This is a genomic window from Hominimerdicola alba (assembly GCF_900109655.1).
GTDB lineage: Bacteria > Bacillota > Clostridia > Oscillospirales > Ruminococcaceae > Hominimerdicola > Hominimerdicola alba_B.
This window is the reverse complement of the sequence record NZ_FOAT01000002.1, coordinates 83,970-139,928: the sequence shown is the minus strand read 5'-3', so window position 1 is coordinate 139,928 and position 55,959 is coordinate 83,970. Positions and strand designations below refer to the sequence as shown.

The following is a 55,959-nucleotide window of genomic DNA, read 5'->3' as shown; positions in this document are numbered from 1 at the left end:
ATCTGGGTATCTATATTATCGCTGAGCAAATAGAATTTCATAGTATTAGCCGCCGATGCCCGAGATTATCAGCATGGAGATCAGCAGACCGTACAGAGCGATACCTTCACCCAGTACGACGAAGATCAGTGACTTAACGAAGTTCTTGGGATCCTCGGAAGTTGCACCGATAGCTGCGGGAGCACCCGAACCAACGGCGATACCTGAACCGATACAAGCAAGACCAACTGAAAGACCTGCTGCCAGATAACCGATACCTGCGCCTGTTGAGATAGCTTCCTTAACGGTAGTGCCTTCCTCAGCCGCAAAAGCGATAAGGTCGGTGAAAGGTATAATCATACCCACCAGCATTATACCTGCAAATGTACACAGATTTCCGATGAAAGCAGCCTTTGCAGACTTTTCACCTGTCTTTATCTTCTTAGCCATCAGCATAAAGGGTACTGTCAGAAGTACGACAGCTGCCAGCGGCAGCAACATTATTTTAAGCATATCTAAAACCTCCAAAATTAATTATCATATATTTACTTCGGTATCGAAGCTGACACTCAAAGGTTCAAACTCCTTGCCGTCGCTCTCATAGAAACGCGAGAATATCTCGTAGAATTCCAGACGTATGATCTGTATTGCCACGATCATACCTTCCATAGCCATAACGAACAGGTTGCCTATCACAAGTGTGAAGGGCTTTGCAGCCGCTGCAGACATATTCAGCAGTGTCATTACAACCAGCATCATACCTGCGTGGGAAAGTACGAAACCGCCTACTCTCAGGAATGACATGGTGTTTGAAACGTAGCTGAGGAGGAACTCAAACATCTCGAAGAAGTTCTCGACGATGAATCCGCCTACTGTCATATCCTCTTCGTCCTCGGAAAGCTTCCACTTCTTGTACTTTGCGGCTATCGCAAAGGGTACTCGGCAGAATATGCATATACCGGGTATCACCAGCAGCAGAGCAAATACTGCACCGCTTGCAAGCTCGATCTTCAGTATGAACTTGCTTACTACGTAAGTTACCAGCGAACCGTAGAAGATAAGTCCCGCGATTCCGTTGCAGCCGAATACTGCCTTTTCGTAGTTCTTTTCCCTGAAACCTATGTAGATGTTCAGCATCATGGATACCACTATCAGGAATATACCTATGCCCACCGCGGTAAGCAGTATGAAGGATGACTGTTCAAAGGCTTTCAGCGGCAGGAAATCTATCCCTAAGTTCTCGTACACCGGGTCGAGAAGTTCTTCAAATCCGAATACCGAACCGTACAGCGTACCGAAGATCATACTGGAAATACCGCATCTTGTAACGATGCCGCCTGCCTGTTTGTTGACCTTACCGCCTATTATCAGTCCTAAGATGAACAGCAGGAATCCCTGTCCCAAATCGCCGAACATTATGCCGAACAGCAATGTGTAGGTTATCGCCACGAATGCCGTGGGGTTGAATCCGTTGTACTTCGGCAGACCGTACATCTCAACAAGCATTGAGTAAGGTCTTGTGAACCAGCCGTTTTTCAGCACCGTAGGCGGAGTGCAGTATGCATCCGCATCAGGCGGCAGAAGAACTACTTCCACCTCTTCCATATCATCGAAGCTTTCGGAGAATTTATCCGCCTGCTTCTTGGGAACGAATCCCTTGACATAGAACTTTTCTTTAACAGCCCCGACCTTGCGGCGCAGTTCAAAGATATCGTAGCGCTTTTTCAGCTCGGTATAAGCCTCAAGTATAGTCTTGTCATGCTTTTCCGCGAGGACGGCTATCTCTTTATCAAGAGTTTCCATAGCTGCCTTTTTGACCTTTATCTGGTCGTTCAGCTTTGTGATGGCTTCATCTGTGTTACCCGATACATAATCGGGAATATGTATCCTCTCAAAGAACATTGAGCGGAAGATACTGTCCACCAGTTCCTTGTCGCCCTCGGCACAGAAGTACATACCCCAGCAGAAATCCTTTGTAGTCTCAAAAGGCACAAAGAAGAATGTCTGATCGTAGTACTGTAACTTTGCCAGATTATCCGCAGGCATACGGCCTATGCGGCAGGCAGTGTGCTTACAGGCAAATATCTTGCTGAAATCGCTGTTCATGCCCCTAAGATGATCTATCTGAAGCACAGCGCCCTCCAGCTCTGATACCTCTGTTGCGAGTTTTTGCTTCTCGCTGTTCTTTTCCTCTATCTCGCTGTCGATATTCTCGGAAAGTTCATTGAACTGTTCCGCTGTCCACCCATTGAACCTTGTACCCTTTGTCTCTGTCAGCTCGATGTCCATCTCAGTGGCAAGGGACGCAAATTCTTTCAGCGGCACACCGAAGGGATTCTTCTCATTCAGCAGCTTTACAGTAGAATTAGCTTCATTCTTGAAAGCCGGCTCGATATGGAAGCACCCGCTGTCGCAGCAGCGTATGAGAGTATCGTCAAGATCCTCAAACCTGCCGATGATATTGACAAGCGCCATTTTTTCAATCGCCATATTTAGGTGTTCGCACTCCTTTCATCGGGAAGATATCAAAGCGTTATCAGCTGTCCCTCAATGGCTGCAGCATCAACGCCGTATCTGATGCCCTCGATGATATGCACCAGATTGGAAACTTCTATATCGCAGAGGATAATGAAAGCATACAGCGCCACGGGAGCATTTGTGCTGCCCGTCAGGTAATGCCTCAGCCTTCTTATCTTCACGCTGTTTATCTCCACCTCGATATTATCGGTATCGGGGGAGTTTTTCCCGTAAATGGTATGATTTACCATGTCCATCATGGTCTCACTGTCGGCTGCTTCATACAGCCTTTCCATATTCTTTTTTCCTATGCCGTAGTATTTCAGCGATCTCCGCTTTATCTCATCGGGGGAATACCCGAAGTAAGACTTCATACGGTAGGCATTTATTATATTTCGGCAGTCTATCTCGCGGAGTATGATAGTTTTCAGTTCCTCCGAAACGCTTCCCGAAAACTCCTTTTCTGCCTGTTCAAGAAGCTCCGCATAATAAGCTGTCCTCAGCCTGAACTCGCACTCGGTATAGTCGGCTCTGCCGTCCTCGCGGACAGGTATCTTTTTCAGCACCTTGCCGTAGCGCGTACCCTTTAGTCCCGCCACCAGATCTTCATAGGTCTGTGAAAGGCTGAGTTCCATAACGGGTATGGTCAGGTACTTTATAAGATATCCCGGCAGGTCTGATAGATAAGTCCTGTCCAGCGACGAGTTTATGCGGTTTATGATAGAAAGTATGCAGTCTATCTCGCTGCGTCTTATAAGAAACCCGAAAAACGGCTGTTTATCAAGCCCCTGAAATTTGCACAGTCTTATATAAGTCTCAAAGTTCTCCCTGTACAGCAGTTCTTCAAGAAAACCGCGGTGTATTGTATTAGGATCAACTTCCGCGAAAGCATCCCTGAAACGTGCCGACCGCGAGATGTATTCCGCCGCTTCGGGCACAGTCCTCAGCGCCGCCAGTTCCCGATAATCCTCCTGCGTAAAAAGCTGAGCGTATTTCGCTCTTATCTTAGCAGTGGTGGCATTTGAACTGTAATTCTCCAACATATCGGGCATCTCCTTTCAGCCGCAGGGTCATCAGCCTGTTATCGCGGCGAATATATCATTTTCCCAGTCCTCATGTTTCAGCTCATAAGCCGCAACAAGGGCATCGAGCTGATCTTTTTCGCTTTGCCTCAGCTCATTCTCGCAGTTGCTCATATCCTCTTCGGAGATGAGAAATGCGCGGTAGAGATCTGCTTCGGACTCGGCATTCTCGTGTATACGCTCGACTTTTTTCTCACATTCTTTCAGCATCTCGCTGCGTTTCTGCATAGCCTGTTCAAGCTTTTCCTCGGCAAGTCTGTCTGTTTCCAGTATCTCACTGATTATATCCAAACTGCTCACTCCTTTCGGCAGTTTATACTAAACGGTATGGATATCGATACCCATATGCCGTCCACTATAATGACCCATGGTCATATGTTTAGAAATACATTATCATTTTACAACTTTTTATCATAAAATTCAAGTCAGCCATATTCTTTTCCACAAATTTAACAATAGTTGAAGAGCCCCTAACTCAATTTCGTTTATTATAACCATAACCTGCACTCAAAACACCCTCTGACCGCCTGTATCCGCGTGAAATATCACCTGTTCAGGCGTTTTTTATTTAAAAAGTATGCTTGACAAATTTGCAAAAACGTGGTATAGTTGTATTTGTTGCGAATACACTTGTTTGTCGGAGGTGAACTTTCCGTGGCTGATAACGAGTCGGGTCTGGTCATAGTAAGTGCAGATGTACTGCCAGATATCGTACTGAAAGTGCTTGCCGCAAAACGTATGCGGGCAAGGGGCGAGGTATCCACCTCTACCGAGGCTTGCAGGGCAGTGGGCATATCAAGGAGCGCTTACTACAAATACAAGGACTCTGTTTTTAATTATGAGGAACGTCTCACCAACAACATCGTTTCCGTCTACTGCACACTGCGTGACGAAAAGGGCGTGCTTTCCTCAATAATATCGAAACTTTACGAGCTGGGGACCAATATACTGACCATAAACCAGAATATCCCCGTGGATTCCGTGGCAACGGTAACGTTCTCCGTAAGGTTCGACAGGGACGCGCTGAACACCCAGAAGCTCACCGAGGAGCTTTCCAAGGTATCGGGTGTGGTTGAAGCGAAGATAATCTCGGGCGAGTGAGTTCGGTCTGAACAGACATAATAATAATTTAGGAAGAGGATAATTATGAGTAAGAATGTAGCGGTGATAGGATACGGTGTAGTTGGCTCGGGTACTGTCGAGCTGTTTATGAAGAACAGGGAAGCCATCAGCAAGAAGATCGGCAGAGACTGCGATATCAAGTATGTTCTCGATCTCAGGGATTTCCCCGAATCTCCTTTTGCCGATATGATAATCCACGATTTTGATACAATACTCAACGATGATGAGATAGAGGTAGTTGCCGAGGTTGTAGGCGGTACCACATTCGCATACGAGTACACCAAGAAGCTCCTTGCAAAGGGCAAGAGCGTGGTAACTTCCAACAAGGCTCTTGTTGCGGCTTACGGCGCTGAGCTTCTTCAGCTTGCACAGGATAACGGCTGCAGCTATCTGTTTGAAGCAAGCGTAGGCGGCGGCATACCGATAATCAGACCCCTGAACAAGTGCCTGGCAGGTAACGATATCCAGCAGGTATCGGGTATCCTTAACGGTACTACCAACTTTATACTGACCAAGATGATAAAGGATCAGATGAGCTTTGATGACGCTCTGAAATTGGCTCAGCAGCTGGGCTATGCCGAGGCTGACCCCACTGCCGATGTTGAGGGCGAGGATGCTTGCAGAAAGATCTGCATACTGGGTTCACTGGTATACGGCAAGCACATCTATCCCGAGATGGTACACAAGTCCGGTATCACAAGGATCACTCTGGACGATGTTGAGTACGCTGACAACGCAGGCTATGTTATCAAGCTGATAGCTTCCGTAAAGAGACTTGAAGACGGCAGTCTCAGCGCTATCGTTTGCCCCAGACTCGTTCCCAAGAGCAATATGCTGGCAAGCGTTGACGATGTATACAACGCAGTAAGCGTTACAGGCGACGGCGTAGGCGATGTACTGTTCTACGGTCAGGGCGCAGGCAAACTGCCTACCGCTTCCGCAGTTGTAGGCGATATCATCGACTGCCTGAGACACCACGGCAGAGCTCTCGGCATCCACTGGGAGGAATCCAGAAAAGACGAGAAGTTCGTTGTTCGCTACAAGGACACCAACTGCTCCATGTATGTTCGTCTTAAGGGCGACGATGTTCAGGCTCTCAAGCCTTCCATCTCCGAGATGTTCGGCAAGCTGATGTACATTGAGCGTGCAAACCGTCCCGATGATGAACTTGCATTCATCACACCCAATATGGTCGAGAGCGATATCGATGCTAACCTGGCTATCCTTTCTCACTCTGCTGAGATAGCAAGCAAGATTAGAATGTTCTGATAAGGCTGTGTCACAACATTGGGCTGACTTTTTTAAACGGATATAACAGGCTGTTCTCCTCCCCCGCTACAGGCGTGGGAGGAGAATTATGCATAATAAAAGCCGTGAAACGATCATTCGCTTCACGGCTTTTGCTATTTTTTGTCCTGCTCAATTTTTTTGCACGCCCGCCTTATAAGCAGTCCCGAAAAAATCATCAGCCCGCCGAACACTATCAGCCCGATTCCGCCCGATATCCTGTCAGCTGATGTGCCCTCCACATAATAGCGGCTGTGATCATTGGGGTCATAGAACACCTTGACATCCTGACCCTCTTTGTAGCCGCCCTGTTTGAGAACTATCTCTTTTTTGGGGAATATGCTGTCGTACACTTCTATATATGTTGTAATTTTCCTGTGCTTTCGTCTGCCTTTTACCTCTACCCTGACGACCTCGCCCTCGGCATATGCGGTGCAGTTTTTTTTGAGATCGTGATCCTCAACGAGCAGCCCCACACCGCCTGCTATAAAAGCCCCGATCACAAGTATGATACAAATAACTGTCAGAACTGTTTTGTCCGAAGACTCTTTTTCGGCTTTTTGATTTCTGTTTTTCTTGTTTTTCCTGCTTGCCAATGCTGTCACCTCACAATTTGCTTGGTATATTATACCACCCAAAGCCACGCAAGTCAAGCATATTTGACAGCGCTGCAAAATCGTGGTATAATCAAGCAGATAACATTTGAGAGGAAGATTTCATGGAATACACCGACTTTACTTTTGAATCCCTTGGGGACGGGATCGAGATATGCATATCAGATGAGCACCGTTTCGGTACGGACGCTTTTCTGCTGGCGGATTTTGCTCAGGCAAGGCACAAGGATGTCTGCGCCGACTTCTGCACGGGCAGCGGGATAATCGCACTTCTGCTGCACAAGAATTACAAGCCGAAGCTGACCTACGCTCTGGAGATCCAGGAGAAAGCCCACGAGCAGCTGAAAGTTTCGCTTAAAAAGTCGGAGATAGATGATATAGTCCCTGTGCTGGGCGACCTTAAAGACTGGCGCGCGGACAAGCCCATCGACCTTATAACCTGCAATCCGCCTTACAAGATAAACAACACGGGCGAAAAGAACGACAGCGAAGCGGTGTCCATCGCACGTCACGAGATGCTCTGCACCGTTGAGGACGTTTGCAAAGCGGCTAAGAAGAATCTTCGCTACGGCGGCAGGCTCTGCATATGCAACCGCCCCGAAAGGCTCTGCGATATCATGACAGCCATGCGCTCCAACGGCATTGAGCCCAAGCGTCTGCGGACGGTACACAAAAATCCCGACTGCGCACCGTGGCTGATACTCGTTGAGGGCCGTATGGGCGGTAATAATTTTATACAAATCGAAAAACCGCTCTATGTGCGCTCCGCAGACGGCGGACTATCACCCGAGATGAACAGGATATATCATCTTGATGGTACCAACTGATATAAAAACGCAAAGGCACTTCTGTCAACGTTGACAGAAGTGCCTGAATTATTTATACTGTTTTACAGCGCTGAGATCAACCCTTGTACTCAGTACCGTAGTAGCAAGCCTTGTAGATCTCCTTCAGCTCTTCGATGAGAGGATATCTGGGGTTAGCGCCTGTGCACTGATCGTCGAATGCGTCCTCGGACATCTGATCCAGTGTTGCAAGGAAGTCTTCCTCACTGATACCGTACTCAGCTATGGTCTTCTTGCAGCCTACGCGCTCTTTCAGCTCTTCAACCTTATCGCAGAGCATCTTGAAGCAAGCCTTGTCGTCCTTTCCGAACAGACCCAGTGAGCGAGCTACTTCAGCGTACTTTTCAAGTGCATGAGGATACTCATACTGCGAGAATGTACCCATCTTGGTGGGAACAGGGTTAGCATTGAACTTCATGACATTGGTTATCACCAGTGCGCAGCAGATGCCGTGAGGCAGGTGATGATATGCACCCAGCTTGTGTGCGAGGGAGTGACCTATGCCCAGGAAAGCATTTGCGAATGCCATACCTGCCATAGTAGCAGCGTGAGCCATCTTCTCTCTTGCCTTGTATGCTGTCTGACCGTTGTCAACGCACTCAGGCAGATACTCAAATGTAGTCTTCAGGGACTGCAGAGCGATGCCGTCAGTGAAATCGGTAGCCATGATAGAAGCCAGAGCTTCAAGGTCGTGTACCATGCAGTCAAGACCGGAAGCAGCAGTCAGACCCTTAGGTGCGCTCATCATCAGGTCGGTATCAACGATAGCCATGTTAGGCAACAGAGCATAGTCTGCCAGAGGATACTTATGACCTGTCTTTTCATCAGTGATAACTGCGAAAGGTGTAACCTCGGAACCTGTACCGGAAGAAGTAGGTATGCAGATGAAGTAAGCCTTTTCGCCCATCTTCGGGAAGGTGTAAACTCTCTTACGAATATCTATGAAACGCATAGCCATATCCATGAAGTCAGCCTCGGGGTGCTCGTACAGTACCCACATAATCTTTGCAGCGTCCATTGCGGAACCGCCGCCGATAGCGATGATGGTATCGGGCTCAAAAGCACGGATAGCCTTTACGCCTTCAAGTGCGCAGCCCAGTGAGGGATCGGGAGCAACATCGAAGAATACATTGTGTGCTATGCCCATCTGATCCAGCTTATCGGTGATAGGCTTGGTATAGCCGTTCTTGTACAGGAACTGGTCTGTAACGATGAAAGCCTTTTTCTTGCCCATTACGTTCTTCAGTTCATCAAGGGCAACAGGCAGACAGCCCTTCTTGAAGTATACCTTTTCGGGCGCTCTGAACCACAGCATATTCTCTCTCCTCTCCACAACTGTCTTAACGTTAAGCAGGTGCTTTACACCAACGTTCTCGCTGACGGAGTTTCCGCCCCAAGAGCCGCAGCCCAGTGTCAGCGAAGGTGCAAAATTGAAGTTGTAGAGGTCGCCGATGCCGCCCAGAGAGGAAGGTGTATTCACGATAAGACGGCTTGTTTTCAGTCTTTCAGCGAATTTCAGCAGCTTCTCGCGCTCGTTTACATTATCTATCCACAGTACCGAGGTATGACCAAGTCCGCCGTTGTTTTCAAGCAGGGTCTCAGCCTTGTTCAGTGCGTCATCAAAATCATCAGCCTTGTACATACCGAGAACGGTGGTCAGCTTCTCATGACCGAAAGCCTCTTCACGGTCGGTGCTTGTTGCTTCGCCTATCAGTACCTTAACGTCATCAGGCACTTCAAAACCGCAGAGCTTAGCGATATTAACAGGTCTCTGACCAACTATCTTCGCATTAAGGCTGCCGTTGATTATCATGGTATTTCTTACCTTGTCAGCTTCCTCATTGTTCAGGAAATAGCAGCCGCGAGCTTTCAACTCAGCCTTAACTTCCTTGTAGATCTTCTTGTCAACGATAAGGGTCTGCTCGGTAGCGCATATCATACCGTTATCGAAGGTCTTGGAGTGTATTATGGAGCTTACTGCTACCTTGATATCAGCAGAAGCATCGATTATAGCGGAAGCATTGCCCGCGCCGACACCCAGTGCAGGTGTGCCCGAAGAATAAGCGCTCTTTACCATTCCGGGGCCGCCTGTTGCAAGTATCAGGTCGGAATCTCTCATTATCTGGTTTGTCATATCCAGTGAAGGTACATCTATCCAGCCGATGATGTTCTCGGGTGCGCCCGCAGCAACAGCAGCTTCAAGAACTATCTTTGCAGCTGCGATGGTGCAGTTCTTTGCACGGGGGTGAGGGCTGATGATGATACCATTTCTGGTCTTCAGCGAGATAAGTGTTTTGAATATTGCGGTAGATGTGGGGTTAGTGGTAGGTATTACCGCAGCGATAAGACCGATAGGTTCATACAGCTTTGTTGTGCCGTAAGCTTCGTTAGTCTCAAAAACACCGCAGGTCTGTACATTCTTGTAAGCATTGTAAATGTGCTCGGACGCATAGTTGTTCTTGATGACCTTGTCTTCAACTATGCCCATGCCTGTTTCTTCAACAGCCATTTTAGCGAGAGGCAGACGTGCCTTGTTGGCAGCCAGCGCAGCAGCCTTGAATATCTTGTCGACCTGTTCCTGAGTATAGGTCGCAAATTTAGCCTGCGCAGCTCTGACTTCCTTTATCTTGGCAGATAGTGCTTCTACGCTGTCCACGAAAATAGGTTCGTTCTTTTTAGCAGTAGTTTTAGCCATTATAGTATCCTCCAAACATTATCAGGTTGAATCTTCATACCAAAACAAGTAATCTCGGGTCATTCCGACCCCGATCTCCTTTTATCATAATCCTATTATACCAGTTTGTTATTTTTTTGTCAATCACATATTTCACTATCTTTTTTAAACTTTTTTTTAACGTTCTGCAATTCGCATAGTCCTATTTTGCAGGGTTTCCACCAACACACAACTATTCCGACTTTTCGCGATATATGCAGACTTTTCAGCCATAATACGTCTCCGATATATTATTCCCCGACTTCCCTGCTTTATGACTGTGTCATCTCGCAGAAATGAGCAATTTCGGTATATCCACGGCTTCTGTCCCATCAGCGCTTGTTTGTATTTCACAAATTTTTAAAAATTTGGTGACAAATCGAAAAATACATGTTATAATAGTAGCCGAAATTGAATTTTTAAGGAGTATCATTATATGAAGATAAAGACAATCCCTTTCATTCTTGCCGCCGCTATGCTGACAGCTTCCTGCGGCAAGCTGATGGATACCAGCAAGAAGCCCGAGGCTGACACAGAGACGAATCCTGCCGTAAGCACCGAAGCACAGGAAGAGGGCAAGACCTCCGGTGATACCGCGGGAGATACCATACCCGCAGATGAGAACTCAGCCGCTGTAAGTGCCCCCGAAGAAGATCCTGCCGATGAGAACAAGACAGGTAAAACCGTCGTTCATCTTGCATGCGCAGGGGACAACCTTATCCACGATAATATCTATGTCGAAGCACAGCAGGAGGACGGAAGCTACGATTTTTCAAAGTGCTACGCTCCCTGCAAAAAGCTTATAGAGGGTACGGACGTTGCGATACTCAATCAGGAGACCCTTGTAAATGATGCTTTTGAGCCCTCGACCTTTCCCATGTTCTCCACACCTACCGAGGTCGGTGATGCTGTATTGGATTTCGGGTTCAATGTCATTTCAATGTCGAACAATCATGTGCTGGATAAGTTCTCAGACGGGCTGATATCCTCTCTTGATTACTGGGACAGCAAAGGTGTTGTGCATTACGGCGCTTACCGCGACGAAGATGATTCGGAAAACATCAGGACCATGGAAGTCAACGGGATCAAATTCGCATTTCTGGGCTACATGGAACACACCAACGGCATATTCCTAGGTGACGGCGACGCCGGAAAGGTGGTATACCTCAGCGATGAGGAGACCGTCAAGCGCCAGATAATGGAAGCCGATAATATGGCTGATGTTGTGGTGGTATCCTGCCACTACGGCACCGAGGTCCTCAATGACCTGAACGATATGCAGCTGAAGCTCACACCTAAGCTGGTGGAATGGGGTGCTGACCTTATCATAGGCACTCAGGCACACGCTCTTTCAACCTGCACCTATCTTGATAAACCCGATGGCGGTCAGGCTTTCTGCTACTACGGTCTGGGCAATTTCTTCTCCACCATGTTCGATGGTGACAACCCCGACGGTCAGTTCGGCAGATCGATAATCGGCATATTCGGCAAGCTGGACGTAGTAAAAGACTACGACAACGGCGGTGCCATATCTTTCGAGAACGTAAAGGCTATTCCCGTGATATCCCATTACGAGGGTGAAAGCTGGGATTCGATGTGGTTCAACTGCGCTGTGTACCCCTACGGCGATTACACCGATGATATGCTTTACCGCCACATGATGTATCAGCGTGCAGGCGTAAACAGGAACGTCCTGCAGAACTACATCAACTATATCCCCGAAGAATTTCTGGCATACGAATAAATGATACAGTGAACAGCGAAGTCCCCGACTAACCGCTGTTCGCTTTTTTTGCCCCAAACAAGGGCAGTTGATTTCATAAAAGCGCAAAGGCACTTCTGTCAATATTCCGACAGAAGTGCCTTATTCTTGCTGCGTATTACCTCCGCAATACCGATATTAGTTTGCAAGACCGGACTTTTCGATACCTTCTACGAAGTATCTCTGCAGGAATACATACATTACCAGTATAGGGGTTATTGAAAGCAGACAGCCTGCTTCCAGCCAAACGATTATCTGACGAACAGATACTGACTGATTGTTGAACAGGGTCTTTGCAAGGGTGGTATTCAGGTTCTTCAGCATCAGTGCAACGGTGTCGTTGTTGGTGAAGAAAGAACTCGATACATAGTAGTCGTTCCAGTACCATACGATGGAGAAAAGGAATACTGTCAGGAAGGACTGCCTTGCGTTAGGTATCATAATCTTTACATAGGTGTAAAGAGGTGAACAGCCGTCCAGATAAGCTGCGTCTTCAAGCTCCTTGGGCAGTCCTCTGAAGAACTGACGGAAGATGAAGATGAACAGACCTGCTCTAATGCCATTTGCAAACAGTGCAGGCAGATACATTGTCCAGCCGTAGTTTATAAGTTTGGTCGATTTGCCGAGAGTAAGTATCTTAGCAACGATCTTAGGGGGATACGCATACTGCATATACAGAGGTATCGTTGTGATCTGCGGCGGAACGATTATCATCATAACAACTATTCCGAACAGGAAATTCTTGCCCTTGAACTTGAATCTTGCGAAACCATAGCCTGTTATTGAACAGGTCGCTACCTGAAGAACAGAAGATACCAGATTCAGGATTATTGTGTTGATCAGTGTCTTATCGAACTTCATTACCTTCCAGGTATCCTTGATGTTCTGCATGGTAAAGTTCTTGGGTATCCAGATGATAGAAGGATCGTTCATCTGTTCATTTGGTCTGAATGCTGTTGAAAGCATAAATATCAGAGGATAGAGTATGACAAAGCACAGACCGAAGAGTATCAGAAATCTGAATACAGGCCAGACAGCGCCGATGACTTTCTGCCTTTTGTTGTACTTTATCTGATCGGGAGTAAGGAATTTTTCAAGACCTATCTCCTTCATTCGCTTCTCACGAGCTTTAATAGCAGCCTTACGTTCTTTTTCAAACTGCTTTTCTTCTTTTTTAGTTGCCACTTCTATCCCCCCTTTACTCAACTTCGTAGTAGATGACCTTGTTAAGGATAGCAACTATGATACCCAGGCAAACACCTATTATAGCGAAGTATGCCCAAGCCATCGCAGCTGAATATCCGTGCTGCCAGTTGGTCGACTTGTTCAGAACTATGGTCATTACCTTATTTCCGGGGTCAACGAAAGAGTCAACTACCGTATAAACAACGCATGCGAGTATCATAGGGCTTATGGTGGGGAGAGTTATCTTCCAGAAGAATTCCCATGAAGTAGCGCCCTCCATCTGAGCTGCTTCCTTGGAAGCAGGCGAGATGCCCTGAAGTGCCGCGAGTATCAGAAGTATCTGTATACCCGAGTTCCAAACCAGATTGAAGATATCTGTTGTCAGCGAATTTATTATGTTTGAAAGCTTGTCGCTGATATTGTAGATGCCCAGGAAGTTAAGGAGCTGATCTACAAGGTTAGCTTCAAACATCGTGCTGAACTGCTCGGAGCCGCCCGAGTAGCCGCCTGTGCTCATGTTGCCGTTGATGATATCCATTACAGGGCCGGTAGCTATGATAACAGGCAGGAAGAATACCGCTCTTGCGAAAGTTCTTCCCTTGAACTTCTGGTTCAGCACCAGTGCGATGAATATCGAGAAAATAATGATCAGAGGAGTTCTCAGCGCAGTGTTTTTCAGCATATCCACCAGCGCAAGAGTGTAGTCCTGATCTTTACGGAAGGCATTGACATAGTTCTTCATGCCTATCCACTTCATACCCATTCCGCCGACCTTAACCTCTGTTTCGTTGAAGGAGTAGATAAGGGACATGATAAGAGGTGCGATGAAGAAATATATAGTGCCTATCGCCCAGAGACCTATAAAGCCGTAGCCGTAAAGTCCCTTTCTTTTCTCATAGGAAAGAACGTGCTTTTTCTGCTTTGCGGGAGACGCATTTTCGGAAGTCTGAACTGCTTTGGTTTTTTCTTTGCTCATTATTTCAAACCTCCTTCAATACAGTTATCTATGTTGACGTTCTGGCCGTCAACGGTCGCGGTAGCGTTCTTCTTATCGATCTCTACCACAACATCGGCATTGCCTTCCTTTGAATAGGTGGTCGTGAGAACATTTCCGTCGCCGCTTATCTCGTACTTGCTGATAGTGTAGTCGGAAACACCGCCGATAATGTTCTTTGCAGCCTTGTACTGGCTTGCTGCCGCAGCTGTCCAGCCCTTGTAATTGGTATAATACAGGTCGTTGTACTCGGTATCCTGGAGCACATCGCTGTCAGCATAGGTGAAGTCGTAGTGTATCTGAGAGCCCGAAGCAAGAGCCAGCATAAAGGTCTCATCGGTGTTGGAGCTCTTGTTGATAGCACTTGAAGCGTAAGGCACATAGCCGTGGATGACCATCTGATAGAACGGGATATCGAAATCAGTGATATCGTATCCGCTGGAAGAAACAGGCACGCCCGATACAGTGGAAACATAAGGCAGTATATAAGCATTAGCCTCATCAGCCAGGATAGCACCCATATTGCTGTTAGCATTCTTGTACTCGTCCACAAGTACATTCATGGTCTTGTCTCTGCAATAGGTATCCTTTCTGGTGTAATCTCCCACCAGTCTTGAAGACAGATAACCGAAGCCTATCCTGTCGAGACCTTCCTTCTGATAACTGCTTATCATCTCTTCAAAGGTCTTTGAATACTTGCTGGGTGAAAGCAGCGCAGGAGCAACGCCCTTCTTTGCAACGCCGAATGACAGGCTGTAAGAGGACTGTCTTGAATAAGCGTTGGAGATCCTTATGGCAGTGCTCGTCAGTGTCCAGTATCCGCCGGAAGATTTATCCATAGTAAAGTTGTTCATGGATGGGAATACCTGAACGTTGTCAGTGTTGATAAATTCGGTGAAATCACTTTTTCCGCCCAGTGTGCCCGAGGGCTTTGCCTTAGTGGAGATATTATCCTTTATAGCGGCATTTGTCCAGTCATTGTAATTGACAGTGAAGCTGTTAACGCCCTTGCCCTTGAGTTCCTTAACTATCTCGCCTGCCTGATCGAAGCCTGTTATCTCGGTCTTGAGATTGAAAGGCAGACCCAGTATGGAAGTTCTCTTCAGTACGCCGCCGTAGAGATCCATATAAAGCTTGTTGCTGAGAGAGGACTGCTTTTTCAGACCTTTCTCATTAATAAGATAGTTTCTGTATACCTCAGCACAGTCAGCATAGTTTACAGTACCGCCGTCCTTGCTAGTAACCGGATAGTAGTGTACACCGAAACGCTCGGTCTTGATATCGCCCTTTTCAAATACGTTCAGCTTGTTGGCACTGTCGCCGCTCATAAAGAACGCATCGGAAGAACGTGTTTCAAACTCAAAGTAGCAGCTGTTGTATACCTGTTTGTTCTGACCGCTCACCTGAGCCCTTGCGTATACGTTAGCATCACCGTCTGTAGCCACCGCAACGATGCCGTTGCTGCCGTTTACCGTGGAAAGCACGGGCAGATAAGCCTGCTCGGTAACTCTCGGAGCCTGCAGAGGAACCATGGTGTAATCTCTGCCGTATACCTGCTGAACGTAATCGGGATAAGTACCCTTGCCGTTGTTGTAGTTTATGACAGCACCGCTGCCGTCAGGGATTATCATATAGCCTTCCGTAGGATTGCCGTTGCAGTCCACAGCAGGAGCTGCTGCAAAGTAAGGACAAAGCTGAAGCTTGGTAAGTATCTTGCCGTCAACCTGAGAAGTGTTCTTCTCTTCGACCTCGGAAGAATTAACGTAAACGTACAGACTGTCCTCGCAAAGCTCGTAATGAACTTTCAGCTTAACGCCCTCGGAACTGAAATTGTACTCGATAACAGCACCCTTGTCATTGGTAGTCCACTTGGGCTTTGCCTTATTGGAATAGATAGGCGCCGCGGACTCTGTCCTCTTTTCCTGTCTCAGGTCACCGACCTTGATAGCGCAGCTTGATGCGATCTGCTTTCTCAGCGCTTTCTTCATCATGTTGCCCTTTTCAACATCGACTACCTGATCCTCGGAAAATACGTTTATAGGAGAAGTCCACCAGTAAGCGCCGCTGCTCTTTACATAAAGACCGAGTCTTTCGTTATCTTCGTCACCGTAGAGAATGAAATTGTCGTTCTCGCAGAGCTTTTGAGCCATAGATGCAGCCTGCTCGTCGGATATCTTTTCGGGGAGATCATCCTCAGCTCCCGAAGTATCCTCATCTGCAGCTGCGGTCTCATCGACCGCCGCAGTTTCCTCCACCGCGGCGGTATCCTCTTCAGCATCAGCCGAAGTAACGGCCATAGAACCCAGAGGCATCAGCATAGTAAGGCACAAACCAAAGACAATCGCTTTTTTATAACTTTTATTATGCATTTTAACACCACCGTTTCTAATTAGCCTCGGATCCTATACGCGATCTCAGTATAGATCTGATAGATGAATACGTAAACCTGCTGGAACAGAGAGAGCAGAAGTATTGCCAGGAACAGTATCAGCAGCATTGCTGCGATCGTCAGCAGCATGGATATCAGGGTCTTGCCGAAGGAATACTGATGGCAGGCTCTCATTGCCTGTATCATAAGTACTATTGACCAGCCCATTCCCAGATAGTACAGTGCAGCGATCCAGATGACCTCTTCCTGTACCAGAAAGTTCGAGAGAAGTACTCGTATAAGTGTGCATGCTATGTAAGGCACCAGCGAGTAAGCGGAGTATATACAGATCTTTCTGAAAGTACCCTCGCCCTCCAGCAGCGTACATATGGACCAGTTTCCGATGCACCATGTAATGTAGTATACCACCGACTGAACTATCAGCGGAACGACATTGAAGATCTTTACGTAGTTGTTGTTGAACTGGAAGCCTGTCAGCTGTCTGTCAGCCACCATTGCAACAAACAGCAAGAAAACTATTACCATTGAGATCCTTACAGATCCCTGCTTTTTCCATCTCAGATCCTCAAAGCCTTCAACAGGGTGGAAGATACAGTGCTTTAACCAGCCTATGGGTGTAAATTCATACATGACTTATCTTCCCTCCTTCTTCTTTGGTATCAATTTACCGAGCTTGCCCTTGATGATATAGATATTTCTCTTGTGCAGCTTGGAAAGTACGATCAGCCATACTACCAGCACCGCGATAACGGTGACGATAATATTGAAGTTCTTCTCAATGAACTCGTTTCTTGCGTACTTGAATGCTCTGTCATAAGATCTCTGAGCATAAGCAGTCTCAAAGTAATCCAGAGCCTTCTGGTACTCGCCCTCGTTCAGTGCAGCCTTGCCGAGACCCATATACGCCATAGGATAGCCACCGTCTCTTGCGAGAACGTTCTCCCAGATGGGCTTTGCCTCTGAATATCTGCCCTGATCGTAAAGCTCGATAGCCTCATGCATCAGCGAACCGAATGTGGTCTCGGAGTAGATGGTTATATCATTCTTCGAACCGTCGAGTACGTAGATGTTATTGTTGTAAGCTTCCACCGCATTGGGGTTCGAGAAGCTTCCGCGCTGATCGTTGGTAGAGTTCTTTGTACCGAAGATACAAAGCAGCTCAGCATTTCTGTCGTACTGGAAAACACGTCCTGTGGAGAAGTCCAGCACGTTTATCAGACCGTTGTCGGATATACAGATATCCGTAAGTCTGGTAGAATAAGTCTGGTTCGCAGTAGCATCGTACTCCGAAGCCATATCACCGAAGATGTAGGTATCACCGGTGGAGTTGTTCCAGATGTTGTAGCCTGCGGGGTTCAGCTTCTTAACAGCGTCCGTAGTTGCATTTGCAGCCTCGGTAACGGTGTATATGAAACCGCCGTCGTCGATATCGAAGTTTGCATACTCAACAGGTACGTTTCTCTGCATACCCGAGATCTGCTCGTTTGAAGCGAACTTTCTCCAGAGTTTCTGAGCGATAACGGCAGCCGTTACCTCAACTCTGTTGGCACCGAAGTATCCCTGGAACTTGCCCGACTTTGTGAACTGCACCGCACCCTGGTTTACAGAGGTACAAACCGCATAAACGTTCTCAGCCTTATCTGCTACTACCTTTGAGGGGTTGAAAGTCTCAACGGTGTAGAGGTCTGTCTCGGGTCTTGTGTATTCCATCACAAGCTGGAGTTCCTTCTCGGATTCTACCGAAGCCTTGACAACTCTTGAATTTTCATAATCTGCAATGTATATGTAAAGCTTGCCGTCAAGCACGCTGCGCTTTACATAAATTCCCGAGGGAGCGGCGAAATTCTTACCGTCTGAAGCACCTGTATAAGCGCCCACCAGTTTCAGATCTTCGTCCAGTCTGAGGATACGGTTATTATCGGTATCCGCTATCCAGAACTGCTTCAGCTCGGGATCAAAGTACATATCCTTTGAATTTGCAAGCCTTGCGGAAGCCTTTTCGCTGATGAACAGCGGATCTTCCGGATCTGAAAGCCTGCTAAGTCCCATATCAAATCCTGTAACAGCCTTATCGATACGGTAAGCATTCTGCGAAGGTATCGGGTCGCCCCAGAAATCATATATGTAGGACTTGTAGGGTTCTGCTGCGTAAGAATTCAGCGTCATCGACATTGCAGCGACGGCAGCCAGTCCTGCGCAGAGAATCTTTTTAAAAGAATTTTTTATTCTCAACACTACTTATCACCTTTTTCCTTTTCTAGTTCTCATGTCGGATACCTATTAATCCTTCATACCGGAATTCGCCATGGTCTCCATTACGTTGCCCTGTGCAACCAGGAATACCATCAGCGGAGGAATGAGAAGTACAACGCTCGAAGCGAAGGTAACGCCCTGACGGGCAAGACCTGCCGCAGAGATCTGCTGTACAACAGTAGGTAGTGTTTTGAGTTCTTCCGAATATATCAGAGCACCGCCCTGCATATTCCATGCGCCCTGGAATGCGAAGATTATCAGGGTCATCAGTGCGGGCTTTGAGTTGGGAACGACGATCTGCCAGCATATCCTGAACAGGCTTGCGCCGTCAACCTTTGCAGCCTCTACCATAGCATCGTGTATCGTGGACATTGACTGTCTCATCAGGTACAGACCGATAGATGTGGAGATGCTGGGGAGTATCAGTGCCCAGTAGGTATCTATCATTCTCAGCTTAGCCATTACCATGAACTGCATGATCCATGTTGCGTTTGAAGCGAACAGCAGCGCAAGTACTATGACCTGGTTGATGAATCTGTCACCGGGGAAACGGCACTTTGAAAGTACGAATGCCGCGCAGCAGCAAACAAAGAGGTTCGCGCCGCAGATAACGATGGTGATGAAGAAGCTGTTGAAGATATATCTGGAAAGCGGCACCTGCCATGAGTTAGCCGCAACTCTGAACATATCCGAGAAGTTCCTTCCCGTGGGATTGATAACGTAAAGCTTCGGCGGGAACACGAAGAGTTCCTCAACAGGCTTTAACGACTGTATCACCGAATAGTACAGCGGGAATACCATGAATGCACCCAGAAGCACCAAAAATATGAATATGCAGACATCGCCCGCTCTTGAGCCGTTGATAGACTTTTTCTTATCAGAGACTTTGAGCTTCTCGATAGACTGCTTCTTTTTCTTTCTTCCAGCCATTTGAAATATTCCCCCCTTTTAATCAATATACTTGCCGAGTATCCAGTTGACACCCTTGTTGGCAAGAAGCATCGCAGCGAAGAGCACGAAACATATCGCTGACGAATAGCCCATCTCATAACGTACCCAGCCGTAGTCAGTAGCGTGGTTCATTATGGTATGTGCCGCGTAGTCGGTGGAAGGCAGACCTACCAGGTTCTGACCTACCATACCAACAGTGAACGAAGTGGATATCTGCATAACAGCAGCGAACAGAAGCTGAGGTCCCATAGAGGGGATAGTGATCTTGAAGAGCTCCTGCCATCTGTTCTTGATACCCTCGATAGCGCCCGCCTCGTACATGGACTTATCTATGTTCTGGAAGCCTGCGCGTATCGCAAGGAAGCCTGCACCCATGGACATCCACAGCTGAACGATGATAACTACCGTCAGAATGTACTTGGTGTCGGTTATCCACTGTGCGGGGGATTTCAGTATGCCCAGATCCATCAGCACAGCGTTCAGGTAACCGTAGGAGTCGCCCGAAAGGATCAGCTGCCAGGTAACATATACCGATGTTGTCATGGAAGGAGCATAGAATACGAATGTAAAGAATGTTTTCAGGAACGGGTTCATCTCGTTTATCAGCCACGCGATAAGGAAGCTGAGAACGTAGGAGAAAGGTCCTGTGAATATCGCGAATATCAGAGTATTTCTTATCGCGATAAGGAACACATCGTCATTTACGAACAGCGTATAGAAGTTTGAAAGACCTACCCACTTGGGCATCTGTATCATGTTGAAGTTCGTGAAGCCCATAGGCAGCGACATTATAACAGGCACTACCGTAAAGGTGATGAAGAATATCATGAAAGGAATGAGCATGATATAGCAGCCTTTGTTGGCTTTTACCATGTGCCAGGTATAAGCCCATCTGCCCTGTTTGTTCATAGGGCCTTGAGTGTTTTTAGCCATAACACAGCACTCTCCTTTCCTTAGTCTAATCCGAGATCTGCGCGCTTACGTGTGATCTCATCGTTGATATCCTTGTTGTACCAGAACAGGGTATCTCTTGCATTTTCGTTTTCATTAACAACTTTTCTGAATGCGTTCATTACGTTTCTCGTTACGCCGTAGGAAGCGGGGATGATCGGTATCTCTACCTGAGTGTTCATCTGATCCAGAAGCAGATCTGCTTCCTTGGTGGTCCATGAAAGACCTCTCAGGGCTTCCTGGTTAGCAGTAGAGTAACGTCCCATAGGTCCCAGTACGGATTCGATGTTGTTGCCGTACTTGGTCTGAGTCTCGGTGCTGGTGAACCACTTGATGAAGTCCCAAGCAGCTTCCTTATCGGGAGCCTTATTGAAGATAACGCAGCCGGTGCTCTCGGAGTTAGCGGTATGATTGATATTGCCGTTTTCATCCTTTGTACCGGGAACAGCTCTGAAGCTCCAGCAGCCCTTTATCTCGGGAGCGGTAGCTGTCAGCTGATTGTAGAATGAATAGTCGTTTACCAGTACCGGCATATCACCCTGTCTGAATCTTGTCAGCGCATCATACTGCTGCTGGAAGCTGTATGTGGTATAGAACTTTGTCCAGGTATCGAAAGCTTCGATAGCAGGCTGTTCGCTGAATGTAGTCTTTGTCTGATCCTCGTTGTAGTAGTTAAGACCTTTCTGGAGAAGCATCATAGCGAATGTGCTTCCGTTTTCGGTAACGGCTGATACCAGCGTAACGCCCGCGGTAGCAGTAGCGGGAAGTCTCAGACCTACTTCAAGGTAGTTTCTCTGGAGAGTGGGCAGGCAGTTGATAAGGCTGTCCCATGTGGCCAGATCTGTATCGGGATCGATATCGTACTGTTCCAGAATATCCGATCTGTAGAACAGCATCGGGAAGTTCTGTGTACACGGCAGACCGTAAACGCCGCCGTCGTAGGTGTACAGCGTCATGATATCCGGAGCGAACCGCTTGGTGACCTCTTGGTAGTCACTGAATTGTGTCAGGTCTACCAGCGTATCTCTTACCGCCAGCTGAATGGGGTAGTCACCGCCCAGGAAGAGCGCCATGTCAGGACCCTTGCCCGAGAAAGTAGCCTCGGTAATACCGCCTTGTACCAGCTTGAGGTTTATCTTGTTATCGGAATTTGCATTATAGTCGCTGTCGATAAGTTCCTTGATAACTACCGCATTATCACGTCCGAGAGTTACCCAGCACTCCTGTGCGGTGGCATCTTCATCATCCGAAAGTGAGTTGTAGTCCTCAAAGAATGAACCTATAAAGGACTGGAAACCATGTCCGACAGTTCCGAAGAAAGTCTGCTCACAATCGGAGAAAGCCACATCATCCGAGCAAAGTTCAAGCTTATCAACTTCAAGGGGCTGCATTCTGTAAGTATTGATAAAGGTCGATACCGCAGTTATGTTATCCTTGATCTGTCCCATCATCTCGGGGATTATATCAGGCTTCTTCACGCATTTGTCAAGTACTATTGCCATTTTTTCAAGAGTTTCGGCTTCTGTTCCGCCCGAACCCGAAAGCTTCTCGATCTTTTTCTTCTCATCTCTGAGGAGCTCTGCATTATTCTCAAAATCACCGATGATAGAAGGTATAGCAACATCTATCATGTAGTTGTTGTACTCATCGGGAGAAGGTCCTGTGATCTGTCTTATCTGACGATAGTAGCTGTTGATATCGAAAACAACATCATCAAGCGCACCCATTATCTCGCCTATCTCACCGGGAACAGCTTCCAGTGTGAGGGTGTTTGAACCCGCTTCAAGGAAGTAGTACATGGTATCGCCGGACTTATCGGTAGGTGTAACAACGTTCCAGTCAGTATCGTAGTAGAACTTGATCTGATCAGATTCCTTGTTGGGAACAACGCCGTTTATGTACAGCCTTCTGTTGGAGTACATACCTCTCATCTGATCCTGTCTGCTGAATATACCTATTTTATAGTATCCTGCCTGAGGCACATTGAATTCCCAGGTAGCAGCCTGTGTTGACTGGTTCCAGTTTCCGCCGCCGCCAATGGTGTTGTACCTGGTTTTGGTAGGGCTGTAATCCTTGGCACTGGAAGTCATATAAGATGTCTTGTCAGATGTAGGATACAGTGTCTTTGATGACTTGTAGCTGGCGGTCTCGCCCTCCAGCACTATCTTCTGTCCCGAAGACTGGCTTATCTGTGAAGAGGAAGGAGCGCTGTACGCCTCAGGCTCTTCATAATTGTATACCTTTATATCACCTATCACGAACTGTGCCTTGTCAGAATCAAGGGTAAGCACGTGCTTGCCTGCTGACATATAGAACTGCAGAGGCTCATTGTACAGGCCGTCAACATCTGCCAGAGGCTTGTCCATCTGCCATGTGGGATATTCTATCTGTCCTGGACGCATATCATTTCCCTTAGCATCCTCACCGATATCACCGTCATTGATCCACACCTTGTCAAGAGTGATACGCTGAGCTGTACCGTAGGGGCTCTCGCCGTCTATGAGCAGAGAGAACTCGATATCATTTGTTGTTCCTGCCAGAGCGTAATAGGACATCTTCAGGTTGTACATACCATCCTGAGGGATAACCACCTCATAGGATACAGAACCCTGCTGATTTGACCAGATGAATACGTCATCCACGCCCTCAAAGCTCGTTTCGGCGCCCATTATAAGATCAGCACTAACCGAATCAGGCAAATAATCCGAACCCTTGATCACGATCTCATCGATCTTGGGTCTTGCGGTACCCTCATATTTTTTCAGATACTTGCTGTAAGAGTTCTGACGGATACTGTCTGTGCCTGTCAAAGCCTCAGAGCTTTCATCGGCAGTGCCTAGAGAGTCATTTGTTTCTGCAAAAGCCGTCGGAACAAAGCAGCTTACACTCAGCGATAGCGCCAAAGCAGAACAAACAACACGCCTAAACATTGTGTTTTTCACTATTAGATCCACCCTTTCTAAAAATAATGCTGTGAAAAAAACCTGAGATCCTCACTGCACCGACGCATAGTCATTTAAACTGTAAAGAGATCCCATCTATCCTTAGTCTGCAAAGCAGACCGAATATACTAACTGTCTTCCGAGGGGAAAAGTATTATACCGCCCCGTTCTTCGTCAAGCTCCACCCTGACCTTGCCGCCGCCCTTTATTCCCAGCGACTGCATATAGTCCTTAGGAAGCTGTAATCTGCCCGATCTGTCCAGCACAGCCAGTTCCTCATGTGTAGCCTCTTCCTCCGTGATGACCTCGCCCATTTCGTCAAGGTCTTCCCTGTACGATCTTTTCCTGATTATCTCCGAGCTTGTTCTGCCGTCCCTTATCGCAACAACTCTGTCGATATGGTCAGCCAGCTTAAGGTCGTGGGTGACTATCACCACCGTGACCCCCTCGCTCCTGTTCAGCTCCTTGAATATATCAAGTATCATCGCCGAGGTCTTTGTATCCACCGAACCCGTAGGTTCGTCCGCCAGCAGAAGCTTCGGGTCATTCACCATAGCTATTGCGATAGCCACCCTCTGCTGCTCGCCGCCCGACATCTGATCGAGCCTGCTGTTTTTCCGCTTTTCGAGCCCTACCTTTTTAAGGAGCTCCAGCGCCCTTTCACGCCTGCCTTTTCTGCCTTTCAGCAGCATGGGAAGTTCCACATTCTGCACCGCAGTAAGGTAAGGCACAAGGTTTCTCGCATTGTTCTGCCACACAAAGCCCACGGTGTCCCGCTTGTACTCCATGTAGTCCTTATCCGTGAATTTCAGCAGATTCTTGCCGTCCACCGTCAGGCTTCCCGCCGAGGGTCTGTCAAGTCCCCCAAGCATATTCAGCAGAGTTGATTTACCGCTGCCCGAATTGCCCACGATAGCCATCAGCTCACCCTTTTTCACATCAAGGTCGAGCCCTTGCAGCGCCACCGCTTCCACATCGGATGTTTTATAGATTTTTACAAGATTCTCACATCTTATCATGTACTCATCATCGGCTGACTTTATAATAGTATCATCACTCAACTATCTCACCGTCCTCCAATGTGTACACCTTATCTGCCACGTCCATCATGCTGGGGTCGTGGGTAGTCATTATGATAGTCATATTCTGCTTGGCAACAAGCTCCTTGAAAAGCTTGACGATATGCAGAGCGGTATTGGTATCCAGCTCCGCAGTAGGCTCATCGGCGAATATCAGCCGCGGCTCATGGGCTATCGCCCTTGCTATCGCAACTCTCTGCTGTTCGCCGCCCGACATCTCGCCCGGTCTGTGACCCATCCTCTTATCAAGTCCCACCGCCGCAAGACATTCTCTTGTGCGTGCGTCGCGCTTGTCATAAGGGTATTTTGCCAGCCTCAGCCCGAAGCTGACATTTTCAAATGCGGTCATTCCCGACATCAGCGCCACCGACTGAAAAACAAAAGCCATATCATGCCGCCTGAGGTCATCTCTTGCGCCCTCCGAAAGCCTTGTGATATCCTTTCCGTCGAACAGCACCTTGCCTTTGGTAGGTCGGTCAAGCGCCCCAAGAATGTTTATAAGCGTAGTCTTGCCGCTTCCCGAGCGTCCTCTCAGCACTGTGAGCTTGCCCTTTTCTATCTCGATATTGACATTTTTCAATGCAGAAACTATACTGCCGTCGCCGATCTTGAAGTCACGGTAAAGCTCCTCTGTTCTGAGTATAACGTCCATGGGGCTCTCCCTCCCTTCCGCAGCTTTGTACAGATCAATTATTGTTGTTGATTTGTGCAATTTTCACATCTTGTGATATATTAATTTTTGTCCATACAACATACAGTATTTGCTGTACAATGTGTTCAAAAATATTAGTCAAGTGAAGTGCACTATGCCACACGATTTATCAAAATTAGCCAAAATGGCATACTATACTATCATTTATTATAACAATTAACCGACATTTTGTCAAGCGCCAGAAAACGTTTACGCAACCTTAAATTTAAGCTATAACTGCGCTTTCGCCCTACTGCACAATAGCAAGTCGCAATTTTTATGCAATTTGCAGTATTTTTTCGCAATTTTTGCATTGTTGTAACGTTTTCATATTTGCAATTCACAATATATTTCCAAAAATCTTTGTGTAAAATCACAACAAGTTTTCAAACTCTGTTATGCACAAAATAATTATGTTAATTTAGTTAAAATTTCATAATTTTAAATACACAAAAAACCGGGCTGCCTATCCGACAGCCCGGTTCGTGATTACTATACGTTTTTACGCATTATCAGAGCTTTTTCTTGCCCTTGATAGCCGCAGCCAGTATGGTGACATCAGAAATATTGATTTTTCCGTCGCCGTTAACATCTGCCTTTGAGGTATTGCTGAGGCGCTTTTTGCCCTTTACGTGTGCCGCTAACTTGGTGAGATCTGTCACGGTCAGCTTACCGTCGCCATTAACATCGCCCTTGACTTTGCTTGTGGAAGCTATCACCTCATATGACAGACCGTATTCCTTGGCGTACTTTTCAGCTGCAGATCCGCTGTATACTCTCATCTTGAAGCCCTTTATCTTGCCGTCACCGTAAAATCCCAGCGCTCTGTCGGTAATCTTTGTGACGCTTTTCGGGATAGTAACGGTACCCATAGCCACACAGCCGTAGAATGCGTTATACCATATAGTCTGCAGACCGTTCGGAAGCTGTACATTTCTAAGGCTTGTGCATCCGTTGAAAGCGTCGAGGTCTATCTCTTTCAGCTTTGAAGGGAACTTGACCGTTGTAAGACCTACACAATCGATGAAAGTATTGGATTCTATCTCGGTGATACCGTCAGGCAGAGAAATGCTCTTCAATCTGGCGCAGAGGTAAAAACCGTTTCCGCCTATCTTTGTAAGAGTGGAAGGCAGTGATATGCTTTCAAGGGACTTGCACTTTGCAAATGCGTGAACACCCAGCTCTTTCACGCCGTAAGGCACAGTAACCGTCCTGAGAGAAGCGCACTCATCAAACGCATAGTCGGGTATCTTCTTCAGGCCATTGCTTATGGTGAGATTGCTGAGCGATGTACATCCGGCAAAAGCATTGCCGCCAAGAGAAGTAACGCTGTTAGGCATAACAACAGAACCAAGTGACAGGCAGTTCTCAAAAGCCTCGTCCTTGATCTCTTTCAGACCGTTGGGCAGATTTATGCTCTTCAGTTTGCTACAATAGAAAAATGCACAGGTACCAATGCTCTTTATCGTGCTCGGCAGAGTAACGCTTGTTACCGAATGATTGCCGTCAAAAGCATACTTTCCTATGCTTACAACAGTCTTTCCGCCTATGTTGGAAGGCACCGAAACGCTGGAAGCACTGCCGTTATAAGCGGTTATCTCAATGGTGTTGTCACCGAATACTGTGTATTCGTAATCTCCGGAGGTCTGTGCCGCACTTGCAGTGATAGCTGTATCTGCAAATATCGGAGCAGTAGTACAAACGGTACCGCTTAGCACCATTATCAGCGCACAAAGCCCTGTTGCTGCTTTTTTCAGTTTCATAAAACCACTCTCTTTCCTTTTCTCGGTTAAAATTAAAATCTGACTATCCCTTTACCACACCACTTAAAATGCCGGAATAACAGGTATATATTATGCTGACGTTATCATTTCCCCCGCCTGCGGCGGGGGAAATGATAACCGCCAAACGCTCATTATATTCCTTTGATCGTTTTTAAGTCAGGTGTGTCAGCGGGATAACCATAAACTAAAATGCCGCAGAGACATTCAATAGTAATAACATTTAACATTATACTCCGTTTTCTCTGCAAAGTCAAGCAGATAATTGCGCAGAAAAAAGCCGAGCTATGGCAAGATAAGCTCGGCTTGTGTGATCTGTATCAATTATTGAATCATTTTTTTGCCCTTTGCGTGCGCCGCAATTCTGGTGAGGTCGGTAATAGTGACCTTTCCGTTGCCGTCTATATCGACAAGAGCCTGCTGTTCTTTGGTAAGGAGCTTTTTGCCCTTTACGTGAGCAGCTACCTTGGTAACATCGGAAGTATTGATTTTTCCGTCACCTGTCACATCGCCTTTCATACCATTCGGCTTGATCTTGAGAACTTTTACAAAGGTCTTTCCGTCACTCTCGTAAACATCGCCTCTCTCACTTATGATCGCATTTTCGGGAGCAACTATCTTGCAGTTTTTCAGAACAATACCGTAGTTGAAATCAGAAATAGCACGATTTGAACTATTGATATTCAAAGTGGAATTCATAATAATCAGCTTTTCAAATCCCTTGTCGATTTCCGGACCTTTCAATCCATAGGGAGCTGTGATATCTAAATTAGCATTCTTGATGGTGAGCACGGAATCATACCAGTCTACTACACCTGCTGATGCTGCCTCAATAGTAAGCTTTCCCTTGCCTGTGATAGTGGTATCCTCGTCAAGTTCAAATGTTCTGCCGTAATTATCAGAATTGCTCTTATTCTTAATTGTAGTATCAGCAGCAACATTGATGGTCAGACCCTCAACATCATTGTTATTGATGTAGCTATAAGTACCGCCATTAAGGGTAAGTGTCTTGGTATCAACATCATAGCTTACCTTACCGTCGCCCTTAACGTCCGAGCTGTTCACATTGGTCACAGGAACATCATCCATTTCAATACCGTATTTATCAACGGGCGAGATAAGTACCTCCTGCGCAGCGTTACTGCTGCTTGTACAGATATAGTGTGCGGCAGTATATCCGCCCACAGGGTTCTCAATGCAGCTGTCTTTGAGAACTATATTTTTATAGCTCACTGCAGGTTCATTAGACGATTTTACATCTAATCTGGAATGATTTATCACGATGGTGTTTTCACTATCATCTAAGCTTACCGATCCCCAGCCGACACCAACATACTTTGAATTCACAGATACATCAGCATCTACGAATTTCAAAGTTTTATTGCACCGCAGTGCTACATCGTAAAGATTATCATATTCAACATGAAGATGACCGCTGCCGGTAATGGTAGTATCTTCGTTCAGTCTGATATTACCATTTATTAACTTTTTATCCCCCCTTGAAAAATCGGTAAAACCGTGCTATAATAATTTGAATAATATTTTTTATAAAGAGGGATCAGTAAAATGAATGGCTGCAAAAGAGTTGCCGCGATACAGGATCTGTCAGGACTGGGAAGATGCTCGCTGACAGTTATAATACCCACACTTTCCGCAATGGGCGTACAGGTATGTCCTGTCCCTACGGCGGTGCTTTCTGCACATACGGGTTACAGTGAATTCGTTATCCGCGATCTCACGGATTTCATTCACCCCGCACTGGAACACTACAAGCGCATGAATACCCACTTCGACTGCATATACAGCGGTTTTCTCGCGTCGGCTGAACAGATAGACCACTGTCTTGAATTCTTCGCCGCATACCCCGATGCACTTAAAGTCGTGGATCCTGTTATGGGCGATGACGGCAAAAGCTATGCTACCTACACAGGGGAACTCTGCAAGCGCATGAGCGAGCTTGTTGCCGTAGCTGATATAATCACCCCCAACATAACCGAAGCTGCTATACTTTTAGGCGAGGAGTATCCGTCAACGCCACTTGGCAGCAGCGATGCACGATCATGGCTGGTAAGGCTCTCCGAGCAGGGCGCAAGGATAGTGGTCATCACCAGCGTGAACCTTGCTGGCGGCGGTATGCACACCATCGGCTATGACAGGGATACAAACAGTTTCTGGAAGATACGAAACGACTATGTCCGCGGGGCTCACTATTCGGGAACGGGAGATATCTTCGCCAGCGTGCTGATAGGCTCACTGCTTAAAGGCGACAGTCTCCCCATCGCCATGAACAGAGCCACCGCATTCGCCGAGCTGAATGTCAAGGTGACATACAGCTATCAGCAGCCCTGGACAGAGGGTCTTATGCTGGAAAGTCAGCTTCCCTGGCTGACAAGCTACCAGCAGCTTGACGGGTATTCGGTACTATGAGCAATACAGAGTTTACAAATATCCCGAAGACTGAAAGTCAGTGTGAGATAAAAAAGAAAAACACCCACAGACTCAACATAGTCCTCGTAGAGCCCAGGATCCCCCAGAACACAGGAAATATATCCCGCACCTGTGCCGTAACAGGCGCAGCACTCCACATGGTCAGACCTTTCGGCTTCGAGATAGACGACAAAAAGCTGAAACGCGCAGGTCTTGATTACTGGGATAAACTGGATATATACTATTATAATAATATAGACGAGTTCTTTGAAAAGAACGATGGCGCGTACTTCTTCTTCACCACAAAGGGCAGGCAGGTACATTCCGAAGCCCGCTACCCCGAGGACAAGCCTGTATACATTATATTCGGACGCGAGGACGCAGGACTTCCCGAAGAACTTCTTTACGCCCACCCCGATGAATGTGTGCGCATACCAATGAGGAACACTCTCCGAAGCCTGAACCTGTCAAATTCCGTGGCAATAGCGACCTATGAGGTGCTCCGCCAGTGGGATTACCCCGATCTCGGCAGAGAGGGCAAGCTTACAAAGTATACATGGTGACAGATAAGATATAAACACCATGAAGGAGGATAACAAAATGAAAATCAAATATACATACAGAAGCGATTATCTACGGGCTGTTATTATATGGGGAACGTCAATAATTATATGTACTATGGCAGTTGCTTCCGTAGTAAAAAATGAAATAGTATTATTATCATTGTGCATATTTATGTGTGTTTTCTTTGTAATATGGGTTTACTTTTCCTGGCTGCTCTGCAATTTGCCGGTGGAGATGGTTGCCAGGAAAAAGACACTGAAAGTCACAGTTCTTTTTCGGGAAACCGTTATAAGATATTCCGATATTGAAAGTATAAATATAGAGCGCGAATTCAGAAAGGCAGAAATGCGTGGTGAACGTGACTGCTATAATGAGATACTGACAATAACCGATATACATAAAAAGGAATATGTCTATTACCGAAAAATCAACATCGACTACGACAAGGTAGCCGCTGATCCCGATGAACTAAAAAAGAAGTTTGAGAACAGTAAGTTTGCAAAACTGAAAGCGTATATCGAGGAACAAATGAAATTTGAGAAAAGGCTAGGAATAAACTTACAAAATATACATGGTGACAGATAAGATATATACACCATGAAGGAGGATAACAAAATGAAAGAAAAGTACCGTTATGAATCGCTCAAAGACCTTGAGCCGATGGATGCACTATTGTTCGTTTCGTTAGCATTGTTTATCATAGCATTAATCAAACGTGAAGCTCTCGAAACAAAGGTATTCTTCACGCTGCTCGCCATATCGCTCGTGTTATTTAGCTGCTGGATAATATATTTAAATCTTCAAGGATCCTTTACCGCTGACGACAAAGCTGTCACATTCGGCAAGATTATCAAAAAGAGGATAGACTATTCTACGATAAAAAGCATCGATATGTCCAGATCAACAATAACGCGCAGGCAAAAACGTAAAAGATATGCAAAGCTTGTCGAGTGGATCACTTTTCACTGTGAGGACGGCGATCATAAATTCGCGGGCGTACTGGTCCCGGAACAAGAATGCCGCTCGCCGGGTTCAGAAATGTCTATGTACCATAACGACTGGTCGGTCAGCCCTTTTTCACGGCTGAAAATATACATAGAAGACAAGATAATGAAAGACAGCCGAAGTATACCCGATACTGACCCCAAAAAAGAACAAAAGAAAATGAAAGGAAAATACGAATATGACTCCACCAAAAAAGTAAGTACCCTGAACGATATATTAATGATCAGCGGGATAATAATACTTATATTTGCACTGTTAAAATATGGTGATCTTGAAGATCAGGATTTCTGGTTATTGATTTCTATAGCGGGCTCCGCGCTGATCTTCTGGGGCGCACGTACCTTAGTCCCTATGCAATTTACAGCCGATGAGAACGCCGTCACATTTTACAGATTCTTCAGGAAGAAGATAGCGTATTCTTCCATAAAAAGCATAGATCTGCGCAGAGAAAAAAAGCCATACAATGCCGACGAAGTCCGTGCGTTCGACATAAAGACATATTATATTGAGATACTGACTTTCCACTGTGAAAACGGCGATCATTCATTCGCCTGCAAATCAGAACCATCGCAAAAAACTATTACAATGTCGAACAATTCCGAGATCGTGTCCCCCGATGACACGACATACAGCCCTTTTTCACGGCTGAAAATATACATAGAAGACATAAAAAAGAAAAGCTGACAAAACATACATGGTGACAGATATAAACACCATGAAGGAGGATAACAAAATGAAAATCAACTATAATTTCAAAAGCAACGCTCTTACAACTATCAATATATTTGGAGTGTTTATATTTTTAGGTTTTTTTGCAATTCTTTCAAGCATAGCAAAAGTGCCGAATCTAGATGAATTTTTAATAGTGATCATAGCGTCCGGTATTATAGTAGTTCCTATCATATGGGTCTCCTTGATCATACTGTTCAGCAATATGCCTATGGAGATGGTCGCAGATGAAGAAAAACTGAATATCAAGGTGCTTTTTCGGGAAAATGCTATAAGATACTCCGATATTGCAAGGATAAACTTAGACCGCGAATTCCAAAAAGCAACAACGCGCGGCGAACATGACGGTTATTATGAGAAACTGATAATAACCGATATCAATAATAATGAATATGTATATTGCCGCAAACTCGATCTGGACTATGATGCGATCGCCAAAAATCCCGCATATCTGGCATCACAATTTGAGAACAGCGAGTTCGCAAAGCTGCAACGCTACATCGAGGAACGCATTCCGATCATGAATGCTGAAAAAATATAAAAACAGAGAGATAACATATAAAAAGAAGGAATAACAAAATGAAAATCAACTATAATTTCAGAAGCAATTTACTTCCGATCATCACCCTATTATTAGCGTTTATACCACTTGTTCTTGGTGCAGGTTTAACAATCTCGCTAAATAACGAAGTATCATCCGTGCTTAAACCGGTTGTTATTATAATGTATCCTGTCATAGTGCTCGCCTGCTATATACTGTTAAAAAATTTGCCTGTAGAGATTTTTGCAGACGAAAACGCACTGAATATCAAGGTGCTTTTTAAGAAAACCGTTATAAGATATTCCGATATTGAGAGTATACGTTTAGAGCACGAATTCAGAAAGGCAAAACAGCACGGCGAACAAAACTGGTATGGTGAGATACTTAAAATAACCGATATCAATAAAAATGAATATGTCTATTACCGAAAACTCGATCTGGATCAGGACAAGATAGCCATGAACCCCACATATCTGCCGGAACAATTTGAAAACAGCGAGTTCGCAAAACTGCAAACCTACATCGAGGAGCGCATCCCGATCATGCGGGCTGACTAAATAGAAAGAAAGAGTGACAACATCATGAGAGAAAAATACAAATATGACTCTGTCAAAGTAATCGGTATCCTGGATGGTATATTATTGAGCGTCTGGTTAATATTGCTATTTTTTCTATTAATAAAAAGCGACGATCTTGAAAGACAGACATTCTGGATATTAGCTTCCATAGCAAGCTCCGCTATGATCTGCTCAGGCGCACGTTCCTCAGTCAGTATGCACTTTACCGCCGACGATAACGCTGTCACATTTTACAGATTCTTCAGGAAGAAGATAGCATATTCTTCCATAAAAAGCATAGATCTGCGACTCGAAAAAAGAATGTACAAGACAACAGAAGGTAACAGAACAGCCACACGCCCTTATTTTACCGAAATACTGACTTTCCACTGTGAAAACGGCGATCATTCATTCGCCTGCAAATCAGAACCATCGCAAAAAACTATTATGTGTTCAAACAATTCCGAGATTGTCTCCCCCGATGACACAACATACAGCCCTTTTTCACGGCTGAAAGTCTACATCGAGGAGCGCATCCCGATCATGCAGGCTGACTAAACAGAAAGATAGAAAGAAAGAGTGATAACACAATGAAAGAAAAATATATTCGCGAACATGACGCTTCCGAAGGGATGGCTCTCGGCTGCGGCGGTGTATTTGTAATAATATGGTTATCGCTGCTTATTGGCGTACTGATAGGCACACCAGCAGGTGAAATGGTGGCTGTGCTGGTATTTGTAATACTGCTGACCGCAGTATTGATCATCGGCGCTGGTCTGGAGAAAGGAAGCTTTGAAGCAGATGATACTCAGGTTACATTTTCTTGTCTCGGCAGAAAAAAAGTTATACGATACGGCGAGATCAGAAGCATGAAGCTTGAGCGGCACAACAGAACATACAACACACGCACAGGCATGACAAGATACTACGTCGAGACCCTGACCATAAATGCAAAAGAGAATACTTACGTCTTTTCGGCAAAAATGGAACTCGACTACGACGTAGTAGCCATGGACCCCGATGACCTTAAACGTCAGTTTGAAAACAGCAGGTTCGCAAAGCTGAAAACCTACATCGAGGAGCGCATCCCGATCATGCAGATCGACTAAATAGAAAGAGTGACAACATCATGAGAGAAAACTATACTTGCGAACCTGACGTTTTTGAAGGTCTGGTGCTCGGCATCGGCGGTGTACTTTTTACAGTTATATGGCTGCTGTTGTGCTTTACAATAGATGTACCCAGAATAATAACGATGACAATAGCGGCTGTTATCATACTGATCGCAGTTATGCTCAGCATAGAGATACAGGAAACAAACTTTGATGCAAATGATACTCAGGTGACATTCTCTCGTCTTCGCAAAAATACTGTTATCAGATACGCAGATATCACAAACATCAAACTTGAACGCCGCAATAACGAATACGGATCTCGCAGCGGCATGGTGAGAGACTACATAGAAACACTTACCATAACCACAAAAGAGAAAACTCATGTCTTCTCAGCTAAAATGGTCATCGACTACGACAAAGTCGACGCGAACCCTGCCGACCTGACAGTACAATTCGAGAACAGCAAGTTCTCACGCCTCAAAAACTGCATCGAGGAGCGCATTTATATAAATATATAAATGCGGACAGGCTAAGAAAAATCTGACAAAGGAAATGAAAAAATGAAAGAAAAATACGACTATGACACTGTCAACGATACCTCTGCCACGGAAGGTTTAATATTTTTTGCCGCAGTTGGACTGATGATATATTTATTCATGAAAGGTGACCATCTCGATAGACGGATATTCTGGATATTAGTTTTTATATCAGGTTCCGTGCTGGCATTCTTTATCGGACGAATCTTAGTCAGTGTGCGCTTTTCCGCTGACGACAACGCTGTCACATTCAGCAGGATATTCAGGAAGCGGATACCCTATTCCTCAATAAAAAGCATCGATCTGCGCACCGAAACAAGATCGTTCAAGAAAAAAAAGACGAAGTACCAAATTGTCACATATACAGGTGTCACCGAAATAATAACTTTCCACTGTGACGACGGCGACCATTCATTCGCGGGCATACTTGTCCCGCCGCACGACACATCCGAACCGTCAGGTGTGTCAGCCGAGGACATGGCAAACAGCAAGTTCTCACGCCTCAAAAACTACATCGAGGAGCGCATCTATATAAATATATAAAAAGAGAAAAATAACATATAAAGAGGAAACAACAAATGAAGATAAAATATAAATACAGGAGTCCGTTATTTTACGTTTTGTTTTATGGCGGCATAGTTCTCATGATCTTGCTGGCATATTCAGGCGTGAGATTGCGGGAAGAAGACGCAGGCATCATCCTTATATCCATAGCAGTATACATAGTACTGCTTATTATACTGTCAGTTGTACCTGTGAGTATGCACGCCCGAAAACGTTCGGTGCTTATAAAGGTATTCTTTAAGAAGACCAGAATAAGATACCGCGATATATCAGAAATATCAGTTGAACAAGAGTTTCAAACGGCGATGATTCGCGGTGATCAGGATCACTACAATGAAATACTCACCATAGAAACAAAATATGGTAAACGCTATATTTACCGCCGCAGGCTTGATATCAATTATAAAAACCTGATACATCACCCCTGCGATCTAAAGCGTGATTTCAATGAAAGCAAATTCTCTCAGCTGAAAGCATATATTGAGGAGAAAATGGCATGAAAGGACAATTTACTAATTCTTCGGATTTGGCTCTTTTGCTCTTATTTCCGACCCTTATAATAGCTACTATTTTTGCTGAAACGGCAACTAAGTGGTACGTTCCAAATGCTGTAACTGTTGTCTTCGGGATATTATCTTTGTTATGCTTATTAACCATATTGATATCATGCTATATACCGTGCAGCTTCGACGCAAAGGAAAATGAAGTCAGATTTATAAAGACTGATGTTATAAAATACAGCGATATCTGGAACATAGAAATAAAGAGAGAGCATCATGATACACGGTACGGAACCAAATGTGAAGAAACTATCTGCTTTGAACTTAACGACAGAAAGCTGATGTTCAAAGCACCATTAGATATCAACTACGACAAAGTAGAAATTGACCCCACATATCTGACAAAACAGTTTGAAACCAGTCAATTCTCGCAGTTAAAGCGATTCATAGAAAGTAAAATGGATATAATCCAAGGAGGAAGATCAAATGTCTAAAATAAAGATTATGACCGATTCAGCCAGCGACATCTCTATCGAGAACGAGAAGAAGTATGAAATTCACGTAGTCCCTTTCAAGATGAGCATGGGTGACAAGAGCTACACCAGCCGCGTTGATTTCGACAACGAGAAGTTCTACAAAATGATGGACGAGTATGACGGCATACCCCTGACATCACAGATAACTGCCTTTGAGTTCGCAGAGAATTACAAGGAGCTGTACAACGCAGGTTATACCGATGTTATTTATGTCAGCATCAACTCAAAGGGTTCTGCGACATACAACAATTCTGTCATGGCGGTCGAGCAGTTCTATGAGGAAGTTCCCGAAGCAAAGGGTAAGTTCCGCATAATCAACATCGACGGCAAGGGCTACACAGGCGGCTACGGTTATGCAGTTGTTGAAGCAGCCAAGAAAGCGCAGAAAGGCGCATCTGTTGCCGAGATAGAAACCTTTATACGCGACTGGGTAGACAACTGCGTTATATTCTTCGGAATGTACTCTCTCCAGTATGCCAAGAAGTCGGGACGTATCCCTGCTGCTGCTGCATTCGTTGGTGAGATAATGGGACTCCGCCCCGTATCCCGCATACAGCACAACCAGATAACCACCGAAGCCAAGGTACGCGGCGACAAGGCTCTTATCCCCAAGATAATCGAACTCACCGCAGGCGAGCAGATACCCAAGACACCTTACTGCATCGTGTACGGCAACGATACCGAAGTCCGTGACGAGATGGTTCAGGCTATGACCAAAAAGCTGGGTTATCCCCCTGCTGACTGTTACCAGATAGGTTCTGAGATAGCGGTAAACGCTGGTCCTAAGGTCATCGGCGTGATTCTCAAGTCCCAGAACAAATAATATGGACGAAGTCCCTATGTGATATTAACAGTCGGTTACGATCGCATCAGACTATTTCGGCACAAATGTTCCACGTGGAACATTTGTGCTTTTTGCTTTTGGGTCTGCAGTGGACAGGGATCGCCCCACGTTCCTCAGGTCGAGTCATCGGATAACAGCGACTGCGTCGGCTGTGGCTTCGCTGTTTGACAGCAGGCGCGGCAATTATTTACGGACACAGTTTGAGCGTATGCATACGGTCGCATACGCTCGTAATTTTTGGTATTGCCGCGCCCTATTTGGTCGGAAGTTTACTGTTCTATTGACAGTACTCTTACCGCGTCGCTTTTGTGCCTTGACCGAGAGGGTCTGCCTCTAACAGTCAGCTTTGCTGACTGTGTGCTCATCCGCAAGCCTGCTAGCGCGAGGCATATGCCGACGCAGTCGCATAAACCGCGCGCTTTGTCTCTTTGGCAGTTTACCACTGGTTTGCGATCATGATCACGAATTAAAATAAAGCGCCACGCCGCCGAGGATCACCAGCACACCCAGTACTCCAAGGATAAGCCCTGTCATCTTGCTTTTGCCCTCGTCGGAAGTGTCTTCACTTTCGTCGGTATCCTCTTTCTCCTCTGCGATATAATATGCAGAGGGCTTGGCAGGGTCGTACTTTATTTTTATTTTCTCACCCTCGGAATATCCGTCATCGGGGATATCCTGAGAATATTCCTCGCCGCCCGCGGTGTAGACTATCTTCCATTCCACGAACTCTCTGTCCTCGCCGCCGTTGGGGTCGGGCATTCTGGTAACTATCTTTTCGACTGCCTTGGCTGTGCCTTCAACGTAGTTATCTTCCTTTATGACAGTCTCACTGCCGAGGGTAGGCATGAAGCTGTACCCTTTGGCGACTTTGAACGCTATGTACAGCAGAAGAAGTCCCGTAACGATAAGCACTATACCAACGATATGACCCGTGCCGCTGAACAGACCGTCAAAGCTTTTATCGGTGTCGTCTGCAAGGGCAAGAAGTTTATACATTTCCATCTTATTCACTCCTCAGCATGGGGTTTTCGTACCCGTGCTTTTCATAATTGTTGTTCAGCATAGTTATCAGCTTGGTGCTTTTTATGCCGAGAAAAAGCTTCAGTGGTCTGCCGTTGTTGTGATAGATATTCAGGGTCTCCTTGATGACCTTGCCCTGAGAATAATCATAGCTGTAATCAGCGGCAGGGCGGAGACAATCCTTTTTTATCTCGGGGACAATAATGCCCTCGGGGGTGATTATCGTGAAAGCACATGGCAGGAACAGCAGTGTGACGATCAGCGAAAGAACGTATACGGGCAGGGACATATTTTCCACCGAATAACAGCAGGTAACGCCTGCGGCAAAAAGTATCATGCAGAGGATATCGCCTATCTCCGTAAGGGTGACTTTATCCTTAGCGGCTTTCCATGCTTTTATCACCCTTATATCGGTGATGATCAGCGCCGCCGCAACTAATGCAAGGCATACCAGCATTACAATATCAAGATCACTCATGATATCACTCCCTTACGTAGGCAAGTTCAAGGTCGCCGTCAACAAAGCCGAAGCCTACTGCGCGATAGTTTTTCAGCATATCCGCGAATTTTCCTTTTTCAAGATAAGCGGTAATCAGCTCGCGGACATCTTCGTGGGCTTCTTCCCAGCTGTATTCCTTTTCCCAGTAATACAGGTCTTCTTCGGAGGAATAGACCTCAAAGCAAGCCCATTCATCGTCCTGGGCATCAAATCTGTCGGAAGCTATAAGCTGAACAGTCCAGCCGTTGTTTTCCTCCTCGTAGATATTGAAATTGACTGCCACTGCGGTATCGGGCAGACCGTTCTCCAGCTTTTCATCGAGCCATGCTGCAAATTCTTCGTACATGATATATCTCCTTTCGTATGCTGTGGTATCGGGTGGTATATAGTAAACGACATTGAAATTGCTACTTTGCGAACTTCGCAAAAGCATAAATCGAACTTTTACTCGTTCTCAAAGTTCAATTTCTAATGTCGTTTACTATAAATTATTATTATACCACTGTAAGACTATTCACAGATATTATACCACATCGGCAGAGCAAGGTCAACCGTTTTTTGCGGGGAGATAACAAATCGGCGGGGAATGCCAAAGAGGGGAGCTTTGGCTCAAGCCTTTCGCGAAAGGCTTGCGGGAGCGCGAGGGCAGAGCCCTCGCATCAAGGCACACAACTAAAATGCACAGCGAATTAGAAGAGAAAAGCAAACTTCCAAAATAGGCGCGGCAATAACAAAAATTCGAGCGTGGACAATTGAACCGTCCACGCTCTTTCTATCTGCGGATATTATTGCCGCGCCTGCTGTCAAACAGCGAAGCCACAGCCGACGCAGTCGCTGTTATTTGACAGCTCGACCCGAGAAACGAGGAGCGAAAACTCGCAAACCGGCGCACAAAGCAAATATCCGACTACCCCAACAAATCTACATAATAGCCATTGCCCACTGTCAATAGAAACACCAAAAGGTATTTTAGTATAATCCGCAGTAACAGGTCAACACTATAACCATAAAACCGAAAGGACTGATACTATGATAGAAAAAGATACCGTCCGCCTTTTGCGTGAATGTGATGCAGGGGCTAAAATGGGTGTATCTTCCATCGAGGATACGATGGAGTTCAGACTGAGTGAGCCTTTGAAGAATATCCTTGAACACAGCAGAAAACAGCATCTGGAAATGAGCCGTGAGATCAATGACAGGCTTGCAAAATTCGGCGACGATGGAAAAGACCCGCCAATGATGGCTGAGGTCATGGGGAAGATCAAGGCGAATTTCAAGCTGGTGACGGATGATACAGATAAAGCGGCGGCAGAGTTCATAACGGACGGGTGTAATATGGGGATAAAATCACTGTCGGGGTATCTGAATGAATTCGGTGCGGCGGAGGAATATTCAAAGGATATAACCAAGAAGCTGATAGCGATGGAAGAGGAGCTGGCGAGAGCGCTAAGAGGGTTCTTGTAAAGGTAAACAGTAAAGCGGCGGGAATTACCAGAGAGAAGATCTTTGGCAATTCCCGCTGATTTACGTTTTCTCGTCCTCACCAATTGTTAAAAATTTATCCGTAAGCATTGACATTGAACCGCTATTGTTGTATAATTGATTATGTAGGTTTTTATCTTATTTTTTCAATACAAAGGAGTTTTTAAAATGAAGAAATCCGTAAGAAAAGCTATCATTGCAGGCAACTGGAAAATGAACAAGACCCGTCCTGAGGCTAAGGAGCTTCTGGAAGCTATCAAGCCCCTCGTAGCTAATGCTGAGGGTAAGGTCGAGGTCATCGCGTGTGTACCTTTCACCAATCTGGAGACTGCTGTTAATACTACCGCAGGTTCTAACGTAAAGGTAGGCGCTGAGAACGTTCACTTTGAGAAGAGCGGCGCTTTCACCGGTGAGATATCTGCTGATATGCTGACTGAGCTGGGCGTTGAGTACGTTGTTCTCGGTCACTCCGAGAGAAGACAGTACTTCGGCGAGACCGACGAGACTGTTAACAAGAGAACAAAGGCTGCTCTGGCTGCAGGTCTGAAGCCTATCGTTTGCGTTGGCGAGCTGCTCTGGGAGCGTGAGTGCAACATCACTGAGGAAGTTATCGCTCGTCAGATCAAGCTTGACCTCTTCGACGTTTCCGCTGAGGACGTTAAGAAGACCGTTATCGCTTACGAGCCTGTTTGGGCTATCGGCACAGGCAAGACTGCTACTGCTGACCAGGCTGAGGAAGTTTGCGCATTCATCAGAGCTACACTGGCTAAGCTCTATGACGAGGCTACCGCTCAGGCAGTAACTATCCAGTACGGCGGATCCATGAACGCAGGCAACGCTGCTGAGCTTCTCAGCAAGGAAAACGTTGACGGCGGTCTGATCGGCGGCGCTTCCCTCAAGGCTGCTGACTTCAACACCATCGTACAGGCTGCAGTAAACGGCTAATATCTCTGATACAGTAAACACATCGGGGGGCGGGCGAGCCCGCTCCCTTTTTTCATAGAGTAATTGGGGAATTTGGGGAAATTCTTGCAACAAGTATATTCAGCGGTAAATATCCGCCGTTTGATATTATTCATGAGGTGTGTAAAAATGAAAAGAAGCAGGCTGCTGCGCAGACTTATGACTCTTTCGGTAGTATCCGAAGTCATCTATATGTTTTTTATAACTGTACTGTTGATCTTTCGTCCCGCATTTTATGACGATGCACTGATAAAAATCTATAATATAGATATCAGCGAAGTCCCCGCAAATAATCCCGATATGACACTTGCTGCCGTACTTCTCGGCGGCGTTATACTCTACTTTATTTTCTGGTTCTTGCTTAAACTGATGATGGATAAGGATATGGACCCGCAGCTTATCGGTGTGCTGTCCTTCCTTATGCTTCCTGCATCTACCATTGTTTCAAGACTGCTGTTCTCAAAATCGGTGAGATCGGCGGCTGAACTTGGCGCTGATGTCAAAGCCTTTACCCAGGCACATTTCCGCATCATGGAGTACTGCGGCTGGGCAAACCTTGCGGCATTTATCTTCATGCTGATGGCTTATGCCGTTTGCAGACAGAGATTCTCCGATCTCGATTGAGCAGGCAGATATTGATAAGGTAATAAATTTTAAGGTTTATTATACAAACATCTAAAATAGAAAGGACGTATTTATTATGTCTAACAAAAAAATCGTTCTCGTTGTAATGGATGGAATCGGCATCTCCGTTACACATCTCGGTGACGCTGTTACCGAGGCTAACACTCCCACACTGGACAGACTGAGAAAAGAGTGCCCCTACACCACTCTGAAGGCTCACGGCAGCGCAGTTGGTCTGCCTACCGATGACGATATGGGTAACTCTGAGGTTGGTCACAACGCACTTGGCTGCGGTCAGATCTATTCTCAGGGCGCAAAGCTGGTCAACGAATCCATCGAAAGCGGCAAGATGTTCGCTTCCGCTACATGGACTGAGCTGGTAAACAACGTTAAGACAAAGAACAGCACACTGCACTTCATCGGTCTGCTGTCTGACGGTAACGTTCACTCCAACATCTCTCACCTGAAGAAGATGATCGCTAAGGCTAAGGAGCAGGGCGCTGCTAAGGTAAGAGTACACGTACTCCTGGACGGCAGAGATGTTCCCGCTACCAGCGCTCCCCTTTATATCGAAGATCTTGAAAAGTGCATGGCTGAGCTGAATGACGCTACATTCGATGCTAAGATCGCTTCCGGCGGCGGAAGAATGAAGGTCACCATGGACAGATATCAGGCAGACTGGGATATGGTAAAGCTGGGCTGGGAAACTCACGTAAAGGGCGAAGGCAGACAGTTTGCAAACGCTCTTGAAGCTGTTGAGACTCTCAGAAACGAGACAGGCGCTATCGACCAGGATCTCCCTGCATTCGTTATCGCTGAGAACGGCGCACCCGTTGGCAAGATCGTTGACGGCGACAGCGTTATCCTTTTCAACTTCCGCGGCGACAGAGCTATAGAGCTTTCTATGGCATTCGACGCAGGCGATGAGTTCAACTACTTCGACAGAGGCGTTAAGCCCGATGTTATATATGCAGGTATGCTGGAATATGACGGCGACCTCCACATCCCCAACAAGTACCTCGTAAATCCTCCCGAGATCAAGGATACTATGAGCGAAGTTCTGGAGAAGGCAGGGCTGAAGTCCTACGCTGTATCCGAAACCCAGAAGTACGGTCACGTTACATATTTCTGGAACGGCAACAGAAGTGAAAAGTTCGCTTCCGAGGTTTGGAAAGAGATACCTTCCGATAAGGTCTCCTTCGACCAGAGACCCTGGATGAAGTCCGCTGAGATCACAGATGACCTCATCGAAGCTATCAAGAGCGAGAAGTATGACTTCATCAGATGCAACTTCCCTAACGGCGACATGGTTGGTCATACAGGTTCTATGGACGCTACCATCATCGGTGTTGAGTCTGTTGACCTGGGTCTGACAAGACTGCTGAAGGTTTGCGAAGAGTACGGCTACACCGTTCTCATCACAGCTGACCACGGCAACGCTGACGAGATGCTGGAGAAGAACAAGAAGGGCGAGATAAACGTAAGAACAGCTCACTCCCTGAACCGTGTTCCTTTCTTCATCGTAAGCAAGGATAAGTACGAGATCAAGGACGCTGACAGCGAGAAGTACGGTCTTGCAAACGTTGCTCCTACCGTTCTCAAGATCTTCGGTATCGAAGCTCCTGCTTGCTGGGAAGATTCAATGATCTAATGCAATAAAAAATCGGTGAGTACATGGTACTCACCGATTTTTTATTGCCTCATACAATGATCTATCACAAGGACTGCGGAGCCGATTGGGGGAAAACCCTTTTGGAAAAAAGGGTTATTCCCCCACCCCCCCTTTCCTAAAACTTCTATTTCTTTTTGGCAGGGGGCAGCTATTTCTCAAAAATGCAGTTAGTTACCGTACAAGGTGAACTTTATAAAGATATCTGCCCCCTGCCAAAAAGAGTTAAAAGTCTTTGGAAAGGAGTCTGAGGGATAACCTTTCTTCAGAAAGGTTTCCCTCAGTTGTCCCCGCAGTCCTTGTGATAGATCATTATTTGCGGCGATGCAAAAAAAGACCGCACCTTTGAGGTACGGTCTTTATGGTTAGTATATTAAACCAGCTGTATGATAGCCATTTCAGCAGCGTCACCGCGGCGGGGTCCGATCTTGATGATCTTAGTGTAACCGCCCTTACGGTCTGCGTAGTTAGGTGCTATCTCATCAAAGAGCTTCTTAGCGACAGCTTCCTTAGTTACATAAGCGAATACCTGTCTCTTGGAATGGAGATCGCCTGCCTTACCGAGAGTTATCATCTTCTCGGCCATAGCAGAAACTTCCTTAGCTCTGGTTACAGTTGTTTCAATCTTACCGTTTTCCAGAAGGAAAGTAACCATAGCTCTCAGCATAGCTTTTCTCTGGTCACTGGTCCTTCCCAGCTTTCTTGTGCCTGGCATAGATTTTCACTCCTTACATTAATTATCTTCCTCAGAATTGAGCTCATAGCCCAGTGAATGAAGCTTCTCACGAACCTCGTCGAATGACTTCTTACCGAGGTTACGAACCTTCATCATTTCTTCTGCTGACTTTTCGATCAAATCGTTGACTGTGTTGATGCCTGCGCGCTTCAGACAGTTGAATGAACGCACGGATAAGTCAAGTTCCTCAATGGTCATCTCAAGGATCTTTTCTTTGCCCTGATCATCCTTTTCAACAATAAGTTCCACAACGTTGGTCTCTTCGGAGAGATCAACGAAAGGATTAAGATGCTCGTTGAGGAGTTTGGCTGCCATTGATACAGCTTCCTTGGCAGATATAGTACCGTCAGTCCATACCTCCAGCGTGAGCTTGTCAAAGTCGGTAATGTGTCCTACACGGGTATTATCAACAGTGTAGTTTACCTTTAATACCGGCGAATAGATACTGTCTACAGCAATGATGCCGATGGGTGCATTCTGCATAAGGGACTTATTCTTCTCAGCAGAAACGTAGCCTCTGCCGCGGTCGATAGTGATCTCCATATACAGTTTAGCGCCTGCGCCCAGTGTTGCGATGTGCATATCGGGAACCAGGATATCTACTTCGGAATCAGCCTTGATGTCGCCTGCGGTAACAACGCATTCGCCTTCAGCTTCAATGTAGATAGTCTTGGGACCCTCACCGTAAAGCTTTGCAGTCAGACCCTTGAGGTTAAGGATTATCTCAGTGACATCTTCCTTAACACCGGGTATTGTTGAGAGTTCGTGGTGTACACCGTCGATCTTTACAGAAGTAACAGCTACACCGGGTAAAGAGGAGAGCAGTACACGTCTCAGACTGTTTCCGAGAGTTATACCATAGCCGCGCTCCAGAGGCTCGAGAATAAACTTGCCGTATGTTCCGTTGCTTTTGAGCTCAGGCGTTTCGATCTTTGGCTTTTCTATCTTTTCAAGCATTAGTAACCCTCCTGTATTCAAACATGAATTGTAATGTGTCCGAAAGTTCCAGATTTCATGCAGTTTCTGCGGGGCTGTACCATAAACAGGTACAGCACACCGAGAACCTTACACTTATTACTTGGAATACAGCTCTACGATCAGGTGTTCCTCGATCTCGTAATCGAGGTCTTCCTTAACAGGCATACGAACTACCTTAGCAGTCTGGTTCTCCTTGTCCATATCGAGCCAAGTAGGAACTACTCTGCCAGCAGTAGTCTCGATGATCTGCTTGAACTTGGGGCTCTTCTTGCTGTTCTCCTTCAGGGAGATAACGTCGCCGGCCTTGATCCTGTAAGAGGGGATATCAACTCTCTTACCATTTACGAGGAAGTGACCGTGAACTACCAGCTGTCTAGCCTCACGTCTGGTCATAGACAGACCCATTCTGAAAACAACACTGTCGAGTCTGGACTCGAGTATTGTCAGCAGATTAGTACCTGCCTGACCTTCCATCTTCTGAGCGATCTCAAAATAGTGATGGAACTGCTTCTCCAGTACGCCGTAGATGAATCTCAGCTTCTGCTTTTCCTTCAGCTGAAGACCGTACTCGGATACCTTCTTACGCTTGTTAGCGTTGGGGTCACGCTTAGTTTCCTTAGCAACGCCCATAACCATGGGGCTGATGCCAAGATACTTACATCTCTTGAGTATTGGTTCTCTGTTTACTGCCATTTTAATGACCTCCGTTTTCTAATTTGATATCGGGCTTTAAGTCTTATGCCTATGCTGCTTTACCCGACTTTGAGTTAAACTGCAAACTCAAATAACTTATGATTACACTCTTCTTCTCTTGGGGGGACGGCAACCGTTGTGAGGGATAGGAGTAACGTCCTTGATAAGTCTTACTTCCAGTTCCTCGGACTGCAGCGCTCTGATAGCAGCTTCTCTGCCTGCGCCGGGTCCCTTAACGAATACCTCAACGACCTTCAGACCGTGCTCCTTAGCAGCTCTTGCAGCAGTCTCTGCGGCTGTCTGAGCAGCGAAGGGAGTAGACTTCTTGGAGCCTCTGAAACCGAGTCCGCCTGCGGAAGCCCAAGAAATTGCGTTACCCTGCATATCAGTGATGGTAACGATGGTGTTGTTGAATGTGGACTGGATATGAACCTGTCCCTGTTCAATGTTCTTTCTTTCACGACGGCGACGTACAGTCGTCTTCTTCTTAGCCTGAGCCATGCTTCATACCCTCCCTTACTTCTTCTTGTTAGCGATGGTCTTAACAGGACCCTTACGAGTTCTAGCGTTCGTCTTGGTTCTCTGTCCTCTAACGGGCAGACCCTTTCTGTGACGAAGGCCTCTGTAGCAACCGATCTCTGTCAGTCTCTTGATGTTCAGAGCAACTGTTCTTCTCAGGTCGCCCTCAACAGTCAGGTTGTGATCTATATACTCACGAAGCTTAGCTACGTCATCCTCAGACATATCCTTAACTCTTACGTCGGGATCAACGCCTGTTTCCTTGATGATCTTAGTAGCAGTCTTCTGACCAATGCCGTAAACGTAGGTAAGAGCGACTTCAATTCTCTTATCTCTGGGCAGGTCTATACCAGCAATACGAGCCATTATTTAGCTGCACCTCCATTATTGGTTTGTTAGCCCTGACGCTGCTTGTGCTTAGGATTCTGGCAGATAACCATGATCTTGCCTTTCCTCTTGATGATCTTGCACTTTTCGCAGATAGGCTTAACTGAAGGTCTTACTTTCATTGAAATACCTCCTTCGATTATCCGAGCCTTTCGGCCCTCATACGTATAAGGGAAAGCCGTTGCAGCAACCGCTTTGCTTACTTAGCTCTCCAGGTTATTCTTCCCTTTGTCAAGTCATAAGGCGACATCTCGACTGTGACCTTATCACCGGGCACGATACGAATGTAATTCATACGCAGCTTACCCGAAATATGAGCAAGAATTTTATGACCGTTTGTGAGTTCAACTTGGAAAGTCGCATTAGGCAGTGCCTCAACGACCGTTCCCTCAACTTCAAGTACATCTTCTTTCGACATTAAAAAACCTCCCCACTCTAAGGTCTTGTCTGCTGCCGATCGGTATGGGTCAGGTACCGAAAGATCAGCCGTCTTAACTTCTTGTCAGTCAGATCACCCGTATATAACGGTGCGTCCGCAGGTGAAATGTGCTTTATGTTTTTCTTCTTCGGACTGCCGACTTTTCGGTGTCTGCCGTCCGCGATATACACAAAGCCGCCGTCTACTCCCACTGCAACAAAGCAGGAGCCTTTCTCACGGCCTGCCAGCGCCCAAACCAGTGAACCGACCTGTATAACACAATCTGTCATCACAGTCTGCTGAGTATTACACAGCCGTCCTGAGTAACAGCGATAGTGTGTTCAAAATGTGCGGACCATTTACCGTCAAGGGTCTTGACTGTCCAGCCGTCGGGCAATACCTTGATGCCTGCGCCGCCCATATTTATCATAGGTTCGATACAGATCACCATGCCTGCCTGAAGCCTTACGCCGTGGCCTGCCTTGCCGTAATTGGGAACCTCGGGATCTTCATGAAGATCTCTTCCCAGACCGTGTCCGCAGTATTCTCTGACGACTGAAAAACCTCTGTCTTCGTTGTACTTCTGTATAGCGGCACCGATGTCGCCTATCCTTACGCCGGGCTTCACCATTTTGATAGCCTCATAAAGACTTTGCTCGGTCGAATCCAGAAGTGCCTGAACGTCGTCTGAGATCTTGCCGCAGGCAAATGTCTTGCAGGAATCTCCGTGATATCCGTCCACGAAAGCTCCCGTATCAACGGAAACTATATCGCCTTCGAGGATCTTCCTGCTGCCGGGGATGCCGTGGATAACTTCGTCATTCACGGATATGCAGGCTGCAGCGGGGAACCCGCCGTAACCCTTGAATCCCGGCTTAGCACCGTGGGAGAGAATGTACTTCTCTACCACTTTGTCCAGTTCATGAGTAGTCATGCCCGGTCTGAGTGCTTCACCTGCTGCCTTAAGTGCGCCTGCTGTTATAAGACCAGCCTTGCGCATCTTTTCAATTTCCTTATTGGATTTAATACATATCATTTATATCGCGCTTTCTATAAATATCAACCTTTGAGGACTGCCATAACTGCAGCGGATGTCTCCTCAACAGTTTCGCGGCCTTTTACTGAGGTCAGCTTGCCCTGCTTCTCGTAGTAACCCTTGAGAGGCTCGGTTGTTTTATGATATGTGTCCAGTCTGCTCTTAACAGTCTCGGGCTCATCGTCCTTACGGATTACGATAGGCTTGCCGCATACATCGCAGATGCCTTCTACCTTTGAGGGTTTGAATTCCACGTGGTAGGTAGCACCGCAGTCGAGGCAAACTCTTCTGCCCGAAAGTCTCTGCTGAATTGTTTCATCAGCAACATCTATCTCAATGACCTTGTCGATCTGAACGCCCATAGCGTCCAGAGCCTCAGCCTGAGGAACAGATCTGGGGAAGCCGTCGAGAATGAAGCCATTCTGTGCGTCAGGCTCAGCAATTCTGTCCTTGAGGATACCGATCACGATATCATCGGAAACAAGTGCGCCTGCGTCCATAGCTGCCTTCGCCTTCAGACCATACTCTGTACCTGCCTTAACAGCAGCTCTGAGCATATTGCCTGTGGAAATGGTAGGAATGTTCAGCTCCTTGCAGATGTTCTCTGCCTGAGTGCCTTTGCCGGCACCGGGAGCGCCCAAAAGAATGATATTGTTCATTAGTCTTACCCCTTTCTCGATCGGAATTGATTATTTCAGGAATCCGGAGTGATGACGCATCATCATCTGAGATTCCATTGTTCTTGCCGTTTCAAGCGCAACGCTTACAACGATGAGTATAGAAGTACCGCCCATTGCAATATTCATCTTGGTTATAACAGTGAATATGATAGGGAAGATAGCGATTATACCCAGGAACACAGCGCCAACCAGAGTGATCTTGCTGAGTATCTTCTGGAAGTAGTCGCTGGTAGGCTTACCGGGTCTGATACCGGGTACGCCGCCGTTGTTCTGTCTGAGGTTATTAGCGATCTCTATCGGGTTGTAGGACATACTTACATAGAAGTAGTTGAACGCGATTATGAGAACGAAGTACAGACAAGCATAGAACGGATGATCATATTCAAACCACTTCAGCAGATTATCGTAGAATGTACCGCTCTTAGGCGCTCCTGTGAAGAGTTTGAGTGTTGCGGGGATAGACATAAAGCTCATCGCAAAGATGATGGGGAGAACGCCGCTCATCGCGATCTTGATCGGGATGAATGTATTCTGACCGCCGTACTGCTTTCTGCCTACAACGCGCTTAGCATACTGTATCGGTATTCTTCTCTCAGCATTGTTCATGAAGATGATGAATGCGATCATGAGGATGAATACCACGATGATTATAGGAACGAGGATCATATTCTTAGCCTCGCCTGTAGCCATCAGCTTGCAGAGGCTGATAACTGCATCAGGACCTCTTGCGATGATACCTGCGAACAGCAGCATTGAAACGCCGTTGCCTATACCCTTTTCATTTATCCTGTCGCCCAGCCAGATAGTCAGCGAAGCGCCTGCTACGAAGCAGAGGATAATGATTATTTCGGTGAAGTATCTCTCAAAGGTCTGACCTGTGTACAGTACGATCTGCTGACCGTCAACGTTCATCAGAGTTCTGTAGTAAGCCCAGCCCTGGAACAGTGCGATACCAAGTGCTGTGTACTTGGTGATCTTGTTCAGAGTTTTTCTGCCTTCCATGCCTTCCTTGGAGAGTCTCTCCAGAGGAGGAAGAGCGTAGGTAAGCAGCTGAATGATGATCTGCGCGTTGATGTAAGGACCAACGGACAGAGCCATCAGAGTTGCCTTTGAAAAGTTACCGCCCGAGAGGACGTTCAGGTAACTGAAGAAGTCACCTGAATCTTTGCTGCCCTGGAACCATGTGTTCAGTGCCGCAGAATCGAGATAGGGGACCGGTACGGAACCGCCTATTCTGTATATTACGATGATGAAAAATGTAAATAGAAGCTTTCTTCTTAATTCCGGAACCTTCCAGGCATTACGAAATGTCTCTATCACAATTACATCACCTCAGCCTTCCCGCCTGCCTTTTCGATTTTCTCCTTAGCTGCTGCGGAGAACTTAGCAGCCTTGACGGTAAGGTTTTTGGTGAGGTCTCCGTTGCCGAGGACCTTTATTCCATCCATCTCCTTCTTGATGATGCCCGATGCCTTGAGGAGCTCAGTATCAACTACTGTTCCGTCAACGAACTTTTCAAGATCGGAAACATTGATGATCGCATACTTAGTTGCGAATATATTATTGAATCCACGCTTAGGAATTCTTCTTGCAAGAGCGGTCTGACCACCCTCGAAGCCGGGTCTGATGCTGCCGCCGGATCTAGCCTTCTGGCCCTTGTGACCCTTACCTGCAGTCTTACCGTTTCCTGAACCGTGACCTCTGCCCACACGCTTAACGTCTCTTACTGCGCCGGGATTAGGTGATAATTCGTGAAGCTTCATGTTGTCGCACCTCCCTGCTTACGCTTCGGTTACTTTAATAAGGTGGGATACCAGCTTGATCTTGCCCTGTGTACAAGCGTTGTCGGGCTGCTCGGTCGTATCCCCGATTTTTCTCAGACCAAGAGAATTTGCAGTGGCGATCTGCTTTTCGCTTCTGCCACTCAGGCTCTTAGTCAGCTGAATTTTCAGGTTAGCCATACTGTTTATCCTCCTTATTCAAATATTTCCTTAACAGTCTTGCCTCTCAGTTCAGCGATAGCCTCAGCGCTTCTTACGCTGGTCAGACCGTTGATTGTTGCTCTTACTGCATTGTAAGGATTGTTAGAGCGAAGCGACTTTGCTCTGATATCTCTTATGCCGGCTGCTTCAACCACTGCTCTCACAGTGCCGCCTGCGATGATACCTGTACCGGGAGCGGCGGGCTTGAGGAGAACCTCACCTGCGCCGAACTTACCTACGATCTCGTGGGGGATTGTTGTACCCTTCAGGGAGATCTTGACCAGGTTCTTCTTAGCGTCCTGAATAGCCTTTCTGATAGCGTCGGGAACTTCGCCCGACTTACCGATGCCGAAGCCAACGATACCGTTGCCGTCGCCAACTACTACAAGTGCGGAGAACTTCATGATACGGCCGCCCTTAACAGTCTTGGATACTCTGTTAATTGCTACGACCTTTTCCTGCAGCTCTTCGATCTTTGAAGCATCTATTAAAGCCATTGTATTTCCTCCTCTACCTTAGAATTTAAGTCCGCCTTCACGGGCACCGTCTGCAAGCTCCTGCACACGGCCGTGATAAAGGAAACCGCCTCTGTCGAATACGACATTTTCAATTCCCTTTGCCTTAGCAGCTTCTGCGATCATCTCGCCGACCTTGCGAGCGCCTTCCTTGTTGCCGCCGTTGCCCTCAAAGCCCTTAGCCATAGAGGAAGCGGAAGCCAGTGTTACGCCGTTAACATCGTCAATGATCTGTGCATATATATGCTTAGAGGAGCGGAATACGTTGAGGCGAGGGCATTCGGGAGTACCGCTGATCTTGTTGCGGATTCTCTGATGTCTCTTGATTCTAGCCTTAGCTCTGTCAAGCTTTTTAACCATAGTGATTCTCTCCTTTTATTACTTCTTAGCGCCTTTACCGGCCTTACCTTCCTTACGGATAATGTACTCGCCTTCGTAGCGGATACCTTTACCCTTATAAGGCTCGGGGGGACGCTTCTCGCGGATTTCACAAGCAAACTGACCTACTTCCTGCTTGTCGCAGCCCGATACAACGATGTGGTTAGGATCGGGAACTTCGATCTTGATAGTGTCAGTCTCTGCAAAAGTAACCTGATGAGAGAAGCCCAGGTTCATAACCAGGTTCTTGCCCTGCTTCTGTGCTCTGTAACCAACACCAACGATCTCGAGCTTCTTAGAGAAACCGTTTGCAACACCCTCAACCATATTGTTTATGAGTGTTCTGGTCAGACCGTGCAGACTCTTGTGGAGCTTATCCTCAGAAGGACGCTCAACAGTAACAGTGCTGCCGTCAACCTTTATTATCATATCCTTGTGGAATGTTTTTGTAAGTGTGCCCTTGGGACCCTTAGCTGTAACAACGTTGCCATCAGCAACCTTTACCTCTACACCTGCGGGAACAGTAATGGGCTTCAATCCTATTCTTGACATTTCTCAGCCCTCCTTATTACCATACAAATGCGAGGACTTCGCCGCCGACATTCAGCTCTCTTGCCTTCTTGTCAGTGATAACGCCCTTGGAAGTGGATACGATTGCGATACCCATACCCTTGATAACCTTAGGCATATCCTCACAGCTTGCGTAGATCCTCAGACCGGGCTTGGAAACTCTTCTCAGCCCTGTTATAACGGAATTTCTGTTCTCATCATACTTGAGAGTGATCCTGATGATACCCTGCTTGCCGTCTTCAATAACGGTGAAGTTCTTAACATAGCCCTCATCAACGAGGATCTGTGTGATAGACTTCTTCATGTTAGATGCAGGTACATCGACAGTCGCGTGCTTAGCAGTGCTAGCATTGCGTATTCTTGTTAACAGATCTGCAATAGTATCTGTAATCTGCATTGTGCCTACCTCCTTCTTACCAACTTGCCTTCTTAACGCCGGGGATCTGACCGTCATGAGCCAGCTCTCTGAAGCAGATACGGCAAACGCCGAACTTTCTCAGATATGCATGGGGTCTGCCGCAGATCTTGCATCTGTTATAAGCACGAGTGGAATACTTAGGAGCAGCCTGCTGCTTATTTATCATAGCCTTCTTTGCCATTTAACGTATCCTCCTCATTACTTCTCAGCGAAAGGTGCGCCCATCAGTCTGAGCAGCTCCTTGCCTTCTTCGTCGGTCTTAGCGGTAGTGATAAAGTTGATATCCATACCTCTAACCTTGTCGATCTTATCATACTCGATCTCAGGGAAGATCAGCTGCTCCTTCAGACCGGTGGAGTAGTTACCTCTGCCGTCGAAGGAATTGGGGTTGATACCTCTGAAATCTCTTACGCGGGGGAATGCAACGTTGAACAGTCTGTCAACGAATTCATACATCTTCTCCGCTCTCAGTGTAACCTTAACACCGATGATCTGTCCATCTCTCAGCTTGAAGTTAGCAACGCTCTTCTTAGCCTTGCAAACGATGGGCTTCTGACCGGTTATAGCAGCCAGATCGGTCATGATAGCATCGATGACCTTTTTATTATCCTTATCAGCGCCGCAGCCGACGTTGATAACTACCTTATCCAGCTTAGGGATCTGCATTACGTTAGCGTAGCCGAATTTCTTCATCAGTTCAGGAGCTACTGTGCTAACATACTGTTCTTTAAGTCTTGCAGCCATGTTTAACTCCTCCTTCTTAGAATTCTTCGCCGCAGCCTGCGTTCTTGCAGACTCTTACCTTAGTTCCATCTTCCAGGAACTTGTGAGCTACTCTTGTGGGCTTGCCGCACTTGGGGCAAACTGCCATTACCTTGGAAGCATACATAGCTGCCTCAGCATCAACGATACCGCCCTGCTGCTGAGCGTTTCTGGGCTTAACGTGCTTTCTTGCAACGTTCAGACCCTCAACGATTACCTTGCCTTCCTTGGGGGCAACCTGAAGTACCTTGCCCTGCTTGCCCTTGTCCTTACCGGACAGGATAACGACTGTGTCGCCGGTTTTAACGTGTACCTTATTCATTTCAACGACACCTCCATTACAGAACTTCGGGAGCCAGGGACAGGATCTTCATATAATCCTTATCTCTCAGTTCCTTAGCCACAGGTCCAAATATACGTGTACCTCTGGGATTCTTGTCTTCCTTGATTATTACAGCAGCGTTCTCATCGAAGCGGATATAAGTACCGTCCGCTCTTCTCAGACCCTTTGCTGAACGAACGATGACAGCCTTAACTACATCGCCCTTCTTAACAACTCCGCCTGGTGTTGCTTTTTTAACAGAACAAACTACAACGTCACCGATGTTTGCATACTTTCTTCTCGTACCGCCGAGAACACGGATGCACATAAGCTCCTTAGCACCGGAGTTATCTGCAACCTTCAGGTAAGTCTGCATCTGTACCATTGAAGCGCTCCTCCTTTCAAATCACTGGGACTCAGTACCGCGGCAGAAGCGGCGACCGCTCTGCCAAAGTACCTTGCACTCATAAATGTATTACTTAGCCTTTTCGATGATGTTGACAAGTCTCCATCTCTTATCCTTGGAAAGAGGTCTTGTCTCCATTACCTTTACTGTATCGCCGATACCGCACTCGTTGTTTTCATCGTGTGCCTTCAGCTTAACAGTCTTCTTGATGATCTTCTTGTACAGAGGGTGCTGAACGTTATCCTTGATGGCAACTACGATAGTCTTATCCATCTTATTCGATACAACAGTACCGACTCTGGTTTTTCTCAGATTTCTTTCGCTCACAGTGATCCTCCTCCTTTATTACTGAGCTTCGGACTCATGCTTACGAATGAATGTCTTAACACGAGCAATATCCTTCTTCACAGCCTGAAGTCTCTTGGGATTCTCCAGCTGGTTCACAGCGTGCTGGAAACGAAGATTGAACAGCTCTTCTTTAAGCTCAGCGAGCTTGGTGTTAAGCTCGTCTGCGGTCATTTCCTTGATCTCATTAGCCTTCATTACTGCTCACCACCCGTTTCTTTTACTATAAACTTACACTTGATAGGGAGCTTGTGCATAGCGAGTCTCATAGCCTCTCTAGCAGTCTCCTCGGGAACACCTGCAATCTCGAACATTACTCTGCCCGGCTTAACAACAGCTACCCAGTACTCGGGAGCGCCCTTACCTTTACCCATTCGGGTACCCAGGGGCTTTCTTGTTGCAGGCTTGTCAGGGAATATCTTTATCCAAACCTGACCGCCTCTCTTGATGTATCTTGTCATAGCGATACGGGCAGCCTCGATCTGGTTAGAGGTGATCCATGCGGGCTCAAGAGCCTGAAGACCGAAATCACCGTAGGAAACCTTGTTTCCTCTCAGTGCCTTACCGGTCATACGACCTCTGTGCTGTTTTCTGAACTTAACTCTCTTTGGAAGCAGCATTATGCGTTACCTCCTTCTCTTTTCATACCGCGAGCCTTATTGAAGTCTCTGCGGTTATCCTTAGACCTGTCATCTCTGCGAGGTCTGCGCTTCTTATCGTTCTTGTCGCTTACATCGCGTCTGTCGCTTGCAGCAACTTCGCCCTTAAGAACTTCGCCTCTGTAGATCCATACCTTGATGCCCAGACGACCGTAAGTTGTGTGAGCCTCAGCAGTACCGTAGTCGATATCTGCTCTGATGGTCTGCAGCGGGATAGTACCCTCGTGGTAGCTCTCGCTTCTAGCGATCTCGGCGCCGGCAAGTCTACCGCTTACCTTTACCTTGATACCCTTTGCGCCGAGCTTCATAGCTCTGCCGATGGACTGCTTCATAGCTCTTCTGAAGGAGATTCTGTCCTCCAGGTCATGAGCGATCTTCTCAGCAACCAGCTGAGCATTGATGTCGGGGTTCTTAACCTCAACGATGTTGATAGCAACGCTCTTGCCGATCTTCTTCTCGATGCTCTCGCGAAGCTTGTCGATCTCAGCACCGCCCTTGCCGATTACCATACCGGGCTTAGCGCAGTAAATGTGTATTCTAACCTTCTGAGCGCCGTCCTTACCGGTAAAACGCTCGATCTCAACCTTGGGAACGCCTGCGTAAACGCACTTGTCAGCGGGGTTCTTGGATCTTCTGTTGAGGTCCTTCATGATATCCTTACGAATGTTGTAGTCCTCAACCAGAGTGTCGCCGAAAGTGCTCTTATCTGCAAACCAGCGGGAATCCCAATTCTTTATCACACCGACTCTAAGTCCGTGCGGATTAACTTTCTGGCCCATAGTTTACCTCCTCTTTCAGCTTAATCCTTTTCCTTGAGAACAACAGTGATGTGAGATGTTCTCT

General features: G+C 46.6%; 69 protein-coding genes (2 of these 69 running past the window's edge). 21 read left to right on the top strand and 48 right to left on the bottom strand.

Going from position 1 to position 55,959, the window contains the following annotated elements:
* The 5 genes in view from BMY75_RS02710 to BMY75_RS02690 are tightly spaced (at most 35 nt apart) and all read right to left on the bottom strand, a layout consistent with a single transcriptional unit that may run on beyond the window.
* Window positions 1-41, bottom strand: the 5' portion of a protein-coding gene (locus BMY75_RS02710; protein ID WP_024858292.1) for a V-type ATP synthase subunit F. 268 nt of this gene lie to the left of the window's left edge; the window shows 41 of its 309 coding nt (coding positions 1-41); it begins with the start codon at window positions 39-41; its stop codon lies beyond the left edge, outside the window.
* Window positions 42-45: 4 nt separating this feature from the next.
* The gene (locus BMY75_RS02705; protein ID WP_074829346.1) at window positions 46-492 is read right to left on the bottom strand and encodes an ATP synthase subunit C; all 447 of its coding nucleotides are present in this window, start codon (window positions 490-492) and stop codon (window positions 46-48) included.
* A gap of 24 nt (window positions 493-516) precedes the next feature.
* A complete protein-coding gene (locus BMY75_RS02700; RefSeq protein WP_074829343.1) occupies window positions 517-2,469 on the bottom strand; it encodes a V-type ATP synthase subunit I in 1,953 nt (650 codons plus the stop codon).
* A 35-nt stretch (window positions 2,470-2,504) separates the two neighbouring features.
* On the bottom strand, window positions 2,505-3,539 hold the full coding sequence (locus BMY75_RS02695; RefSeq protein ID WP_074829340.1) for a V-type ATPase subunit: 1,035 nt from the start codon (window positions 3,537-3,539) through the stop codon (window positions 2,505-2,507).
* A gap of 30 nt (window positions 3,540-3,569) precedes the next feature.
* Complete coding sequence (locus BMY75_RS02690) at window positions 3,570-3,869, bottom strand: hypothetical protein (protein WP_074829338.1); 300 nt, start codon at window positions 3,867-3,869, stop codon at window positions 3,570-3,572.
* 363 nt (window positions 3,870-4,232) lie between these two features.
* Here BMY75_RS02690 and BMY75_RS02685 point away from each other — a divergent pair, with 363 nt between their 5' ends.
* Both BMY75_RS02685 and BMY75_RS02680 read left to right on the top strand, forming a co-directional pair.
* A complete protein-coding gene (locus tag BMY75_RS02685; protein WP_024858287.1) occupies window positions 4,233-4,679 on the top strand; it encodes an ACT domain-containing protein in 447 nt (148 codons plus the stop codon).
* Between the two features lie 45 nt (window positions 4,680-4,724).
* Entirely contained in the window at window positions 4,725-5,969 is a 1,245-nt protein-coding gene (locus BMY75_RS02680) for a homoserine dehydrogenase (RefSeq protein WP_074829335.1), read from the top strand.
* A gap of 134 nt (window positions 5,970-6,103) precedes the next feature.
* Here BMY75_RS02680 and BMY75_RS02675 read toward each other — a convergent pair whose 3' ends face one another.
* Window positions 6,104-6,583, bottom strand: coding sequence for a DUF3592 domain-containing protein (locus BMY75_RS02675; RefSeq protein ID WP_074829332.1), 480 nt, complete (start codon window positions 6,581-6,583; stop codon window positions 6,104-6,106).
* Window positions 6,584-6,705: 122 nt separating this feature from the next.
* Between BMY75_RS02675 and BMY75_RS02670 the strand changes: the two genes are divergently transcribed.
* On the top strand, window positions 6,706-7,428 hold the full coding sequence (locus BMY75_RS02670; RefSeq protein ID WP_074829329.1) for a tRNA1(Val) (adenine(37)-N6)-methyltransferase: 723 nt from the start codon (window positions 6,706-6,708) through the stop codon (window positions 7,426-7,428).
* 76 nt (window positions 7,429-7,504) lie between these two features.
* Here BMY75_RS02670 and adhE read toward each other — a convergent pair whose 3' ends face one another.
* Entirely contained in the window at window positions 7,505-10,141 is a 2,637-nt protein-coding gene (gene adhE / locus BMY75_RS02665) for a bifunctional acetaldehyde-CoA/alcohol dehydrogenase (RefSeq protein ID WP_074829327.1), read from the bottom strand.
* A gap of 454 nt (window positions 10,142-10,595) precedes the next feature.
* On the opposite strand from adhE, the gene BMY75_RS02660 reads away from it, so the two are divergent.
* The gene (locus BMY75_RS02660; protein ID WP_074829324.1) at window positions 10,596-11,903 is read left to right on the top strand and encodes a CapA family protein; all 1,308 of its coding nucleotides are present in this window, start codon (window positions 10,596-10,598) and stop codon (window positions 11,901-11,903) included.
* 156 nt (window positions 11,904-12,059) lie between these two features.
* On the opposite strand, the gene BMY75_RS02655 is transcribed toward BMY75_RS02660, so the two are convergent.
* The 12 genes from BMY75_RS02655 to BMY75_RS02600 form a co-directional block, all read right to left on the bottom strand.
* Window positions 12,060-13,106 carry a carbohydrate ABC transporter permease gene (locus BMY75_RS02655; RefSeq protein WP_074829321.1) on the bottom strand — a complete coding sequence of 349 codons (1,047 nt, stop codon included), beginning with the start codon at window positions 13,104-13,106 and terminating at the stop codon, window positions 12,060-12,062.
* Window positions 13,107-13,119: 13 nt separating this feature from the next.
* Entirely contained in the window at window positions 13,120-14,082 is a 963-nt protein-coding gene (locus BMY75_RS02650; RefSeq protein WP_074829318.1) for a carbohydrate ABC transporter permease, read from the bottom strand.
* Window positions 14,082-16,469: a DUF5696 domain-containing protein gene (locus tag BMY75_RS02645; protein ID WP_074829316.1), complete on the bottom strand. Its 2,388-nt coding sequence runs from the start codon at window positions 16,467-16,469 to the stop codon at window positions 14,082-14,084. Before BMY75_RS02645 ends, BMY75_RS02650 begins: the two co-directional genes overlap by 1 nt.
* A 20-nt stretch (window positions 16,470-16,489) precedes the next feature.
* A complete protein-coding gene (locus BMY75_RS02640; protein WP_074829315.1) occupies window positions 16,490-17,119 on the bottom strand; it encodes a Yip1 family protein in 630 nt (209 codons plus the stop codon).
* Window positions 17,120-17,122: 3 nt separating this feature from the next.
* The gene (locus tag BMY75_RS02635; RefSeq protein WP_074829312.1) at window positions 17,123-18,721 is read right to left on the bottom strand and encodes a tetratricopeptide repeat protein; all 1,599 of its coding nucleotides are present in this window, start codon (window positions 18,719-18,721) and stop codon (window positions 17,123-17,125) included.
* Window positions 18,722-18,769: 48 nt separating this feature from the next.
* Window positions 18,770-19,672 carry a carbohydrate ABC transporter permease gene (locus BMY75_RS02630; RefSeq protein ID WP_074829309.1) on the bottom strand — a complete coding sequence of 301 codons (903 nt, stop codon included), beginning with the start codon at window positions 19,670-19,672 and terminating at the stop codon, window positions 18,770-18,772.
* Window positions 19,673-19,690: 18 nt separating this feature from the next.
* Complete coding sequence (locus BMY75_RS02625; RefSeq protein WP_074829307.1) at window positions 19,691-20,626, bottom strand: carbohydrate ABC transporter permease; 936 nt, start codon at window positions 20,624-20,626, stop codon at window positions 19,691-19,693.
* A 20-nt stretch (window positions 20,627-20,646) separates the two neighbouring features.
* On the bottom strand, window positions 20,647-23,586 hold the full coding sequence (locus tag BMY75_RS02620; protein WP_081350427.1) for an extracellular solute-binding protein: 2,940 nt from the start codon (window positions 23,584-23,586) through the stop codon (window positions 20,647-20,649).
* A 128-nt stretch (window positions 23,587-23,714) separates the two neighbouring features.
* Window positions 23,715-24,605, bottom strand: a complete 891-nt coding sequence (locus BMY75_RS02615) for an ATP-binding cassette domain-containing protein (protein WP_074830168.1) — start codon at window positions 24,603-24,605, stop codon at window positions 23,715-23,717.
* 34 nt (window positions 24,606-24,639) lie between these two features.
* The gene (locus BMY75_RS02610) at window positions 24,640-25,317 is read right to left on the bottom strand and encodes an ABC transporter ATP-binding protein (protein ID WP_074829304.1); all 678 of its coding nucleotides are present in this window, start codon (window positions 25,315-25,317) and stop codon (window positions 24,640-24,642) included.
* Between the two features lie 551 nt (window positions 25,318-25,868).
* Window positions 25,869-27,119, bottom strand: coding sequence for a leucine-rich repeat protein (locus tag BMY75_RS02605; protein ID WP_074829301.1), 1,251 nt, complete (start codon window positions 27,117-27,119; stop codon window positions 25,869-25,871).
* A gap of 342 nt (window positions 27,120-27,461) precedes the next feature.
* Window positions 27,462-28,511, bottom strand: a complete 1,050-nt coding sequence (locus BMY75_RS02600) for a dockerin type I repeat-containing protein (RefSeq protein ID WP_074829299.1) — start codon at window positions 28,509-28,511, stop codon at window positions 27,462-27,464.
* A gap of 192 nt (window positions 28,512-28,703) precedes the next feature.
* Here BMY75_RS02600 and BMY75_RS02595 point away from each other — a divergent pair, with 192 nt between their 5' ends.
* The 13 genes from BMY75_RS02595 (at window position 28,704) to BMY75_RS02535 (ending at window position 37,034) form a co-directional block, all read left to right on the top strand.
* A complete protein-coding gene (locus tag BMY75_RS02595; protein ID WP_074829296.1) occupies window positions 28,704-29,564 on the top strand; it encodes a pyridoxamine kinase in 861 nt (286 codons plus the stop codon).
* Window positions 29,561-30,127: a tRNA (cytidine(34)-2'-O)-methyltransferase gene (locus BMY75_RS02590; RefSeq protein ID WP_242940149.1), complete on the top strand. Its 567-nt coding sequence runs from the start codon at window positions 29,561-29,563 to the stop codon at window positions 30,125-30,127. The genes BMY75_RS02595 and BMY75_RS02590 overlap by 4 nt, the downstream gene beginning before the upstream one ends.
* A gap of 37 nt (window positions 30,128-30,164) precedes the next feature.
* Window positions 30,165-30,713 (top strand): hypothetical protein, encoded by a 549-nt coding sequence (locus tag BMY75_RS02585; protein WP_074829293.1) that lies wholly within the window; start codon window positions 30,165-30,167, stop codon window positions 30,711-30,713.
* Between the two features lie 30 nt (window positions 30,714-30,743).
* The gene (locus BMY75_RS18345; RefSeq protein WP_074829291.1) at window positions 30,744-31,817 is read left to right on the top strand and encodes a hypothetical protein; all 1,074 of its coding nucleotides are present in this window, start codon (window positions 30,744-30,746) and stop codon (window positions 31,815-31,817) included.
* A 181-nt stretch (window positions 31,818-31,998) separates the two neighbouring features.
* Window positions 31,999-32,403: a hypothetical protein gene (locus BMY75_RS02575; protein WP_207646253.1), complete on the top strand. Its 405-nt coding sequence runs from the start codon at window positions 31,999-32,001 to the stop codon at window positions 32,401-32,403.
* Window positions 32,404-32,630: 227 nt separating this feature from the next.
* On the top strand, window positions 32,631-32,960 hold the full coding sequence (locus BMY75_RS02570) for a hypothetical protein (protein WP_139199678.1): 330 nt from the start codon (window positions 32,631-32,633) through the stop codon (window positions 32,958-32,960).
* A 24-nt stretch (window positions 32,961-32,984) separates the two neighbouring features.
* Window positions 32,985-33,518, top strand: a complete 534-nt coding sequence (locus BMY75_RS02565) for a hypothetical protein (protein WP_074829282.1) — start codon at window positions 32,985-32,987, stop codon at window positions 33,516-33,518.
* Between the two features lie 32 nt (window positions 33,519-33,550).
* A complete protein-coding gene (locus tag BMY75_RS02560) occupies window positions 33,551-34,069 on the top strand; it encodes a hypothetical protein (RefSeq protein ID WP_074829279.1) in 519 nt (172 codons plus the stop codon).
* A 20-nt stretch (window positions 34,070-34,089) separates the two neighbouring features.
* A complete protein-coding gene (locus tag BMY75_RS02555) occupies window positions 34,090-34,593 on the top strand; it encodes a hypothetical protein (protein WP_074829277.1) in 504 nt (167 codons plus the stop codon).
* 42 nt (window positions 34,594-34,635) lie between these two features.
* Window positions 34,636-35,154, top strand: a complete 519-nt coding sequence (locus BMY75_RS02550; protein ID WP_074829275.1) for a hypothetical protein — start codon at window positions 34,636-34,638, stop codon at window positions 35,152-35,154.
* A gap of 35 nt (window positions 35,155-35,189) precedes the next feature.
* Window positions 35,190-35,675 carry a YdbT family protein gene (locus BMY75_RS02545; protein WP_074829272.1) on the top strand — a complete coding sequence of 162 codons (486 nt, stop codon included), beginning with the start codon at window positions 35,190-35,192 and terminating at the stop codon, window positions 35,673-35,675.
* Window positions 35,672-36,169, top strand: a complete 498-nt coding sequence (locus BMY75_RS02540) for a hypothetical protein (RefSeq protein WP_074829270.1) — start codon at window positions 35,672-35,674, stop codon at window positions 36,167-36,169. The genes BMY75_RS02545 and BMY75_RS02540 overlap by 4 nt, the downstream gene beginning before the upstream one ends.
* Window positions 36,162-37,034 (top strand): DegV family protein, encoded by an 873-nt coding sequence (locus BMY75_RS02535; RefSeq protein WP_074829267.1) that lies wholly within the window; start codon window positions 36,162-36,164, stop codon window positions 37,032-37,034. Before BMY75_RS02540 ends, BMY75_RS02535 begins: the two co-directional genes overlap by 8 nt.
* Before the next feature lie 480 nt (window positions 37,035-37,514).
* Here BMY75_RS02535 and BMY75_RS02530 read toward each other — a convergent pair whose 3' ends face one another.
* The 3 genes from BMY75_RS02530 to BMY75_RS02520 are packed head-to-tail and all read right to left on the bottom strand — an operon-like array spanning window position 37,515 to window position 38,920.
* A complete protein-coding gene (locus tag BMY75_RS02530) occupies window positions 37,515-38,057 on the bottom strand; it encodes a DUF3592 domain-containing protein (RefSeq protein WP_074829265.1) in 543 nt (180 codons plus the stop codon).
* Window position 38,058: 1 nt separating this feature from the next.
* Window positions 38,059-38,553, bottom strand: a complete 495-nt coding sequence (locus BMY75_RS02525) for a hypothetical protein (protein ID WP_074829262.1) — start codon at window positions 38,551-38,553, stop codon at window positions 38,059-38,061.
* Between the two features lie 4 nt (window positions 38,554-38,557).
* Window positions 38,558-38,920 (bottom strand): hypothetical protein, encoded by a 363-nt coding sequence (locus BMY75_RS02520; RefSeq protein ID WP_074829259.1) that lies wholly within the window; start codon window positions 38,918-38,920, stop codon window positions 38,558-38,560.
* Window positions 38,921-39,603: 683 nt separating this feature from the next.
* Between BMY75_RS02520 and BMY75_RS02515 the strand changes: the two genes are divergently transcribed.
* The 4 genes from BMY75_RS02515 to gpmI all read left to right on the top strand — a co-directional run bounded on the left by BMY75_RS02515 (window position 39,604) and on the right by gpmI (window position 43,294).
* Complete coding sequence (locus BMY75_RS02515; RefSeq protein WP_074829256.1) at window positions 39,604-40,038, top strand: hypothetical protein; 435 nt, start codon at window positions 39,604-39,606, stop codon at window positions 40,036-40,038.
* A gap of 186 nt (window positions 40,039-40,224) precedes the next feature.
* Window positions 40,225-41,001 carry a triose-phosphate isomerase gene (tpiA, locus tag BMY75_RS02510; RefSeq protein ID WP_074829253.1) on the top strand — a complete coding sequence of 259 codons (777 nt, stop codon included), beginning with the start codon at window positions 40,225-40,227 and terminating at the stop codon, window positions 40,999-41,001.
* A gap of 147 nt (window positions 41,002-41,148) precedes the next feature.
* Complete coding sequence (locus tag BMY75_RS02505) at window positions 41,149-41,643, top strand: hypothetical protein (RefSeq protein WP_074829252.1); 495 nt, start codon at window positions 41,149-41,151, stop codon at window positions 41,641-41,643.
* A gap of 76 nt (window positions 41,644-41,719) precedes the next feature.
* The gene (gpmI, locus tag BMY75_RS02500; RefSeq protein ID WP_074829251.1) at window positions 41,720-43,294 is read left to right on the top strand and encodes a 2,3-bisphosphoglycerate-independent phosphoglycerate mutase; all 1,575 of its coding nucleotides are present in this window, start codon (window positions 41,720-41,722) and stop codon (window positions 43,292-43,294) included.
* A 391-nt stretch (window positions 43,295-43,685) separates the two neighbouring features.
* On the opposite strand, the gene rplQ is transcribed toward gpmI, so the two are convergent.
* The 26 genes from rplQ to rplV all read right to left on the bottom strand — a co-directional run.
* On the bottom strand, window positions 43,686-44,027 hold the full coding sequence (rplQ, locus tag BMY75_RS02495; protein WP_074829250.1) for a 50S ribosomal protein L17: 342 nt from the start codon (window positions 44,025-44,027) through the stop codon (window positions 43,686-43,688).
* 18 nt (window positions 44,028-44,045) lie between these two features.
* A complete protein-coding gene (locus tag BMY75_RS02490; protein ID WP_013496822.1) occupies window positions 44,046-45,005 on the bottom strand; it encodes a DNA-directed RNA polymerase subunit alpha in 960 nt (319 codons plus the stop codon).
* 117 nt (window positions 45,006-45,122) lie between these two features.
* Complete coding sequence (rpsD, locus tag BMY75_RS02485; RefSeq protein WP_013496821.1) at window positions 45,123-45,719, bottom strand: 30S ribosomal protein S4; 597 nt, start codon at window positions 45,717-45,719, stop codon at window positions 45,123-45,125.
* Window positions 45,720-45,821: 102 nt separating this feature from the next.
* On the bottom strand, window positions 45,822-46,220 hold the full coding sequence (rpsK, locus tag BMY75_RS02480) for a 30S ribosomal protein S11 (RefSeq protein ID WP_002847929.1): 399 nt from the start codon (window positions 46,218-46,220) through the stop codon (window positions 45,822-45,824).
* Between the two features lie 15 nt (window positions 46,221-46,235).
* Window positions 46,236-46,604, bottom strand: coding sequence for a 30S ribosomal protein S13 (gene rpsM / locus BMY75_RS02475; RefSeq protein WP_013496820.1), 369 nt, complete (start codon window positions 46,602-46,604; stop codon window positions 46,236-46,238).
* A 29-nt stretch (window positions 46,605-46,633) separates the two neighbouring features.
* The gene (rpmJ, locus tag BMY75_RS02470) at window positions 46,634-46,747 is read right to left on the bottom strand and encodes a 50S ribosomal protein L36 (protein ID WP_002847757.1); all 114 of its coding nucleotides are present in this window, start codon (window positions 46,745-46,747) and stop codon (window positions 46,634-46,636) included.
* Between the two features lie 77 nt (window positions 46,748-46,824).
* Complete coding sequence (gene infA / locus BMY75_RS02465) at window positions 46,825-47,043, bottom strand: translation initiation factor IF-1 (protein WP_013496819.1); 219 nt, start codon at window positions 47,041-47,043, stop codon at window positions 46,825-46,827.
* Between the two features lie 17 nt (window positions 47,044-47,060).
* Window positions 47,061-47,333 (bottom strand): KOW domain-containing RNA-binding protein, encoded by a 273-nt coding sequence (locus BMY75_RS02460; RefSeq protein ID WP_074829246.1) that lies wholly within the window; start codon window positions 47,331-47,333, stop codon window positions 47,061-47,063.
* The gene (map, locus tag BMY75_RS02455) at window positions 47,333-48,079 is read right to left on the bottom strand and encodes a type I methionyl aminopeptidase (protein ID WP_074829243.1); all 747 of its coding nucleotides are present in this window, start codon (window positions 48,077-48,079) and stop codon (window positions 47,333-47,335) included. The genes BMY75_RS02460 and map overlap by 1 nt, the downstream gene beginning before the upstream one ends.
* A 23-nt stretch (window positions 48,080-48,102) precedes the next feature.
* Window positions 48,103-48,738 carry an adenylate kinase gene (locus tag BMY75_RS02450; protein ID WP_024858058.1) on the bottom strand — a complete coding sequence of 212 codons (636 nt, stop codon included), beginning with the start codon at window positions 48,736-48,738 and terminating at the stop codon, window positions 48,103-48,105.
* Window positions 48,739-48,768: 30 nt separating this feature from the next.
* Entirely contained in the window at window positions 48,769-50,079 is a 1,311-nt protein-coding gene (gene secY / locus BMY75_RS02445; protein ID WP_074829240.1) for a preprotein translocase subunit SecY, read from the bottom strand.
* Window positions 50,080-50,081: 2 nt separating this feature from the next.
* On the bottom strand, window positions 50,082-50,522 hold the full coding sequence (gene rplO, locus BMY75_RS02440; RefSeq protein ID WP_074829238.1) for a 50S ribosomal protein L15: 441 nt from the start codon (window positions 50,520-50,522) through the stop codon (window positions 50,082-50,084).
* 18 nt (window positions 50,523-50,540) lie between these two features.
* Entirely contained in the window at window positions 50,541-50,720 is a 180-nt protein-coding gene (gene rpmD, locus BMY75_RS02435) for a 50S ribosomal protein L30 (protein ID WP_013496813.1), read from the bottom strand.
* A 14-nt stretch (window positions 50,721-50,734) separates the two neighbouring features.
* On the bottom strand, window positions 50,735-51,238 hold the full coding sequence (gene rpsE / locus BMY75_RS02430; RefSeq protein ID WP_013496812.1) for a 30S ribosomal protein S5: 504 nt from the start codon (window positions 51,236-51,238) through the stop codon (window positions 50,735-50,737).
* An 18-nt stretch (window positions 51,239-51,256) separates the two neighbouring features.
* Window positions 51,257-51,616, bottom strand: a complete 360-nt coding sequence (rplR, locus tag BMY75_RS02425) for a 50S ribosomal protein L18 (RefSeq protein ID WP_024858061.1) — start codon at window positions 51,614-51,616, stop codon at window positions 51,257-51,259.
* Between the two features lie 18 nt (window positions 51,617-51,634).
* Window positions 51,635-52,186 (bottom strand): 50S ribosomal protein L6, encoded by a 552-nt coding sequence (gene rplF, locus BMY75_RS02420; RefSeq protein WP_074829224.1) that lies wholly within the window; start codon window positions 52,184-52,186, stop codon window positions 51,635-51,637.
* Window positions 52,187-52,202: 16 nt separating this feature from the next.
* The gene (gene rpsH / locus BMY75_RS02415; RefSeq protein WP_024858063.1) at window positions 52,203-52,601 is read right to left on the bottom strand and encodes a 30S ribosomal protein S8; all 399 of its coding nucleotides are present in this window, start codon (window positions 52,599-52,601) and stop codon (window positions 52,203-52,205) included.
* Between the two features lie 16 nt (window positions 52,602-52,617).
* Window positions 52,618-52,803, bottom strand: coding sequence for a type Z 30S ribosomal protein S14 (locus BMY75_RS02410; protein WP_002847856.1), 186 nt, complete (start codon window positions 52,801-52,803; stop codon window positions 52,618-52,620).
* A gap of 17 nt (window positions 52,804-52,820) precedes the next feature.
* Complete coding sequence (rplE, locus tag BMY75_RS02405) at window positions 52,821-53,366, bottom strand: 50S ribosomal protein L5 (RefSeq protein WP_024858064.1); 546 nt, start codon at window positions 53,364-53,366, stop codon at window positions 52,821-52,823.
* A gap of 16 nt (window positions 53,367-53,382) precedes the next feature.
* Window positions 53,383-53,706, bottom strand: a complete 324-nt coding sequence (rplX, locus tag BMY75_RS02400) for a 50S ribosomal protein L24 (protein WP_074829221.1) — start codon at window positions 53,704-53,706, stop codon at window positions 53,383-53,385.
* Between the two features lie 16 nt (window positions 53,707-53,722).
* Window positions 53,723-54,091, bottom strand: a complete 369-nt coding sequence (gene rplN / locus BMY75_RS02395) for a 50S ribosomal protein L14 (protein WP_002847897.1) — start codon at window positions 54,089-54,091, stop codon at window positions 53,723-53,725.
* Between the two features lie 90 nt (window positions 54,092-54,181).
* Window positions 54,182-54,439 carry a 30S ribosomal protein S17 gene (gene rpsQ, locus BMY75_RS02390; protein WP_013496807.1) on the bottom strand — a complete coding sequence of 86 codons (258 nt, stop codon included), beginning with the start codon at window positions 54,437-54,439 and terminating at the stop codon, window positions 54,182-54,184.
* Window positions 54,440-54,457: 18 nt separating this feature from the next.
* Window positions 54,458-54,655, bottom strand: coding sequence for a 50S ribosomal protein L29 (rpmC, locus tag BMY75_RS02385; RefSeq protein WP_002847971.1), 198 nt, complete (start codon window positions 54,653-54,655; stop codon window positions 54,458-54,460).
* The gene (gene rplP / locus BMY75_RS02380) at window positions 54,655-55,077 is read right to left on the bottom strand and encodes a 50S ribosomal protein L16 (RefSeq protein ID WP_013496806.1); all 423 of its coding nucleotides are present in this window, start codon (window positions 55,075-55,077) and stop codon (window positions 54,655-54,657) included. The genes rpmC and rplP overlap by 1 nt, the downstream gene beginning before the upstream one ends.
* Entirely contained in the window at window positions 55,077-55,895 is an 819-nt protein-coding gene (rpsC, locus tag BMY75_RS02375; protein WP_024858066.1) for a 30S ribosomal protein S3, read from the bottom strand. Before rpsC ends, rplP begins: the two co-directional genes overlap by 1 nt.
* Before the next feature lie 20 nt (window positions 55,896-55,915).
* Window positions 55,916-55,959, bottom strand: the final stretch of a protein-coding gene (gene rplV / locus BMY75_RS02370; protein WP_074829218.1) for a 50S ribosomal protein L22. The gene runs 292 nt beyond the window's last position; the window shows 44 of its 336 coding nt (coding positions 293-336); its start codon lies beyond the right edge, outside the window; it ends in the stop codon at window positions 55,916-55,918.

Bases quoted from the DNA above. Each gene is read 5' to 3' on its own strand.
- BMY75_RS02705 (WP_074829346.1), bottom strand. From the start codon at position 492: ATGCTTAAAATAATGTTGCTGCCGCTGGCAGCTGTCGTACTTCTGACA.
- BMY75_RS02700 (WP_074829343.1), bottom strand. From the start codon at position 2,469: ATGGCGATTGAAAAAATGGCGCTTGTCAATATCATCGGCAGGTTTGAG.
- BMY75_RS02695 (WP_074829340.1), bottom strand. From the start codon at position 3,539: ATGTTGGAGAATTACAGTTCAAATGCCACCACTGCTAAGATAAGAGCG.
- BMY75_RS02680 (WP_074829335.1), top strand. From the start codon at position 4,725: ATGAGTAAGAATGTAGCGGTGATAGGATACGGTGTAGTTGGCTCGGGT.
- BMY75_RS02670 (WP_074829329.1), top strand. From the start codon at position 6,706: ATGGAATACACCGACTTTACTTTTGAATCCCTTGGGGACGGGATCGAG.
- adhE (WP_074829327.1), bottom strand. From the start codon at position 10,141: ATGGCTAAAACTACTGCTAAAAAGAACGAACCTATTTTCGTGGACAGC.
- BMY75_RS02660 (WP_074829324.1), top strand. From the start codon at position 10,596: ATGAAGATAAAGACAATCCCTTTCATTCTTGCCGCCGCTATGCTGACA.
- BMY75_RS02650 (WP_074829318.1), bottom strand. From the start codon at position 14,082: ATGAGCAAAGAAAAAACCAAAGCAGTTCAGACTTCCGAAAATGCGTCT.
- BMY75_RS02645 (WP_074829316.1), bottom strand. From the start codon at position 16,469: ATGCATAATAAAAGTTATAAAAAAGCGATTGTCTTTGGTTTGTGCCTT.
- BMY75_RS02640 (WP_074829315.1), bottom strand. From the start codon at position 17,119: ATGTATGAATTTACACCCATAGGCTGGTTAAAGCACTGTATCTTCCAC.
- BMY75_RS02630 (WP_074829309.1), bottom strand. From the start codon at position 19,672: ATGGCTGGAAGAAAGAAAAAGAAGCAGTCTATCGAGAAGCTCAAAGTC.
- BMY75_RS02625 (WP_074829307.1), bottom strand. From the start codon at position 20,626: ATGGCTAAAAACACTCAAGGCCCTATGAACAAACAGGGCAGATGGGCT.
- BMY75_RS02615 (WP_074830168.1), bottom strand. From the start codon at position 24,605: ATGATAAGATGTGAGAATCTTGTAAAAATCTATAAAACATCCGATGTG.
- BMY75_RS02610 (WP_074829304.1), bottom strand. From the start codon at position 25,317: ATGGACGTTATACTCAGAACAGAGGAGCTTTACCGTGACTTCAAGATC.
- BMY75_RS02605 (WP_074829301.1), bottom strand. From the start codon at position 27,119: ATGAAACTGAAAAAAGCAGCAACAGGGCTTTGTGCGCTGATAATGGTG.
- BMY75_RS02595 (WP_074829296.1), top strand. From the start codon at position 28,704: ATGAATGGCTGCAAAAGAGTTGCCGCGATACAGGATCTGTCAGGACTG.
- BMY75_RS02590 (WP_242940149.1), top strand. From the start codon at position 29,561: ATGAGCAATACAGAGTTTACAAATATCCCGAAGACTGAAAGTCAGTGT.
- BMY75_RS02585 (WP_074829293.1), top strand. From the start codon at position 30,165: ATGAAAATCAAATATACATACAGAAGCGATTATCTACGGGCTGTTATT.
- BMY75_RS18345 (WP_074829291.1), top strand. From the start codon at position 30,744: ATGAAAGAAAAGTACCGTTATGAATCGCTCAAAGACCTTGAGCCGATG.
- BMY75_RS02565 (WP_074829282.1), top strand. From the start codon at position 32,985: ATGAGAGAAAAATACAAATATGACTCTGTCAAAGTAATCGGTATCCTG.
- BMY75_RS02560 (WP_074829279.1), top strand. From the start codon at position 33,551: ATGAAAGAAAAATATATTCGCGAACATGACGCTTCCGAAGGGATGGCT.
- BMY75_RS02555 (WP_074829277.1), top strand. From the start codon at position 34,090: ATGAGAGAAAACTATACTTGCGAACCTGACGTTTTTGAAGGTCTGGTG.
- BMY75_RS02550 (WP_074829275.1), top strand. From the start codon at position 34,636: ATGAAAGAAAAATACGACTATGACACTGTCAACGATACCTCTGCCACG.
- BMY75_RS02545 (WP_074829272.1), top strand. From the start codon at position 35,190: ATGAAGATAAAATATAAATACAGGAGTCCGTTATTTTACGTTTTGTTT.
- BMY75_RS02540 (WP_074829270.1), top strand. From the start codon at position 35,672: ATGAAAGGACAATTTACTAATTCTTCGGATTTGGCTCTTTTGCTCTTA.
- BMY75_RS02535 (WP_074829267.1), top strand. From the start codon at position 36,162: ATGTCTAAAATAAAGATTATGACCGATTCAGCCAGCGACATCTCTATC.
- BMY75_RS02530 (WP_074829265.1), bottom strand. From the start codon at position 38,057: ATGGAAATGTATAAACTTCTTGCCCTTGCAGACGACACCGATAAAAGC.
- BMY75_RS02525 (WP_074829262.1), bottom strand. From the start codon at position 38,553: ATGAGTGATCTTGATATTGTAATGCTGGTATGCCTTGCATTAGTTGCG.
- BMY75_RS02520 (WP_074829259.1), bottom strand. From the start codon at position 38,920: ATGTACGAAGAATTTGCAGCATGGCTCGATGAAAAGCTGGAGAACGGT.
- BMY75_RS02515 (WP_074829256.1), top strand. From the start codon at position 39,604: ATGATAGAAAAAGATACCGTCCGCCTTTTGCGTGAATGTGATGCAGGG.
- tpiA (WP_074829253.1), top strand. From the start codon at position 40,225: ATGAAGAAATCCGTAAGAAAAGCTATCATTGCAGGCAACTGGAAAATG.
- BMY75_RS02505 (WP_074829252.1), top strand. From the start codon at position 41,149: ATGAAAAGAAGCAGGCTGCTGCGCAGACTTATGACTCTTTCGGTAGTA.
- gpmI (WP_074829251.1), top strand. From the start codon at position 41,720: ATGTCTAACAAAAAAATCGTTCTCGTTGTAATGGATGGAATCGGCATC.
- rplQ (WP_074829250.1), bottom strand. From the start codon at position 44,027: ATGCCAGGCACAAGAAAGCTGGGAAGGACCAGTGACCAGAGAAAAGCT.
- BMY75_RS02490 (WP_013496822.1), bottom strand. From the start codon at position 45,005: ATGCTTGAAAAGATAGAAAAGCCAAAGATCGAAACGCCTGAGCTCAAA.
- rpsD (WP_013496821.1), bottom strand. From the start codon at position 45,719: ATGGCAGTAAACAGAGAACCAATACTCAAGAGATGTAAGTATCTTGGC.
- rpsK (WP_002847929.1), bottom strand. From the start codon at position 46,220: ATGGCTCAGGCTAAGAAGAAGACGACTGTACGTCGCCGTCGTGAAAGA.
- rpsM (WP_013496820.1), bottom strand. From the start codon at position 46,604: ATGGCTCGTATTGCTGGTATAGACCTGCCCAGAGATAAGAGAATTGAA.
- rpmJ (WP_002847757.1), bottom strand. From the start codon at position 46,747: ATGAAAGTAAGACCTTCAGTTAAGCCTATCTGCGAAAAGTGCAAGATC.
- infA (WP_013496819.1), bottom strand. From the start codon at position 47,043: ATGTCGAAAGAAGATGTACTTGAAGTTGAGGGAACGGTCGTTGAGGCA.
- BMY75_RS02460 (WP_074829246.1), bottom strand. From the start codon at position 47,333: ATGACAGATTGTGTTATACAGGTCGGTTCACTGGTTTGGGCGCTGGCA.
- map (WP_074829243.1), bottom strand. From the start codon at position 48,079: ATGATATGTATTAAATCCAATAAGGAAATTGAAAAGATGCGCAAGGCT.
- BMY75_RS02450 (WP_024858058.1), bottom strand. From the start codon at position 48,738: ATGAACAATATCATTCTTTTGGGCGCTCCCGGTGCCGGCAAAGGCACT.
- rplO (WP_074829238.1), bottom strand. From the start codon at position 50,522: ATGAAGCTTCACGAATTATCACCTAATCCCGGCGCAGTAAGAGACGTT.
- rpmD (WP_013496813.1), bottom strand. From the start codon at position 50,720: ATGGCTAACCTGAAAATTCAGCTGACTAAGAGCCTGAGTGGCAGAAGC.
- rpsE (WP_013496812.1), bottom strand. From the start codon at position 51,238: ATGGCTTTAATAGATGCTTCAAAGATCGAAGAGCTGCAGGAAAAGGTC.
- rplR (WP_024858061.1), bottom strand. From the start codon at position 51,616: ATGGTTAAAAAGCTTGACAGAGCTAAGGCTAGAATCAAGAGACATCAG.
- rplF (WP_074829224.1), bottom strand. From the start codon at position 52,186: ATGTCAAGAATAGGATTGAAGCCCATTACTGTTCCCGCAGGTGTAGAG.
- rpsH (WP_024858063.1), bottom strand. From the start codon at position 52,601: ATGCAGATTACAGATACTATTGCAGATCTGTTAACAAGAATACGCAAT.
- BMY75_RS02410 (WP_002847856.1), bottom strand. From the start codon at position 52,803: ATGGCAAAGAAGGCTATGATAAATAAGCAGCAGGCTGCTCCTAAGTAT.
- rplE (WP_024858064.1), bottom strand. From the start codon at position 53,366: ATGGCTGCAAGACTTAAAGAACAGTATGTTAGCACAGTAGCTCCTGAA.
- rplX (WP_074829221.1), bottom strand. From the start codon at position 53,706: ATGAATAAGGTACACGTTAAAACCGGCGACACAGTCGTTATCCTGTCC.
- rplN (WP_002847897.1), bottom strand. From the start codon at position 54,091: ATGGTACAGATGCAGACTTACCTGAAGGTTGCAGATAACTCCGGTGCT.
- rpmC (WP_002847971.1), bottom strand. From the start codon at position 54,655: ATGAAGGCTAATGAGATCAAGGAAATGACCGCAGACGAGCTTAACACC.
- rplP (WP_013496806.1), bottom strand. From the start codon at position 55,077: ATGCTGCTTCCAAAGAGAGTTAAGTTCAGAAAACAGCACAGAGGTCGT.
- rpsC (WP_024858066.1), bottom strand. From the start codon at position 55,895: ATGGGCCAGAAAGTTAATCCGCACGGACTTAGAGTCGGTGTGATAAAG.